This is a genomic window from Thiomonas sp. X19 (genome assembly GCF_900089495.1).
In the GTDB taxonomy this organism is placed as follows: domain Bacteria; phylum Pseudomonadota; class Gammaproteobacteria; order Burkholderiales; family Burkholderiaceae_C; genus Thiomonas_A.
The window spans coordinates 3,625,088-3,681,107 of the sequence record NZ_LT605203.1 but is presented as its reverse complement, the minus strand read 5'-3'; the positions used below and the strand labels follow the sequence as shown (position 1 = coordinate 3,681,107).

General features: G+C 65.2%; 54 protein-coding genes, 1 tRNA gene and 4 pseudogenes (1 of these 59 only partly in view). 37 read left to right on the top strand and 22 right to left on the bottom strand.

Translation table 11 applies throughout. The features are described from left to right. Positions 1-350 precede the first annotated feature (350 nt). The 6 genes from THIX_RS17780 to THIX_RS17755 all read left to right on the top strand — a co-directional run bounded on the left by THIX_RS17780 (position 351) and on the right by THIX_RS17755 (position 2,952). Positions 351-632, top strand: coding sequence for a hypothetical protein (locus tag THIX_RS17780; RefSeq protein ID WP_112487249.1), 282 nt, complete (start codon positions 351-353; stop codon positions 630-632). Positions 633-657: 25 nt separating this feature from the next. Next, complete coding sequence (locus tag THIX_RS17775) at positions 658-1,122, top strand: DUF6573 family protein (RefSeq protein WP_112486780.1); 465 nt, start codon at positions 658-660, stop codon at positions 1,120-1,122. A 91-nt stretch (positions 1,123-1,213) separates the two neighbouring features. Continuing rightward, entirely contained in the window at positions 1,214-1,573 is a 360-nt protein-coding gene (locus THIX_RS17770; protein ID WP_146748610.1) for a hypothetical protein, read from the top strand. Between the two features lie 86 nt (positions 1,574-1,659). Beyond that, positions 1,660-1,875: a hypothetical protein gene (locus tag THIX_RS17765; protein ID WP_146748609.1), complete on the top strand. Its 216-nt coding sequence runs from the start codon at positions 1,660-1,662 to the stop codon at positions 1,873-1,875. A 76-nt stretch (positions 1,876-1,951) separates the two neighbouring features. Continuing rightward, the gene (locus tag THIX_RS17760; protein WP_146748608.1) at positions 1,952-2,461 is read left to right on the top strand and encodes a glycine zipper 2TM domain-containing protein; all 510 of its coding nucleotides are present in this window, start codon (positions 1,952-1,954) and stop codon (positions 2,459-2,461) included. A 77-nt stretch (positions 2,462-2,538) separates the two neighbouring features. Next, positions 2,539-2,952, top strand: coding sequence for a hypothetical protein (locus tag THIX_RS17755; protein WP_112487245.1), 414 nt, complete (start codon positions 2,539-2,541; stop codon positions 2,950-2,952). A 344-nt stretch (positions 2,953-3,296) separates the two neighbouring features. Here THIX_RS17755 and THIX_RS17750 read toward each other — a convergent pair whose 3' ends face one another. Further along, the gene (locus THIX_RS17750) at positions 3,297-4,283 is read right to left on the bottom strand and encodes a site-specific integrase (protein WP_233224617.1); all 987 of its coding nucleotides are present in this window, start codon (positions 4,281-4,283) and stop codon (positions 3,297-3,299) included. A gap of 255 nt (positions 4,284-4,538) precedes the next feature. Further along, a pseudogene (locus THIX_RS17745) lies at positions 4,539-4,742 on the bottom strand (glycogen/starch/alpha-glucan phosphorylase); the annotation flags it as partial. 554 nt (positions 4,743-5,296) lie between these two features. Between THIX_RS17745 and THIX_RS17740 the strand changes: the two are divergent. Then, on the top strand, positions 5,297-6,970 hold the full coding sequence (locus THIX_RS17740; RefSeq protein ID WP_112487243.1) for an electron transfer flavoprotein-ubiquinone oxidoreductase: 1,674 nt from the start codon (positions 5,297-5,299) through the stop codon (positions 6,968-6,970). 130 nt (positions 6,971-7,100) lie between these two features. Beyond that, complete coding sequence (locus THIX_RS17735) at positions 7,101-8,681, top strand: CYTH and CHAD domain-containing protein (RefSeq protein WP_158540939.1); 1,581 nt, start codon at positions 7,101-7,103, stop codon at positions 8,679-8,681. Between the two features lie 71 nt (positions 8,682-8,752). Here THIX_RS17735 and THIX_RS17730 read toward each other — a convergent pair whose 3' ends face one another. Next, positions 8,753-10,282 carry a S9 family peptidase gene (locus tag THIX_RS17730; RefSeq protein WP_112487241.1) on the bottom strand — a complete coding sequence of 510 codons (1,530 nt, stop codon included), beginning with the start codon at positions 10,280-10,282 and terminating at the stop codon, positions 8,753-8,755. Between the two features lie 283 nt (positions 10,283-10,565). Between THIX_RS17730 and THIX_RS17725 the strand changes: the two genes are divergently transcribed. The 6 genes and pseudogenes from THIX_RS17725 (at position 10,566) to THIX_RS17705 (ending at position 17,705) form a co-directional block, all read left to right on the top strand. Next, positions 10,566-12,182, top strand: a complete 1,617-nt coding sequence (locus tag THIX_RS17725; RefSeq protein ID WP_112487240.1) for a peptide chain release factor 3 — start codon at positions 10,566-10,568, stop codon at positions 12,180-12,182. Positions 12,183-12,289: 107 nt separating this feature from the next. After that, positions 12,290-12,637, top strand: a pseudogene (locus THIX_RS24975) (ergothioneine biosynthesis protein EgtB); the annotation flags it as partial. A gap of 109 nt (positions 12,638-12,746) precedes the next feature. Next, complete coding sequence (gene egtB / locus THIX_RS24365; protein WP_371413015.1) at positions 12,747-13,556, top strand: ergothioneine biosynthesis protein EgtB; 810 nt, start codon at positions 12,747-12,749, stop codon at positions 13,554-13,556. Next, the gene (egtD, locus tag THIX_RS17715) at positions 13,553-14,551 is read left to right on the top strand and encodes an L-histidine N(alpha)-methyltransferase (RefSeq protein WP_233224767.1); all 999 of its coding nucleotides are present in this window, start codon (positions 13,553-13,555) and stop codon (positions 14,549-14,551) included. Before egtB ends, egtD begins: the two co-directional genes overlap by 4 nt. Positions 14,552-14,598: 47 nt before the next feature. Then, the gene (locus THIX_RS17710; protein WP_112487239.1) at positions 14,599-17,115 is read left to right on the top strand and encodes an ABC transporter permease; all 2,517 of its coding nucleotides are present in this window, start codon (positions 14,599-14,601) and stop codon (positions 17,113-17,115) included. Between the two features lie 149 nt (positions 17,116-17,264). Beyond that, on the top strand, positions 17,265-17,705 hold the full coding sequence (locus tag THIX_RS17705) for a group II truncated hemoglobin (protein ID WP_112487238.1): 441 nt from the start codon (positions 17,265-17,267) through the stop codon (positions 17,703-17,705). 72 nt (positions 17,706-17,777) lie between these two features. Here THIX_RS17705 and THIX_RS17700 read toward each other — a convergent pair whose 3' ends face one another. Beyond that, on the bottom strand, positions 17,778-18,500 hold the full coding sequence (locus THIX_RS17700; RefSeq protein ID WP_112487237.1) for a Smr/MutS family protein: 723 nt from the start codon (positions 18,498-18,500) through the stop codon (positions 17,778-17,780). Between the two features lie 22 nt (positions 18,501-18,522). Continuing rightward, positions 18,523-19,203: a DNA repair protein RadC gene (gene radC, locus THIX_RS17695; RefSeq protein ID WP_112487236.1), complete on the bottom strand. Its 681-nt coding sequence runs from the start codon at positions 19,201-19,203 to the stop codon at positions 18,523-18,525. 45 nt (positions 19,204-19,248) lie between these two features. Between radC and THIX_RS17690 the strand changes: the two genes are divergently transcribed. From THIX_RS17690 to THIX_RS17645, 10 genes are all read left to right on the top strand, one after another. Beyond that, positions 19,249-19,698, top strand: a complete 450-nt coding sequence (locus tag THIX_RS17690; RefSeq protein ID WP_112487235.1) for a peptidylprolyl isomerase — start codon at positions 19,249-19,251, stop codon at positions 19,696-19,698. Between the two features lie 81 nt (positions 19,699-19,779). Further along, complete coding sequence (gene ispH, locus THIX_RS17685) at positions 19,780-20,763, top strand: 4-hydroxy-3-methylbut-2-enyl diphosphate reductase (protein ID WP_112487234.1); 984 nt, start codon at positions 19,780-19,782, stop codon at positions 20,761-20,763. Positions 20,764-20,902: 139 nt separating this feature from the next. Continuing rightward, the gene (gene serS, locus THIX_RS17680; protein ID WP_112488451.1) at positions 20,903-22,198 is read left to right on the top strand and encodes a serine--tRNA ligase; all 1,296 of its coding nucleotides are present in this window, start codon (positions 20,903-20,905) and stop codon (positions 22,196-22,198) included. Between the two features lie 106 nt (positions 22,199-22,304). After that, a tRNA-Ser gene (locus THIX_RS17675) sits at positions 22,305-22,395 on the top strand. A 191-nt stretch (positions 22,396-22,586) separates the two neighbouring features. After that, the gene (locus tag THIX_RS17670; RefSeq protein WP_112487233.1) at positions 22,587-23,828 is read left to right on the top strand and encodes an integrase arm-type DNA-binding domain-containing protein; all 1,242 of its coding nucleotides are present in this window, start codon (positions 22,587-22,589) and stop codon (positions 23,826-23,828) included. 10 nt (positions 23,829-23,838) lie between these two features. Next, entirely contained in the window at positions 23,839-24,117 is a 279-nt protein-coding gene (locus tag THIX_RS17665; RefSeq protein ID WP_112487232.1) for a type II toxin-antitoxin system RelE/ParE family toxin, read from the top strand. A 16-nt stretch (positions 24,118-24,133) separates the two neighbouring features. Beyond that, a complete protein-coding gene (locus THIX_RS17660) occupies positions 24,134-24,418 on the top strand; it encodes a HigA family addiction module antitoxin (protein WP_199195328.1) in 285 nt (94 codons plus the stop codon). A gap of 74 nt (positions 24,419-24,492) precedes the next feature. Next, complete coding sequence (locus tag THIX_RS17655; protein WP_112487231.1) at positions 24,493-24,813, top strand: hypothetical protein; 321 nt, start codon at positions 24,493-24,495, stop codon at positions 24,811-24,813. 113 nt (positions 24,814-24,926) lie between these two features. Next, complete coding sequence (locus THIX_RS17650) at positions 24,927-25,214, top strand: hypothetical protein (RefSeq protein ID WP_112487230.1); 288 nt, start codon at positions 24,927-24,929, stop codon at positions 25,212-25,214. Positions 25,215-25,490: 276 nt separating this feature from the next. Then, the gene (locus THIX_RS17645) at positions 25,491-26,300 is read left to right on the top strand and encodes a hypothetical protein (protein ID WP_112487229.1); all 810 of its coding nucleotides are present in this window, start codon (positions 25,491-25,493) and stop codon (positions 26,298-26,300) included. 16 nt (positions 26,301-26,316) lie between these two features. Here the strand turns inward: THIX_RS17645 and THIX_RS17640 are convergent, their stop codons facing one another. Beyond that, positions 26,317-28,389: a recombinase family protein gene (locus THIX_RS17640; protein ID WP_112486168.1), complete on the bottom strand. Its 2,073-nt coding sequence runs from the start codon at positions 28,387-28,389 to the stop codon at positions 26,317-26,319. Between the two features lie 17 nt (positions 28,390-28,406). Then, complete coding sequence (locus THIX_RS24970; protein WP_371412929.1) at positions 28,407-28,790, bottom strand: hypothetical protein; 384 nt, start codon at positions 28,788-28,790, stop codon at positions 28,407-28,409. Positions 28,791-28,867: 77 nt separating this feature from the next. On the opposite strand from THIX_RS24970, the pseudogene THIX_RS24360 reads away from it, so the two are divergent. After that, positions 28,868-29,659, top strand: a pseudogene (locus THIX_RS24360) (AAA family ATPase); the annotation flags it as partial. Here THIX_RS24360 and THIX_RS17625 read toward each other — a convergent pair. Together THIX_RS17625 and THIX_RS17620 are read right to left on the bottom strand one after the other, a co-directional pair. Further along, on the bottom strand, positions 29,641-29,883 hold the full coding sequence (locus THIX_RS17625; protein ID WP_371413014.1) for a cysteine hydrolase family protein: 243 nt from the start codon (positions 29,881-29,883) through the stop codon (positions 29,641-29,643). The pseudogene THIX_RS24360 and the gene THIX_RS17625 overlap by 19 nt on opposite strands. Before the next feature lies 1 nt (position 29,884). Next, positions 29,885-30,172 (bottom strand): annotated as a pseudogene (locus THIX_RS17620) (MarR family winged helix-turn-helix transcriptional regulator); the annotation flags it as partial. Between the two features lie 74 nt (positions 30,173-30,246). Between THIX_RS17620 and THIX_RS17615 the strand changes: the two are divergent. Next, positions 30,247-30,939, top strand: a complete 693-nt coding sequence (locus THIX_RS17615; protein ID WP_158540938.1) for a bestrophin family ion channel — start codon at positions 30,247-30,249, stop codon at positions 30,937-30,939. An 83-nt stretch (positions 30,940-31,022) separates the two neighbouring features. Here the strand turns inward: THIX_RS17615 and THIX_RS17610 are convergent, their stop codons facing one another. The 3 genes from THIX_RS17610 to THIX_RS17600 form a co-directional block, all read right to left on the bottom strand. Further along, positions 31,023-31,685, bottom strand: coding sequence for a hemolysin III family protein (locus tag THIX_RS17610; RefSeq protein WP_112487225.1), 663 nt, complete (start codon positions 31,683-31,685; stop codon positions 31,023-31,025). Between the two features lie 83 nt (positions 31,686-31,768). Then, positions 31,769-32,086, bottom strand: coding sequence for an antibiotic biosynthesis monooxygenase (locus THIX_RS17605; RefSeq protein ID WP_112487224.1), 318 nt, complete (start codon positions 32,084-32,086; stop codon positions 31,769-31,771). A 73-nt stretch (positions 32,087-32,159) separates the two neighbouring features. Then, positions 32,160-32,900 (bottom strand): SDR family oxidoreductase, encoded by a 741-nt coding sequence (locus THIX_RS17600; protein WP_233224615.1) that lies wholly within the window; start codon positions 32,898-32,900, stop codon positions 32,160-32,162. A 181-nt stretch (positions 32,901-33,081) separates the two neighbouring features. Here THIX_RS17600 and THIX_RS17595 point away from each other — a divergent pair, with 181 nt between their 5' ends. The 3 genes from THIX_RS17595 (at position 33,082) to THIX_RS17585 (ending at position 35,808) form a co-directional block, all read left to right on the top strand. Then, complete coding sequence (locus THIX_RS17595) at positions 33,082-33,783, top strand: SDR family NAD(P)-dependent oxidoreductase (protein WP_112487223.1); 702 nt, start codon at positions 33,082-33,084, stop codon at positions 33,781-33,783. Between the two features lie 74 nt (positions 33,784-33,857). Then, positions 33,858-34,361 carry a GNAT family N-acetyltransferase gene (locus THIX_RS17590; RefSeq protein ID WP_112487222.1) on the top strand — a complete coding sequence of 168 codons (504 nt, stop codon included), beginning with the start codon at positions 33,858-33,860 and terminating at the stop codon, positions 34,359-34,361. Between the two features lie 91 nt (positions 34,362-34,452). After that, entirely contained in the window at positions 34,453-35,808 is a 1,356-nt protein-coding gene (locus tag THIX_RS17585) for an IS1182-like element ISThsp16 family transposase (RefSeq protein ID WP_112484377.1), read from the top strand. A gap of 228 nt (positions 35,809-36,036) precedes the next feature. Here THIX_RS17585 and THIX_RS17580 read toward each other — a convergent pair whose 3' ends face one another. The 3 genes from THIX_RS17580 to THIX_RS17570 all read right to left on the bottom strand — a co-directional run bounded on the left by THIX_RS17580 (position 36,037) and on the right by THIX_RS17570 (position 38,893). Then, positions 36,037-36,744 carry a UPF0149 family protein gene (locus tag THIX_RS17580; protein ID WP_112487221.1) on the bottom strand — a complete coding sequence of 236 codons (708 nt, stop codon included), beginning with the start codon at positions 36,742-36,744 and terminating at the stop codon, positions 36,037-36,039. Between the two features lie 120 nt (positions 36,745-36,864). Next, positions 36,865-37,374 carry a DUF1269 domain-containing protein gene (locus THIX_RS17575; protein WP_112488449.1) on the bottom strand — a complete coding sequence of 170 codons (510 nt, stop codon included), beginning with the start codon at positions 37,372-37,374 and terminating at the stop codon, positions 36,865-36,867. Between the two features lie 154 nt (positions 37,375-37,528). Then, positions 37,529-38,893, bottom strand: coding sequence for an aspartate aminotransferase family protein (locus tag THIX_RS17570; RefSeq protein ID WP_371412938.1), 1,365 nt, complete (start codon positions 38,891-38,893; stop codon positions 37,529-37,531). A gap of 158 nt (positions 38,894-39,051) precedes the next feature. Between THIX_RS17570 and THIX_RS17565 the strand changes: the two genes are divergently transcribed. The 6 genes from THIX_RS17565 (at position 39,052) to ntrC (ending at position 45,900) form a co-directional block, all read left to right on the top strand. Further along, positions 39,052-39,852: an EI24 domain-containing protein gene (locus THIX_RS17565; protein ID WP_112487220.1), complete on the top strand. Its 801-nt coding sequence runs from the start codon at positions 39,052-39,054 to the stop codon at positions 39,850-39,852. Positions 39,853-39,948: 96 nt separating this feature from the next. Then, positions 39,949-40,734, top strand: coding sequence for a molybdopterin-binding protein (locus tag THIX_RS17560; RefSeq protein WP_112487219.1), 786 nt, complete (start codon positions 39,949-39,951; stop codon positions 40,732-40,734). 224 nt (positions 40,735-40,958) lie between these two features. After that, on the top strand, positions 40,959-42,374 hold the full coding sequence (glnA, locus tag THIX_RS17555; protein WP_112487218.1) for a type I glutamate--ammonia ligase: 1,416 nt from the start codon (positions 40,959-40,961) through the stop codon (positions 42,372-42,374). Positions 42,375-42,601: 227 nt separating this feature from the next. Then, the gene (locus THIX_RS17550; RefSeq protein ID WP_146748606.1) at positions 42,602-43,144 is read left to right on the top strand and encodes a hypothetical protein; all 543 of its coding nucleotides are present in this window, start codon (positions 42,602-42,604) and stop codon (positions 43,142-43,144) included. Between the two features lie 85 nt (positions 43,145-43,229). After that, positions 43,230-44,300: a nitrogen regulation protein NR(II) gene (gene glnL, locus THIX_RS17545; protein WP_112487216.1), complete on the top strand. Its 1,071-nt coding sequence runs from the start codon at positions 43,230-43,232 to the stop codon at positions 44,298-44,300. A gap of 55 nt (positions 44,301-44,355) precedes the next feature. Further along, the gene (gene ntrC / locus THIX_RS17540; protein WP_112488447.1) at positions 44,356-45,900 is read left to right on the top strand and encodes a nitrogen regulation protein NR(I); all 1,545 of its coding nucleotides are present in this window, start codon (positions 44,356-44,358) and stop codon (positions 45,898-45,900) included. A gap of 33 nt (positions 45,901-45,933) precedes the next feature. On the opposite strand, the gene THIX_RS17535 is transcribed toward ntrC, so the two are convergent. The 4 genes from THIX_RS17535 to THIX_RS17520 form a co-directional block, all read right to left on the bottom strand. Beyond that, positions 45,934-46,710, bottom strand: a complete 777-nt coding sequence (locus THIX_RS17535) for an exodeoxyribonuclease III (protein ID WP_112487215.1) — start codon at positions 46,708-46,710, stop codon at positions 45,934-45,936. Further along, positions 46,707-47,807: a glutamate racemase gene (gene murI, locus THIX_RS17530; protein ID WP_112487214.1), complete on the bottom strand. Its 1,101-nt coding sequence runs from the start codon at positions 47,805-47,807 to the stop codon at positions 46,707-46,709. Before murI ends, THIX_RS17535 begins: the two co-directional genes overlap by 4 nt. Positions 47,808-47,809: 2 nt before the next feature. Beyond that, complete coding sequence (locus THIX_RS17525; protein ID WP_112487213.1) at positions 47,810-49,339, bottom strand: fumarate hydratase; 1,530 nt, start codon at positions 49,337-49,339, stop codon at positions 47,810-47,812. A 75-nt stretch (positions 49,340-49,414) separates the two neighbouring features. Continuing rightward, positions 49,415-50,074 (bottom strand): YqhA family protein, encoded by a 660-nt coding sequence (locus THIX_RS17520; protein ID WP_112487212.1) that lies wholly within the window; start codon positions 50,072-50,074, stop codon positions 49,415-49,417. A 206-nt stretch (positions 50,075-50,280) separates the two neighbouring features. Between THIX_RS17520 and acs the strand changes: the two genes are divergently transcribed. Beyond that, the gene (gene acs / locus THIX_RS17515; protein ID WP_112487211.1) at positions 50,281-52,263 is read left to right on the top strand and encodes an acetate--CoA ligase; all 1,983 of its coding nucleotides are present in this window, start codon (positions 50,281-50,283) and stop codon (positions 52,261-52,263) included. A 188-nt stretch (positions 52,264-52,451) separates the two neighbouring features. Here acs and THIX_RS17510 read toward each other — a convergent pair whose 3' ends face one another. Continuing rightward, positions 52,452-53,501, bottom strand: coding sequence for a site-specific integrase (locus tag THIX_RS17510; RefSeq protein ID WP_112487210.1), 1,050 nt, complete (start codon positions 53,499-53,501; stop codon positions 52,452-52,454). Between the two features lie 170 nt (positions 53,502-53,671). On the opposite strand from THIX_RS17510, the gene dusA reads away from it, so the two are divergent. After that, on the top strand, positions 53,672-54,634 hold the full coding sequence (gene dusA / locus THIX_RS17505) for a tRNA dihydrouridine(20/20a) synthase DusA (protein ID WP_233224614.1): 963 nt from the start codon (positions 53,672-53,674) through the stop codon (positions 54,632-54,634). Positions 54,635-54,696: 62 nt separating this feature from the next. On the opposite strand, the gene mnmH is transcribed toward dusA, so the two are convergent. Further along, on the bottom strand, positions 54,697-55,755 hold the full coding sequence (gene mnmH, locus THIX_RS17500) for a tRNA 2-selenouridine(34) synthase MnmH (RefSeq protein WP_112487209.1): 1,059 nt from the start codon (positions 55,753-55,755) through the stop codon (positions 54,697-54,699). Next, on the bottom strand, positions 55,752-56,020 hold the 3' portion of the coding sequence (locus THIX_RS17495; protein WP_112488445.1) for an arylesterase. It continues 376 nt past the right edge of the window; 269 of the gene's 645 nt are visible here — the last part of the coding sequence; its start codon lies beyond the right edge, outside the window — the gene reads right to left on this strand; the stop codon is at positions 55,752-55,754. Before THIX_RS17495 ends, mnmH begins: the two co-directional genes overlap by 4 nt.

The following is a 56,020-nucleotide window of genomic DNA, read 5'->3' as shown; positions in this document are numbered from 1 at the left end:
GGCCGCATCGCTATCACAACCCACAACTGCCCAGCCAGTGCCACGGCAAGCCGTGGCAGGGATACGGCGCGATGAAGCCGCGCCGCCAGGCCGCTGCATCAGCCTGCTGGGCGGGCCGGATTGTTGGGTTCGCGTGCCCATGGGGGTGACTGCCATGCATGGAGGGCGCGACTTTCTGCGCCTTTCGGGGATGGCGTCAGTCACGCCAGCCCGCGAGCGGGCGCTGCGCGGCCTGGCGGCCTGTCATGCCTTCCGCAACCCCTCATGCCGCTTCGCGGCACCGGCTTGAAAGGTCGACCAATGAGCCCTCCATACCTGGCAGAAACCACCCCCACACAAGGAGCACCGCCATGAACCCAGCGATCCTCAACACCCCCGCCCAGCAAGCCGATTCCACGGCCACTCACGACCGAGCCTCCACCCAGGCAGGTGGCAAGGCCAAACCAACCCCAAACCTGCCGTCCTTCGTCATCAATTCAGTCCTTGAATTCATGCAAAAGCAGGCCGCAGCCAAGGGCGTGACCGTGACCAAGACCGAGATTCTGTTCACCATCACCCAAGACCCAAAGGGCAACGCAGCCAAGCGTTTTGAGCAGCTTTGCGACCTCGGCTTCAAGACCGTCTTGAACTGATTTCAACCACCACCCGGAGCAAACCATGAGCACCGAAACCACGCACGCCACCAGCCCCGCCGCCCTGGCCGACCTGTTCGGCAAGCCGATCTACTCCTACACCCGCGCCCAGGCCATCGAGGACGGCATGCTGATCGATGTCAGCACCACCGCGCGCGAGGCTGGCATCGTGTGGCCTGTGGCCCTCACCAGCGCCACATGGAGCGACGCCTGCGCCTGGACGGATGCCGACGACAAGCGCAAGGGTGGCGGGGCGTGCTGGCAGTCCGAATCCGGCAGGCTTTGGGATGTCGTGTGGATGGCATCGCGCGCGATCCGCGCAGGACTGCGTCACGGGCACGATGGCCGCGACCCGATCTTGTTTCAAGTCCTGCGCATTCCCCGCGAAGGCCGGGGCGTGCGGCCACGCCTGACGACATTGAAGCTGCAGGTCGGCCCTGGCGACGCAGGCGAGCCGGTCATCACGGTGATGCTGCCGGGTGAGGACTGACCCCTAAAAGCCAGGCGATTTCGCCTGGTGCTGAATGCATGTAAGACCGGGCCGCGCGGCACAGCGGCAAACCAACTCAAGGAGTTTTGAAATGATGGCCGCTCAACAACAAGTCAACCTTCCTGAATCCATCTGCCAACTTGGATACGACCCGCGTTGCGTCGGGCGGGCGATTGTGTCTCTCGACCCGAGCGACCCGGAAACGGAAAAGCTTGCGTACTTCTCATCATTTGAGGGCGTCGAAATCAGTGATGATTTCGATCCGGAAAGCATTGATGAGATGCAAGACGAGTACGACAAGATTGCGGAGGCCGCAGGCATCCCCGGCTGGGCGATTGCGGCCGCAAAAGAGCATCTGCACGGCGAACTGGTGATCTGCTCGGCGGCAATGCCTGAAATCGAGGACGCCGATTTCTACGAAGCCAAGAAGCTGCGGGTGTTGGAAGTCTGATTGAAGGACGAGAAGGCCGGGCGTTGCATCGAACCCCGGCGATGCCCGGCCGCCGTGCCGGGCACCACGACCACCAGGAGCAAGCCATGACCTACAAAACCATCACCCCCGCCCAATTTCTCGCCGAGGCCCGCGCGTGGGACATCAAGCGCCGCGCCATGCGCCGGGCCGCGTTTTTCGCCTCGATCTTCAACACGTTCATGGCCGCGTTCGCCCTGGCATTCATCGCCCTGACCTGCACGACCATCGCCGCCCCATTTGTGCTCGCCGCTGCGGCCTTTCTCGGCATCCCGCTGCACTGACCGCGCCGCGTTTCGCATGTCGCTGAATCCATGTGCCAGCACAAGCCGGCGCACCGCAACCATCAGGAGCCTCACCATGCAACACATCAAACCCCTCACCATCACTGCCCTGGCCGCCGCGCTGGCCCTGGGCGGCTGCGCCGGCGTGCCCCCGGGCCTGGGCGGTCAGTACCAGTCCAGCGCCTACAACTACAGCGCCAGCCAGGCCCAGCAGGTCCAGCAGGTCCAGCTCGGCACGGTCCTCTACGTCCAGCAAGTCACGATCCGCGCGGGCCAGGGCGTCACCGGCGCCGGCAGCACCCTCGGCGCGGTCGCTGGCGGGTTCGCGGGCAGCCGGGTAGGGCAAGGCACCGGCTCTGCGGTCGGAGCCGTCATCGGCGCGCTGGGCGGCGCAGCGGCTGGCGACCTGGCGGCAGGCAAGGCCTACCAGCAACCAGGCCTGCAAATCACGGTGCGACTGGATAACGGCCAGACCATCGCCGTCACGCAAGCCGCCGACGTGCCCATCCATGCCGGCCAGCGCGTCGAGCTGCTGGGTTCGCAATACGGCTGGGGCCAGCCCGCCCGTGTCGTGCCCATCGGCTGAGCGTCGCGTTTCGCATGCCGCTGAATCCATGTGCCGGCCCGTGCAGGCACAACCCCAACCCTCAAAGGAGCCTCACCATGCAAACCAAACCCATCCTCACCATCACCGCCCTGGCCGCTGCGCTGGCCCTGGCCGCCGCCCTCGGCGGCTATTACCTGGGCCGCACCAAAGCGCAGGAACAGGTGTCCGACCAGGCGTACAAGCTCGCCACCGAAGCCGATCCGTTTTGGCAATTTGGTGGCCGCCCAGCCCCGACTGATGACGCTCAAACTCTGAAACTCAGGGCCGCCTACGGGGACATTCGCGCGGCGCTCATTCTCTCGGATCGCGACCTGATTCAGGCTGCAAAGGCATCAAAAGCGGGCAGCCATGACCATGAGGCCCAACTTTTGCTTGCGGCTCTTCAAACTCAGGAAGAGGCTTACTCAAACGCCTATCAGGGCATCCTTCGCCTTTCCTTTCAACACCCCAAGCCCTGGCCGGTGTTCTGATCCATCCGCCGCGTGCGGGCTTTTTCTTGGCTGCGCCACGCGAGCCTATGAAAAATTTCATAGGAAATATTTCATAGGAAATATTTCATAGGAAAAATTTCATAGGAAAAATTTAATAGGATTTTCTGAGGGTTAACCCTGAGAAAGTGTCATGATCTGGCCGCAGGCCAGGCAGGGCGAAGCCCGGGGGCGGGTTTCCTGGGCCGCATGGCGGCCCCTGCCGGCCCGGTTTTCCTGGCTTTCCAGCCACCCCAATCAAACCCAGCCCGGACTTGTGCGCAAAAATTCGAGAAGAACAGGAAACGAAATCCCTTGTGGCGAAAAACAACTGGCATGGCGCGATGCTATCCCAACTTCGCCGCCAGCTTCTCGGCCTCGACATGGGTGTACCGCTTGAGCATGGCAAGCGACTTGTGCCCCGTCATGCTGGCGACCTCCATGACGCCCAGGCCCCTCTCGAACAGCCGGGACGTGGCCTCGTGGCGCAGATCATGGAAGCGCAGATCGGCCAGAAAGGATGGATCGGGCTTGGTGTTGGATGCGGCGCAGTCGGCAAGGTAGGCGGCCAGCGCTCGCGCCTTGCAGCGCACCCAGGCCTTCTCAAAGCTGTCTGACGCCGCCCAGCCAAACACCCGGCCATCGATGCGGCGGGGCAGGGCATGCAGACTCTTCAGTGCGACGCTGGCGGCGCTGGAAAGCGCCACCGTGCGGCTCTCACGATTCTTGGTGTCCACCAGGTGCGCAGTGCGCTTGACGAGATCGACGCGCTTCCACTCCAGCCCCAGCAACTCGCCCAGGCGCATGCTGGTCTCGACGGCCAGGATGATGATTTGCGGCAGGCCAGGCGTGCGAGCCTCGCGCATCAGCGCATCGAGTTCACCGGGCCGCAAGCGCCGTTCCCTTGATTTCGGCATCGCGGGCTTGCGCACTTTGGCAACCGGGTTGCCAGACGGCAGGTCGATGCTCAATTCCTTCTCGATGAACGAGAACAGGCCCGACAGCGCATTCAGGTGATGGATGACCGACTGAGACGACAGGCCGCCTTTGAGCAGTTCATCGCGCCAGGCGGCCACATCAACACCGCGGATCGCAGAAAGGAAGAACGACCCGAACCGGGCGCGCGCAGCATGCATGTAGCGCGTCACGTCAGCCCGCGAAGCGAGCAACTGCACAGGGCCGGCAACGTACACCGATGCCACATGCTCCAGCGTCGTGCGCCCAGCGTCGTCACGCAAAGCGCCCACATTGCCGCGCTGTGCCTCGCGTTCAATCTCGCGGGCCCATGCCTCGGCATCGGCCTTGAGGTCAAAGGTTCGGCTGATCGAAGGCATCCCGCGTCGCCTCACTTTCGCCTGCCAGCCATTTTTTCTCTCTACAAATGTTGCCATCGTTGAATCCTGAATTGTCCCTGGATTGTCCCAAATCTCCGGTAAAAGTCTATCAGACCTAGCATTCATGCGGGTTGCAGCGCTTTTGATTTCAGCCTTCTAAGCCGTAGGTCACTGGTTCGAATCCAGTCGGGCAGGCCAGAACATTCGAATCCGCCATGGGCCGCACAGCCCCGCAGGGTCGACCAGCGCCGAGCTTCAACGGATGATGGGTTTTGTGTGCCAGATTTGCTCGGCGTATTCGGCGATGGTGCGGTCGGACGAGAACGGGCCCATGCCGGCCACATTGGTCAGCGCCTTCTTGGCCCACTCGGTGGGCGACAGGTAGAGCGCGTCCACCCGTTCCTGCGTGGCGATGTAGCTGCCATAGTCGGTCAGCAGCATGTAGTGGTCGCCCCAATGAGGGGCAAGAGCACGCCGCTGGCCCGTGGAAATCGCATCGTCGTTGTGCTCTGGGTCATGGTCATATCGGGTTGTCGACACGCGATGCAAAAACGGCTGACCGCGCCCGGCGGGCCTCGATGGGCCCCGGCGTTTGCGCGATGCTCGCGATGGCTGGATCAGTGCAAGGAATATGCGTGATGAATAGGGCGAATAGGGCGCTCCTTGCGGCGCAGCTAGCGATCCGCAGCCATTCAACGATGGATTCGAATCATGAAAGGCAACCCGTTGTTGCCATGATGTGATCAAGGGGCTGCACGTTGCCGAACCTGGGGAAATCCCGATTGCAGGCGGCAATCGCTGGGACATTGTTGCCATCATTGGCCCTTGTTCTTGACGCACACCATGCCCGCATCACCCGATCGCGCCGGTCATCCCGCAAAACCGAGCCAGCCTGCCTGGCTTGGGACCGGTTGAGCCGTGAATAGAACGATCGTTCGATTCACGCAAACGCGGCTCTACAATGCCCGTCGACCCGGCGCGGCAAGCGCCTGTGCACAATCCAGGAGACAGGCATGACATCGCAGCAACTGCTGGAACAGTACGGCCCGCGCGAGGCCATGGATTACGACGTGGTGGTGGTGGGCGGTGGCCCTGCCGGACTGGCGGCCGCCATTCGGCTCAAGCAGCTTGCGGCGGAGAAGCAGCAGGAGATTTCGGTCTGCGTGCTGGAGAAGGGTTCCGAGGCGGGTGCGCACATCCTGTCGGGCGCCATCATGGACCCGGCAGCGCTCACCGAATTGCTGCCCAACTGGAAGGCCGACGGCGCCCCGCTGGACCAGCCGGTGACCGAAGACGCGTTCTGGTTCCTGAGCGAAACCGCAGCCAGGCCGACGCCGGCCCTGGTCCTGCCCGACTGTTTCAAGAACCACGGCAACTACATCGTCAGCCTGGGCAACGTGGTGCGCTGGATGGCGCAGCAGGCCGAGGCGCTGGGGGTGGAAATCTTCGCCGGTTTCCCCGCTGCCGAGGTGCTGTACGACGATGCCGGCGGGGTGCGCGGCGTGGCCACCGGCAACCTAGGCCTGGGCAAGGACGGGCAGCCGACCGACCATTTCCAACTCGGCATGGAGCTGCGCGCCAGGTACACGGTGTTCGCCGAAGGCTCGCGCGGCCAGCTCGGACGCGAACTCATCGCCCGCTACAAGCTCGACGCCGGATGCGACCCGCAGGGTTACGCCATCGGCATCAAGGAGTTGTGGGAAGTCACGCCCGAGCAGGCCAAGCCGGGCCGGGTGCTGCACACCGTCGGCTGGCCGCTGGACAGCAAGACCTATGGCGGCTCGTTCCTCTACCACCTGCCGAATAACCAGGTGGCGGTGGGCCTGGTGGTGGGGCTGGACTACAGCAACCCCTGGCTCAGCCCGTTCGAGGAATTCCAGCGCTTCAAAACCCATCCCGCCATCCGCCCCATTTTCGAAGGCGGCAAGCGCCTGGGCTATGGCGCGCGCGCGCTCACCGCGGGCGGCATTCTGGCCTTGCCCGAGTTCGTGTTCCCGGGCGGCTGCATGGTGGGCTGCGAGGCGGGTTTTCTCAATGCCTCGCGCATCAAGGGCAGCCATGCCGCGATCAAGACCGGCATGCTGGCGGCACAGGCCATTGCCGTGGCCCTGGCCGCCGGGCGCAGCGCCGACACCTTGGACGATTACCCGCGTGCTTTCGAGCAATCCTGGCTGCACGCCGAACTGCAGCGCTCGCGCAATTTCAAGCAATGGTTCAAGAAGGGCCGCATGGTCGGCACGCTGATGACCGGCATCGAGCAATGGCTGCTCAAGGGCCGCATGCCCTGGACCATCCACCGCAAGGCGCCCGATTACGCTGCGCTGCAGCCGGCCGAAGCCATGCCGCGCATCGACTACCCCAAGCCCGACGGCAAGCTCACGTTCGACCGCCTCTCCTCGGTGTTCATCAGCAACACCAACCACGAGGAAAACCAGCCGCCGCACCTCACGTTGAAAGATATCTCGGTGCCGGTGCAGGTGAATCTCGCGCGCTACGCCGGTCCCGAGCAGCGCTATTGCCCGGCGGGCGTGTACGAGTTCATCAAGGGCCCTGACGGACGTGACAAGCTGCAGATCAACGCGCAGAACTGCGTGCACTGCAAGACCTGCGACATCAAGGATCCGACGCAGAACATCGTCTGGGTCGCGCCCGAAGGTGGCGGCGGGCCGAACTACGTGGGCATGTAGTCCCGCAGCCCGATTGCTCCGGCTTGACCTGAAGCAGGCAGGCGCGCTGCTGGCGGCGCGGATCGTCGTGCGCAGACCGTAAGCTGCTGCGTGTTCCGGGGCGGACTTGACGCTGGAGGTGAAGATGGGCATGGAGCGGGAACTCAAATTCAGCATCGACGCGCTGGCAGCGCAGCAGTTGCCGGACCATCCCATCATCGCCCTGCTGGCCGGTCCGCCGCGCACATGGGCGCTCGACAGCCGTTATTTCGATACCGAAGACGGTCTGCTCGCCGGTGCCGGCATGGCCTTGCGGCTGCGCCAGACCGGGCAGGGCCGGGTGCTCACCATCAAGACCTCGGGGGCAGACGCGCTGGGCCACGCGCGCGGCGAATGGGAATGGGCCGCGACCGGATCCGGGCCGGAGTCCGCCGCCGACATGCTCGCGCCAGCCGATGTGCAGCGAGCCTTGCGCGAGACGCCGCTGCGCGATTTGGCGCTGGACCTGGACACGCTGCAAGCGCGGCTGCGCCCGGTGTTCGGTACCCGCTTCGAGCGCATGGCGTGGACCATCGATTGGCAGGGCAGCCACATGGAATTGGCGCTGGACCGAGGCGCCTGCGTCGCCCGCTGCGGTGGCGCCACGACGCAGACACCGATCTCCGAGATCGAGATCGAGTTGATCGACGGCCAATGGAGCCATTGCTGGGACTTGGCCTGGGCGCTGGCGCAAGACCTGCCGCTGCGGCTGAGCGCCACCAACAAGGCGCAGCGCGCCAGTGCGCTGCTTGCGGGAGAACGTCCGCAAGCCCCTGACGAGTCGGCCAACTTGCCGCCCGACACGGCCTTGCCGCAAGCTGCGCAGCTTTGGCTGTCCACCGCCTGCGCCCAGTTGTCGGTGTGGGCCGAACGCATCGGTACGGGCGATGAAGCGCGTGATGTGCACCAGTTCCGCGTCGCCGTGCGCCGCCTGCGCACCGTGCTGCGCTGGTTGCAGCCCTGGGCCAAGCCGCGTGCCGTGCGTTGGCTCGAGGCCGAATGGCGCTGGGCCATGCAGCTTTCCGGCCTGGTGCGCGATGCCGACGTGGGCTTGCAGTTGCTGGACGACTGCGCCGCGCGGCGCCAGTTCGCACCCGAGATTGCGTCGGGCTGGAGCGCAAGCCTGCAGGCCGAGCGTCAGCGCCAGTGGGGCACCCTGCGCGCCTATCTGCGCAGTCCGCGCTTCGGCCGTGTGTTGCTGGGGCTCGGGCGCTGGTCTGAAACCTGGTCTCCTATCGCGTCCACGAAGGCATCCGCCAAGCTGCGCCATCTCACCTTGGGCGACCTGGCCCGGCGTGCCATCCGGCAAGACCACAAGCACTGGCGCAAAGCTTTGGCTGCGTGTCGGCCCACGCTCGAAGCGCTGGCCAGTGGCGACTCGGCACCCCTGGCACAGCCCGAGGCCATGGCCGATCTCCACGCTTTTCGCATCGGCAGCAAGCGTCTGCGCCTCTCGCTCGAACGTCTTGGCCATGCGCTGCCAGAGGCCGAGGCACGGCGCCTGCAAGCCTTGCGAAAAACCACCGAAGCGCTGCAGACCCTGCTTGGCAACTGGCACGACCGCCAGCGACTGCTGGGCCATGCGCAACTGCTGCAAAGGCTGCCGGACGAACTCGCGCAAGCCCTTGCCACGCAAGCGCAGGAAGCGTTGCAGCAGGCCTGGACGCTGGTGCAGCATCACGTTTGCGCATGAGCCTTCGAGTTTGCTGGCGCAGTCGAGGCGAATAGATTGCCGTCCGGGGTGCGCCGGTATGGGCTGGGGCATTAGTTGGCGTAGAGATTGAAAAAGGCGCGCGCCGCGACTGTGCAATAGGGCGTTTCGTCGGTGTGGTACGCCTCGAGACCAACCGTGGCATTCGTTTGATCGACTGCGCTCTGGTAGGCGGTGAATGCTGTCTGCACCTGGGTTGCCACGCTTTGCATGGTGCTGAGTTGGGCCGGGCTCAGGCCGAAGCTCGCAAAGTAAGGCGTCGTCAGACCCGTGGTGTCCAAGTCCAGCGTGGCGAAGCGCAGGGAGGGATCGGTGGTGGTCTTGCTGTCCAGCACAGCAGTCATCGCAGCGGCCCCTTGGTTCCAGAACACTTCGGGATCGTTATGGCCACCACACATCAGCAAGGGCATGCTTGGGGTGTAGTTGCGCAGGTCGTTGGCCTTGAGATCCTGGCGCAGCAGGAATTGCGGGTTTGCGGGCAGGGCTGGCGGCGGCCCGTTGAAGTTCGGTGCCGAGCCATCGGTTGGCGCCGCACCGTCGGGGTTGGTTTCCGCGTCGCGCACATAGGCCGCATGGAATGCGGTGCTGATGAGGTAGTTGGTGGGCGAGAAGCCGAGCGGCCCGAGCGGCGCACCCTCAGGCAAATTGAGGCCGTCCAGGTAGGCGTTCCCGGTAGGTGTCGATTGGAAAATGGCAGCCGTGGGAATTTGGCCGGACGTCACGAGGCTGCTGAAGCCAGCATAGTCCACATTGCCGGGAAATAACGTGCCAGCATTGGGATAGTTCGAACTGAAGACCTGGGAGAGGCTGATGGAGTCGGTTTTCAGGTGAGCATAGGCATTGGCGATCAGCGGCAGGTAGGCCGTGCCGCCGTAGTTCGGGTGGCCGAGGAAGATTTCGTCGCCCATCGCCAGGATGGCATAGGGGCCCGACATGGGCGCTCCGGCCGTGGCTGGTCGGCCCTCGGCGTCGAGTTTGGCCAGGGTGGCCATCGACACATACCCGCCCTGCGAATAACCGGTGACGAAGAGCTGGCCGTTGTCGCTGTCGCCGGTGTTGAGCAGCGTCAGCATCTGGCGGCCAGCAGTCAGTCCGTCGACCATGTCTTGCGACTGTTGCTGGCCATTCAGGTAAGGGGCATAGAGCAAGGTGGACACGTCGTAGCCCGCGTAGTTCGGCGCGATGACGATATAGCCCTGCGCCGCGAAGGTCAGGGCCACGCGGGTAGCGGTGCCGTAAGCCGGGTTATCGGGATCATTCACGGCAGACATGTCCTCGGCGCGGTCGATCGCTGTGCCATGTGCATACAGCACCACGGGGCGTGGGCCCTGGCATTGCGGGGAGCCGCCAGTGGGCAGCATCAAGGCGCCGGAAGCGTTGGTCGGCTCGCCCTGGCCACCAACGGTGGCGTAGGTGAACTTGTTTACCTGCACACCACACACAGGGCTGCCGATCAGGGCCTGCTGGTCCGGCGGGTATTGGCTCAGCCACTGCGTTTGCAATGCAGCCCGGGGCATGCTGGCCGTGGTGTCGATCTGGGTTGAGAGCAGGGTGTTGTTGCTGCCACTTTGTGACTGTGACACAAGGCCTGGGCTACCACCCCCACCTCCACCGCAACTCGAGAGCACGGTCAGGTTCAACATGCAGCAGCTCACACCCATGACCCATGACAAACGTTTCGTCCGCATTGTCTTCCCCATTAGCCTTGGTTTTTCGCCACAGCATGGCATGCCGGCTGCGGCTCGTTTCACGGATTTGCGTTGCCGAAATCTGTTCAGCATAGGTGCCACCCCAAGGCCTTGCAAGACCGGTCTTGCAACCCGATGTGACCACTGTCTTGGAGTAGGCCCTACCTACAATGCCCCAATGTCTGAAACTCCCGCCCCCATTGCGCGCCGCCGCACCTTCGCCATCATTTCCCACCCCGACGCCGGCAAGACCACGCTGACGGAAAAACTGCTGCTGTTCTCCGGCGCGATTCAAATCGCCGGCAGCGTGAAGGCGCGCAAGGCCAGCCGCCACGCCACCTCCGACTGGATGGAGATCGAGAAGCAGCGCGGCATCTCGGTGGCCTCGTCGGTGATGCAGATGGAGTGGCGCGACTGCGTCATCAACCTGCTCGACACCCCCGGTCACCAGGACTTCTCCGAAGACACCTACCGCGTGCTCACCGCGGTGGACGCGGCGCTGATGGTGATCGACGCCGCCAACGGCGTGGAGGCGCAGACCCTGCGCCTGCTGGAGGTCTGCCGCGCCCGCAACACGCCCATCCTCACCTTCGTCAACAAGATGGACCGCGAAGTGCGCAGCCCGCTCGACCTGATGGACGAGATCGAGCGCCACCTCGGCATGGACGCCATTCCCTTCACCTGGCCGGTGGGCATGGGCAAGAATTTCCACGGCGTGCTGGATCTGCGCGCCGAGCGCATGCGTGTGTTCCGTCCCGGCGAAGACCGCGTGGCGCAGGCCGACGACGACTTCATCGACGGCCTCGACAACCCCGAACTCGCCGCCCGCTTCGGCGCCGAGCAGGCCCAGGCGCGGGAAGAGATCGGCCTGCTGTCCGACGCCACGCCCAGCTTCGACATGGCCGCGTTTCGCGCCGGCCGCCAGTCGCCGCTGTTCTTCGGCTCGGCCATCAACAACTTCGGCGTGCGCGAAGTGCTCGACGCCCTGGTCGACCTCGCCCCGCCACCCGGCCCGCGCCCCGCGATGCAGCGCGTGGTGCAGCCGAGCGAGCCCAAGTTCACCGGCCTGGTGTTCAAGGTGCAGGCCAATATGGACCCGGCGCATCGCGACCGCATCGCCTTCGTGCGCGTGTGCTCCGGCCGCTTCGAGCGCGGCATGCGACTGAAAGTGGGCCGTAGCGGCAAGGAGATTCGCCCCAACACCGTGGTGGCCTTCATGTCGCAGCGCCGCGAGTTGCTGGAGGAGGCCTGGGCCGGCGACATCATCGGCATTCCCAATCATGGCACCCTGCGCCTGGGCGACACCCTCACCGAAGGCGAAACCCTGCAGTTCACCGGGCTGCCGTTCTTCGCCCCCGAACTGTTCCAGGCGGTGGAAATTGCCGACCCGCTGCGCAGCAAACAGTTGCGCAGCGGGCTGCAGCAACTGGGCGAGGAGGGCGCCATCCAGGTGTTTCGACCGCACTTCACCGGCCCCTTGCTGCTCGGCGCCATCGGCACCCTGCAGTTCGACGTCGTGCTGCACCGCTTGAGTGGTGAATACAACGTCGCCGCCCGCCTCGGCGCCACGCCCTACCGCGTCGCCCGCTGGATCCACAGCGACGACGAGCGCGATCTCAAACGCTTCATCGACGAAAACGCCCACCGCATCGCTTATGACGTGGTGGACGCCCCCACCATTTTGCTCACCCACGCGGCCGAGTTGCGCGTGCTGCAAGAGCGCTGGCCCAGCATTGCTTTCCACGCCCTGCGTGAGCATGCCGGGCGGGTGTTCCAGACCGATATGGCGGCTTGAGTACGGTTGTCGCCAAACCCTGGCGCCACCAGGGTTTGGCCCGCGATGGCCTGGGGTTGATCGGCAGGCGTTTTGACAGCATCATCCTCGGCGTTTAGGCTGAAACGATGCTCGATGCCGTGTTGCCCGACATTTCTCCTCACTCGATCGCCGAGGCTGCCCCGCTTCGGGCGGGCGACATGGCTTCGCGCCTGCTCGCCACCCGCGCCCTGACGCTGGACCTGTGCGCCAGCCTGGAGCCGGAGGACATGACGCCGCAGAGCATGGCCGACGCCAGCCCGGCCAAGTGGCATCTCGCGCACACCACCTGGTTTTTCGAAACCTTCGCGCTGCAACCGTTCCTGCCCGGCTACCGCGTGTTCCATCCGCGCTATGCCGAGTTGTTCAACTCGTATTACGTCAGCGCCGGGCCGCGTTATGCGCGGCCGCAGCGCGGTTTGCTCACACGGCCCACGGTGGCCGAGGTGCGTCGCTACCGTGCCCATGTGGACCAGCACCTGCGCAAACTGCTGGACTTGCCCCGACATGAAGCCAGCTTGCAGGGCGAACTAGCAGCATCAGGAACTGCTGCTCACCGATCTGCTGCATCTGCTCTCGCACAACCCGCTGAAACCCACCTGGCGTGTGCTGCCTGCGCTGCCGCAGCATGCGGCGCGCGCCATGCGCTTCATCCCAGGCTCGGAAGACGCGCAGGACATCGGCCATGCCGGCGTGGGATTTCACTTCGACAACGAAGCGCCGCGCCATCGCGTCTGGCTGGCGCCGCACGCCCTGGCCGACCGCCTGGTGAGCAATGCCGAGTACGCCGACTTCGTCCGCGACGGCGGCTACGACGAGCCGCTGCTGTGGCTGTCCGACGGCTGGACCGCGGTGCAGCGCGAGGGCTGGCGCGCGCCGCTGTACTGGAGCGAGGATGGCGCCTCCAGCTTCACGCTGGGCGGCGAACAGGCGCTCGAGCCCACCGCGCCCGTCTGCCACATCAGCCACTACGAGGCCGATGCCTTCGCCCGCTGGGCTGGCGCACGCCTGCCGACCGAGGCCGAATGGGAAGCCTTCGCCACCGCGCAGCCGCTGCGGGGCAATGGGCTCGAGGCCGGCTACTGCCGTCCCACCGCCGCCGCGTCCGGCCACACCCAGGTGTTTGGCGATGTCTGGGAATGGACCGGCAGCAGCTATTTGCCCTATCCCGGCTACAAGGCCGCGGCTGGCGCCTTGGGCGAGTACAACGGCAAGTTCATGTCCAGCCAGATGGTGTTGCGCGGTGGTTCCTGCGTCACCCCATCCGGCCATGTGCGGGCCACCTATCGCAACTTTTTCTACCCCCACCAGCGCTGGCAGTTCATGGGCCTGCGCCTGGCGAAAGACCAGCCATGAAACACCCCAGCCCGGTTGAACAAACCCGCTTCGAGCCCGAAGACATGTCGCCTCCGGCCTTGCGCCGCGCCGTGCTCGACGGCCTGCTCGCCAGTCCCAAACACCTGCCCAGCGCCTATTTGTACGACGCTCGCGGCTCGGCGCTGTTCGAGCAGATTTGCACGCTGCCGGAGTATTACCCCACGCGCACCGAACGGGCCATCTTGCAGACGCATGCGGGCGAGATGGCCGCGCGCATCGGCCCGCGTGCCGTGCTGGTGGAGCCTGGCAGCGGTGCGGGAGTGAAGACCGCGTTGCTGCTGGCGCAACTGCAACAGGCCGCCGCCTACGTGCCGGTGGAAATCTCGCCCACCGCGCTGGAGGCCACGGTGCAGGCCATGGTGGCGCGTTTTCCGCAATTGCCCATCCATCCGCAGCAGGCCGATTTCACCCAGGCGTTCACGCTGCCGCCGGCGCTGCGCCATGTCGGCGGGTCTGGAGAGCTTGGCGGGCGCGTGGTGTTTTTCTTTCCCGGCTCGACCATCGGCAATTTCGATCCGCAACAGGCCCAGGCGCTGCTGGCGCGTTGGCGCCTGCTGGGCGGGGCCGATGCCGGTTTGCTCATCGGCATCGATCTGCGCAAGGACGTCGCCGTGCTGCAAGCCGCTTACGACGACGTGCAAGGCGTGACGGCGGCGTTCAACCGCAACCTGCTGGTGCGCATCAACCGCGAGTTCGGTGCCGATTTCGTGCCCGATGCCTTCGACCATCTCGCCCGCTATGACACCGTGCAGGGGCGCATCGAAATGCACCTGCAAAGCCGTGAGGCCCAGGCCGTGCACCTCGCCGGCCATACGCTGCGCTTCGACGCCGGCGAAACCATCCACACCGAAAATTCGTACAAGTACACGCTGGACGGTTTTGCCGCGCTGGCGGGGAAGGCCGGCTGGCAGCTCGATGCGCAGTGGACCGACCCGCTGCAGCGCTTCGGCGTGCTTGCGATGCGCGCGGCGTGACTGCAGCGCAAGCATCCTGAAGCCCCAACAAGCCCCACGCTCCAGTCATGCGCTTCTGGCCCCTCATCCTGCGTGACCTGCGCGCCGCCGAGCTGCGGCTGATGTGGCTGGCGCTGGTGCTGGCCACGGCTGCGCTGTCCACCGTGGGCTTTCTGGCGCAGCGCCTGGACGCTGGCCTGAAGCGCGACGCCGCCCAGCTCATCGGCGGCCAGGCGGTGGTGCAGGGCGACCACCCGCTGCCGCCCATCTTCCTGCAGCAGGCCCGTGGCGACGGCCTGCACACCACGCAAACTGCGGTGTTCGCCAGCATGGCCGTGGGCCCGGGCGCACAGGGACGCACGCATCTGGCGGCGGTGAAGGCGGTGGGCGCTGGCTACCCGCTGCTGGGCAGCATGGAACTGCGCCCACCCGGCGGAGGCGCGGCTTACAAGCTGAGTGCCGCGCCACAGCCCGGCACGGTGTGGGTGGATCCCGGCGTGGCGGCGCAACTGCATGCGCCGGCGCAAGGGCCCATCACCCTGGGCACGCGCAACTTCCGCATCGCCGCCGTCATCACCCGCGAGCCCGATCGCGGCGCCGGCTTCATCAACTTTGCCCCGCGGGTGATGATGAACGCGGCCGATCTGCCGTCCACCGGACTCATCCAGCCCGCCAGCCGCGTCACTTACCGCCTGGCCACCGCAGGCGCGCCGGCGGCTGCCGCTCGCTTTGCCGCCTGGGCCAAGGCGCATATCGAGGCCCAAAGCCTGCGCGGCCTGCAGGTGCTGACCGTGGCCGACGGCGGACCGGAGCTTGGCCAGAATCTGCAGCGCGGCTCGGGCTTTTTGCAACTGGTGTCCATGCTCACGGCGCTGATCGCGGCGGTGGCCGTGGCCATTGCTGCACGCGACTTTTCACGCCGCCGGCTCGACACCACCGCGCTGCTCAAGGCGCTGGGTCTGTCGCAAGGCACGGTGCTGCGGCTGATCACGGTGGAGCTGCTGTTGCTCGGTCTGCTGGCCGGTGGCATCGGCATCCTGCTCGGCCTGTTCGGGCAGGCCGCCTTGCTGCATCTTCTGGCCGGCGTGGTGAATGTGCGCGGCCTGCCCACGCCCGGCTGGCAGCCCGCGGCCATCGCCCTGCTGGCGGCGCTGGCGCTGCTGCTGGCCTTCGCCCTGCCGCCCGTGCTGCAACTGGCGCGGGTGCCGCCACTGCGCGTGCTGCGCCGCGAGCCCCGGGCATTCAGCCTCGCGCCCTGGCTGCTGGGCGCGGTGGGTGTGGGGCTGTTCGTGACCGTGCTGTTGCTGCTGGCGCAAGACCGCAAGCTGGCGCTCATCGCCCTGGGCGGTTTCGTCGCCGCCGCCGTGGGCTTCGCCGTGCTGGCTTTCGCGCTGGTGTGGGGCTTGCGACGCGTAGGCAGCCAGCGCCGTGGCGTGCTGGCACTGGCTGCGCGGCAACTGGGCGCGCGCAGCACGCAGGCTGTGGCGCAGATCAGTGCCCTGGGGCTGTCGATGCTGGCGTTGATGCTGGTGGCGATGCTGCGCACCGGGTTGCTGGCCGGCTGGCAGGCCACCCTGCCGCCGGATGCGCCCAACCGCTTCGTCATCAACATCCAGCCGCAGCAGGCGCGGGCGTTTCAGGCCGAGCTGAAAGCCGCCGGCATCCAGCGCTACGACTGGTATTCCATGGTGCGCGGGCGGCTGGTGGCGGTGAACGGCAAGCCGGTGTTCGGGCGCGACTACAAGGACGAGCGCGCCCGTGCGCTCATCGACCGCGAGTTCAACCTCTCCACCACGCCCACCTTGCCGGCGCATAACCGCATCACCGCCGGCAACTGGCAAGCCACCGCGGGGCCGGGGGCACGGGGGCTGTCGGTCGATACCGGCATCGCCACCACCCTGGGCCTGAAGATGGGCGACAAGCTCAGCTTCGACATTGCCGGCAGCACCGTCACCGCGCCCATCACCAGCCTGCGCAAAATCGACTGGGGCTCGATGCGCGTCAACTTCTTCGTGCTCATGCCGCGTGCCATGCTGGCGCAGCAGCCGGCCACCTTCATCACCGCGTTCTTCGAGCCGCCCCTCGTGCGCGCTGGCGCCGACAACCTCGACGACCGTCTGGCCCATGCTTTTCCCGACATCACCCTGATCGACCTCAGTTACCTGCTGACCCAGGTGCGCCACATGCTGGAGCAGGTCAGCACCGCGGTGCAGTTTCTGTTCGGCTTCGCCCTGGCCGCGGGGCTGGCGGTGCTGGTGGCCAGCCTGCTCATCAGCCGGCAGGAACGCGAGCATGAAACCGCCATGTGGCGCGTGCTCGGAGCCTCTGGCAGCCTGCTGCAGCGGGTGATGGCGGCCGAGTTGCTGCTGACCGGGGCGCTGGCCGGATTGCTCGGCACGGTTGCTGCCGCCACCGTGGCCTGGGTCCTGGCGCGGCGCGTGTTCGACTTCGCCTGGACGCCGTCGCCGGCCTGGTTCGCGGTGGGCACGGCCATCGGCGCGGTGCTGGCCCTGGCCGTGGGCTGGCTGGCGCTGCGCCGCGTGCTGCGGGCGCCGCCGCTGCGCACCTTGCAAGCGCTGGCTTGAGTCGGGGTCGGCCGCTTGCACGACAGCCCATTGGACCTTGCGGTTTGCCCGGCGATCCGCGTTCTCGCCTGGCACCTTGACGTGGCACAAAGCCGCCCCGGCCGTGACGACGACAATAGCGGCATGCGGACTCCTCTCGACCACGCCCCATGAGTGCTCAATCTGCATCGGCGCCCAAGCCCTACGACCTGCTCGGCGGCGAGCGCGGCGTGCGCGCCCTGGTCGACCGCTTCTACGACCTGATGGACCTGGAGCCGGCCTACGCCGAACTGCGCGCCATGCATCCCACGCAGTCCGAAGACACGCGCGACAAGCTGTTCTGGTTCCTCAGCGGCTGGTTCGGCGGCCCGGGCCTGTACGAGCAGCGCTTCGGCCATCCGCGCCTGCGCATGCGCCACTTTCCTTACGCCATTGGCACCCGCGAGCGCGACCAATGGCTGGCCTGCATGCACCAAGCCATGATGGAGGAAAACGTCCCCGAGGCTTTGCAACTGCGCCTGCAGGCCGCGTTCGCCGGCACGGCCGACTGGATGCGCAACCAGCTGGAGGACAGCGCCGCGCCACCGCAGCCGCCGCTGGTGTCGCGCTGAACTGCGTGGCCGTCGCAGAACCGGGCGCAGCCAGCCCGCTTTGGGCCGACGCCACGTCATTCTGAAACGCGACTAGCGTTTTCGAGTCCCAAGCCCCGGCGCCGCGCGCAGCAGCACCACCAGGGCGCCGGCGCCACCATCTGTGGGTTTGGCCTGGCAGAACGCGAGCACCTCGTTTTTCTGCACCAGCCAGGCGCGCGCCTTGTGTTTCAGCACCGGCTCGCGCCCCGGTGAACTCAAGCCCTTGCCGTGGATGACGCGCACGCAGCGGCGCCCCGCCGCCTGGGCCTCGCGGATGAAGGCCGAGAGACTTTCGCGCGCCTCGTCGCTGCGCATGCCGTGCAGGTCGAGTTCGTCCTGAATCACCCAATGCCCCCGGCGCAGCTTGCGCACCACGTCGGGGCCGATGCCTGGGCGGCGAAAGGAGAGCGTTGCGTCGGTTTCCAGCAAGCTGTCCACGTCCACCGCGTCCGACAACGATTGCGCCAGCGCGGCTTGCTCGTCGCGCAGGTGCTGCCGCGGAATGGCGGGTGGCGCCGGAGTGCCGAGGTCGATGCGGTCGCTCGGTGCCAGGGGCCTGGCATCGGCCACGGCCTGGCGAAAGAGGGTGCGTTCGTCACGGTCGGGGCGCGCCACGGGCTCCTGTGATGGCGGCTCCTGCCTGGCCTTGTTCGCGTGCCGCAACGCAGGTGGGCGTTGCGGCGGGGTTGCCGCTGGCGTCACAGCGCGCGGCGTTCCCTGGGCTTGTCGTTGCACGGCGGCGCGCAGCTTGCGCAAATCACGGATGCCGGCCATGGTCGTGTGCTCCTGCGCCGCCCTACAGCAGCCCGGTGCCGGCAAAGGACAACACCCGTTCCCGCGTCACCACGAAGTGGTCGAGCAGGCGCACGTCCACCAGGGCGAGGGCGGATTTGAGGTGATCGGTCAGCAGGCGATCGGCCGCCGAGGGCTCGGCCACGCCCGAGGGGTGGTTGTGGGCGACGATGATGGCGGCGGCGTTCAGCGCCAGCGCCTGCTTCACCACCTCGCGCGGATAGACGCTGGTGTGCGCCAGCGTGCCGCGCGACAACTCCACGGCGCGGATGAGCTGGTGGCGCGTGTCGAGGAACAGTGCCGCGAACACCTCCACCTCCTGCCCGCCCAGCCACAGGCGCAGGTAGTCGCGCACGGCTTGCGGGCTGTCGAGCATGGCGCGTTCGGCCATGCGCTCGACCAGCGCGCGCCGCGCCAGCTCCAGCACCGCAGCCAGTTCGGCATATTTGGCCGGCCCCAGGCCCTTGATGGCGCGCAGTTGCGCTTCGTCCGCGTGCAGCAACCCGTGCAGCCCGCCGAAGCGTGTGATCAGATCGGCGCCGAGGTCGATCGCGCTGGCCCCACGCACGCCGGTGCGCAGCAGCAGGGCCACCAGTTCCGCATCGGCCAAGACCTGCGCACCATGCGCGAGCAATTTCTCGCGCGGACGAGCGTCGGTGGGCAGATCGGCGATGCGTGTGGCCATGGGGGCGTCCCTACAATATGAGTTTGCCTGTGGAGTTTAGAGACTGTGGCCTGCGTGCGTGCCGATTCCCTGTTGACCTTGCATTACCGCCTCGCGGCGCAGGACGGACTCGACTGGGTCAACACCTTCGGCCACCGCCCGGCGACGCTCACGCTCGGCGCCGGCCAACTCGCCCCGGCGCTCGAAGCCTGCCTGCTGGGCCTGGAGGAAGGCGCCGATGCCCGCTTCGAGCTTGCGCCAGACGCTGCCTTCGGCCACGCCGACGCCGCCCGGGTGCAGCGCGTACCGCGTGCCGCGCTGCAGGCGCTTGGCTCCCAAGACATCGCCCTGCGCCCTGGCGACACCGTGCAACTCGCGGCGCTGGCCGCCAGCAACGGCGCCCCCGCAGCCGCCACGGTCAGCCAGACCGGCGATGACTGGGTCGAACTGGACTTCAACCATCCGCTGGCCGGAAAAACCGTGGTGTTCGAGGTGCGCATTCTGGGGGTGCTTTGAGCGTGAACAGGCCCTAGCCCCGAGGTTCCCGTTCGCCCACCTCTGCCGCAAGCTGCTCACGCCATCCAAGCCAGTTCCGCGATGAACGCATCCGACCCCTCCAACATGCCTCAAATCGACGTCCTGCTGGCCAGCCCGCGCGGCTTTTGCGCCGGGGTCGATCGCGCCATCGACATCGTCGAGCGCGCGCTGGCCCTGTTCGGCGCGCCCATCTACGTGCGCCACGAAATCGTCCACAACACCACCGTGGTGGAAAGCCTGCGCGCCAAGGGCGCGGTGTTCGTCGACGAGCTGGTCGATGTTCCGCCCGGCTCCACCCTGGTGTTCTCGGCCCACGGCGTGTCGCAAGCGGTGCGGCGCGAGGCCGAGGCACGCGGGCTCAAGGTGTTCGATGCCACTTGTCCGCTGGTGACCAAGGTGCATGTGGAGGTGGCGAAAATGCGTCGCGCCGGTCTGCATCTGGTGATGATCGGCCATGCCGGCCACCCCGAAGTGGAAGGCACCATGGGCCAGGCCGACGGCGTGCATCTGGTGCAAACGCCGGACGACGTTGCGGCGCTGCCCTTTCCGGCCGATGCCGAGGTGGCTTACGTTACGCAAACCACGCTGTCGGTGGACGACGCGGCGCAAATCGTCGCGGCGCTGCAGACGCGCTACCTCCGGCTGCACGAACCCAAGAAACAGGACATCTGCTACGCCACGCAAAACCGCCAGGACGCCGTGAAGTTCATGGCGCCGCAGGTGGATGTGGTCATCGTCGTCGGCAGTCCCAGCAGTTCCAACTCCAACCGCTTGCGCGAAGTCGCGGCCCGGCTTGGCCGCCCCGCCTACATGGTGGATACCGCCGCCGACCTGCAAGCCGCGTGGCTCCAAGGCGCCGTGCGCGTGGGCGTGACCGCAGGCGCATCGGCACCGGAGCAACTGGTGCAGCAAGTCATCACCCGTCTGCGCGAGCTGGGTGCGCGCAACGTGCGCGATTTGGAAGGTGCGGTCGAGCATGTGCAATTCCCGCTGCCCAAGGGTTTGGGCGGCAAGGTCGACAAGGCCGCCGAGGTGGCGACCTGAACGTCATCGTCTAGCCGCTGTTGCGCCTACCGCTGCGGATGCGCGCACCATCACCCGCATCATGCTCGCGGCGTCACGCTTTTTTTTTTGCTCGTTCCTGCGCATTCATTGTTTCCCGCCATTCCCTCACACCGCCTTCATGCTCGACATCAATCTGCTGCGTAAAGACCTCGACGGCGTGGTCCAGCGCCTGTCCACCCGCAAACGTCCCCAACCCTTTCTCGACGTCGCACGTTTCAGCGCGCTGGAGTCGGAGCGCAAGGGCTTGCAAACCCGCACCGAAGACCTGCAGGCGCAGCGCAACCAGATCTCCAAAGGCATTGGCCAGCGCAAGGCCAAGGGCGAAGACACCGCCGAGTTGATGCAGCAGGTCGGCGCCATCAAGACCGAACTGGACGCCTCCGCCGCACGCCTGGAGGCCATCCAGGCCGAGCTCTCCGACCTGCTCATGGGCGTGCCCAATCTGCCCGACGCGCAAGTGCCGGTGGGTGCCGACGAGAAGGCCAACGTCGAGGTGCGGCGCTGGGGCCGGCCGCGTGATTTCCACTTTGCCGTGCGCGACCATGTCGACGTCGGCGCCGCGCTTGGGCTCGATTTCGAGCTGGGCGCCAAGCTCTCCGGCGCCCGCTTCACGGTCTTGCGCGGCCCGGTGGCCCGCCTGCACCGCGCGCTGGCGCAGTTCATGCTCGACCTGCACACTCAGCGCCACGGCTATACCGAGGCCTATGTTCCCTACGTGGTCAGCGCCGAAACCTTGCGCGGCACCGGCCAGTTGCCCAAGTTCGAGGCCGACCTCTTCGCCGTGCCGCGCGGCGAACTCGGCACCCACTACCTCATCCCCACCGCCGAGGTGCCGCTCACCAGCTTCGTGCGCGACACCATCGTCCCGCCCGAGCAGCTGCCGCTGCGCTACGTGGCCCACACGCCATGTTTTCGCTCCGAGGCCGGCTCCTACGGTCGCGACGTGCGCGGCATGATCCGCCAGCACCAGTTCGACAAGGTCGAGTTGGTGTGGATCACCGCGCCCGAACAATCCGCCCAGGCGCTGCAGCAACTCACCGCGCATGCCGAAGCCGTGCTGCAGGCACTGGAACTGCCCTACCGCACCATGCTGCTGTGCACCGGCGACATGGGCTTCGGCGCCGCGCAGACCTACGACCTGGAGGTGTGGCTGCCGGCGCAAAACACCTACCGCGAAATTTCCAGCTGCTCGAATATGGACGCCTTCCAGGCCCGCCGCATGCAGGCCCGCAGCCGCAACGCCCAGGGCAAGACCGAATATGTCCACACCCTCAACGGCTCCGGCCTCGCCGTGGGCCGCACCCTCGTGGCCGTGCTGGAAAACTTCCAGCGGGAAAATGGCGGCATCGACATCCCGCAGGCTTTGCGCCCCTACCTGGGCGGCCAATCCACCCTGTTGCCGGCCCCGGCCTGACGCAGCCTGCTAGACTTTCAAGTTTCGCCGCGAGCCCGAAGAGCGACCACACAGGCACGCACGGCAGAGCGACATCGCAGCAACATCACAGCTGTGCCAACACCCCGGAAAGGTGGCAGAGTGGTCGAATGCGCCGGACTCGAAATCCGGTGTACGGTTCTTCCGTACCGTGGGTTCGAATCCCACCCTTTCCGCCAGAATTCACCCGTCGATTTCCCCAAGCCATCCATCGTGATGGCTTTTTCTTCGGTAAATCAATACGTTGCATGGGGTCAAGGGTGCATTTGCGTCAACACACGTGACCGCTGGTTGACGCCGATCGACAACCTTGCGGGGGTGATTTGGGGGCAATAGCATGGATTCATCGTCCACTTGCCCCCAGCCCACCATGTCCACGCTCACCGACGCCCAAGCGCGCGCGGCCCAGCCGAAAGCCGGCAAACTCATCCGCCTGTTCGCCGGCGGCGGCCTCTATCTCGAAATCACCAAGACCGGCAGCAAAGGCTGGCGCCTCAAGTACCGCTACGGCGGCGTGGAGAAACGCCTCTCCTTCGGCGCCTATCCCCTGATCAGCCTGAAAGAGGCACGTCAGGCGCGCGACGACGCCAAGCGCCTGCTCATCCAGGGCATCGACCCCAGCGCCGTGCGTCAGGCCAATCGGGCCCAAGCGCAGATCGACGCCACCAAGAGCTTCCAGCACGTCGCCACCGAGTGGTTCGAGCGCCAGCGCCGCATCTGGGTGGACAGCCACACCCGCGATGTCAAGCGTCGGCTGGAGGCTGACCTCTACCCCGACCTCGGCCCGCTGGCCATCGACCGCATCGCCTCGGTGCAGCTGCTCGACACCCTGCGCAAGATCGAAGCGAGGGGCGCCTTTGATCTGGCACACCGTGTCAAGCAGGTCGCCAGTCAGGTCTTCAACTACGGCATCGCCTCTGGACGCTGCACCGTCGATCCCTGTGTCGGCCTGAAAAAAGCGCTCACTCCTCATGTGGCCAAGCACCAGCCCGCGATCCGACCCGACGAGTTTCCCCAACTCCTGCACGTCATCGACCAGTACGCAGCGCAGGGCGGTGAACTCCAGACCCAGCGCGCCCTGCGGTTCCTGGCTCTGACCTTCGTGCGCACCAAGGAACTCACCGAGGCCACCTGGGACGAGATCGACTTCGACAAGGCCCAATGGCTGATCCTGGCTCCGCGCATGAAGATGAAGCGCGACTTCATCGTGCCCCTGTCCACCCAGGCTCTGGCCATCCTGCGCCAGCAACAAGCCGCCTGCCGCAACAGCGTCTATGTCTGGCCGGGCCGGAACACGCGCACCACCATGAGCAACAACACCCTGCTGTTCGCCCTCTACCGCATGGGCTACCGCAGCAAGATGACGGGACACGGCTTCCGTGCCGTGGCCTCGACCATCCTCAACGAGCAGGGCTGGCGCCATGACGTGATCGAGCGCCAGCTTGCCCATGAAGAGGAAAACAAGGTGCGCGCCGCCTACAACCGCGCCGAATACCTGCCCGAGCGCATCAAGCTGATGCAGCACTGGGCCGATCACATCGATATGTTGCGGGCGGGTCGGCAAGAACCAGAGACACCGACTGGATCGAAACAGGTGCAGGCTGTAAACTAAGGATTAACACATGATCCGCTCGTTCCGCCACAAAGGCTTGGAAGCCTTCTTCAAGACCGGCAAGCACAAAGGCATCCAGGCCATTCATGCCGAACGTCTGCGCGAATTGCTCACCGCGTTGAATGTCGCTGTCGGCCCGCAGGATCTGGCTCGGCCGAGTTGGCGGCTGCACACGCTCTCGGGCAAGTTGCAGGGCTTTCAAGCGATGACGGTGCAAGCCAACTGGCGCGTGGTGTTTCGCTTCAACGGCACCGATGTCGAACTGGTGGACTATGTGGATTACCACTGAAACGATGGAGAACATGATGGATATGCACGACCCCGCACACCCTGGAGAAATCCTGGCCGGATGGCTGACGGATCTTGAATTGAACGTGACTGCTGCTGCAGGCCACCTGGGGATGTCCCGCGTCATGCTCTCACGCATCCTGCATGGGCACGCGGCGATCACGGCTGATATGGATGTCAAGCTGTCCCAGGCTCTGGGCACCTCGCCTGGCTATTGGTTGCGTCTGCAGACCCAGCGTGATCTGTGGGAGGCCCAGCAACGGGCCAAGGATCGGCCGGCCTTGCAAAGACTCGCAGCGTGAACACCAATCCGCAACAAGCCACCCAGAATGACGGAAAACTGGTGTTATGATCAGTACCACATAAAAACACAGCCATGATGCAAGCCCTGCGCCACATCGACAACCAACTGCGACCCGCCTTGCGCGCGTGGCCGATGCTGGTGGCCGCCTTGATCATGCTGTGGTCCCTGACCGGCCACCCGCCGCAAGCCGCTGGCGGCTGGATGGCGGTGATTCATGTGGTCTACGTCCTCGGCATCGTCTGGCTGCTGACCATGGCCACCACCATCGCCATGGAAGCCTTGGGTTCACGACCTGGGGGATTGACTCCAGCGCCCGGTTTGCCCGACATCACCCCACCCAGCCGCAAGCCGGCACCTGACACCCCGCCTCCTCGCCACACCGCCCGCGATTGACGCAGCGCCTGGATCAATCCAGGCATCAATCAACGCGGGCGGTCGTGCGCAAACCACTTCGTTGATCTGCACGTCCGTCCCATCCCCGGCGCAAGCTGGGGCGGAGTGTGACTATGGCAGCAAAAAAGAAGTCTGATCTTGACCGCCTCTTGGCGATGGGGGTGGCGTTCTTGCTCACCGACCGTGACATTGCCTACATGCTGGGCTACAGGCCAGCCACGATCAAGCAAAAACGGTACCGTGACCCGTCCAGCCTGCCCCCATCCCATCTGCTGGGCAAGTTTCATCGCTACGTCCCCGATGATGTGTGCCAGTGGCTGATCGACAAGCTTGGCATGACGCCTGAGCAGGCTAGCCGTCTCGTGCCGGTTCAACAACATAGGCATGACGGGGACAGGTGAAATGGGCGTGGATGCGGGAGGGCCGATGCCAGTCCTCCTGCATCCAAAGATTATGAATGGGGCACTATTTCTCCGGCCTATTCAAGGATCAAGCCGCGTAGCGAGCCCGGCGCTCCTTCGGTGATCAGACCGACGGTCCGCCATGTCCGTTCCTGAAGGTGGACACCAACGCGGCCGGTCATCTGCGGCCCAACCCATTCAGTGCGATTTCAGTGTGCATGCGACCTATTCTGTCGCCCATGCCGCGCACAATGTCCTCAACTTCAGGAGGACGCTATGCGACACCGCCACCTCGATTTCGAACCCGACCGTCCAGCCACAAGCACTCTCCCCCTCGACCCCATCGTGCAGCTTTGGATCCTGCGTATCCTGCTGCCGCTGGGCGGCTTGCACCGTCTGCTGATGGAGGGAGTCGGGAGCATGCCGCTGCTCGAGCGCGTGGGTGTGCGCCCGCGCGAGATCGACGACGAGGCCACCCCTGCGACGCGGGAGCGCCACATCAAGCGTCAACTCAAGCCCCTGTGGGACCGGGCCGAGCGCAGCGCCGGCGAGATCGGCGTTCCCCAGGCGCTGGCGGACAACGTCGCCCGGTTGGCCGCGCTGGTGCATCTGTCAGAAGCCGAATGTCGCATCCTCGAATTCGTCTGCCTGCTGCACGGCGTGCGCGAGCTCGACGACGCGGCAGACAACCTAGGCCGTCTGTCGACTGCCAGGATTTTCACCATGCTGCAGCACATTCTGGGCTTGCCGGCCGATGCGGTGAAGCAGGCGCTGTCGCCGCGCGGACAGCTCGCGCGCAGCGGGCTGGTCAAGACCGAAGGCCTCCTGAGGGACGATGTGCTGTGCAACAAGCTGGAGTTGTTGTCCGAACAGTTCGTCGACACCATCCTCGCGCCCGACGCCGATCCCATGACCTTGCTGCGCGGCGTGATCGCCCGCAGCGCGCCGCCCACACTGCAGCTCGACGACTATCCGCACCTCGGCCTGAATCTGCAGATGCTCTTGGCCTACCTGCGCGAGGCGCAGGCGCAGCAACGGCCCGGTGTGAATGTGCTGCTGTATGGCCCGCCCGATCACGCGACATGATGCTCACCTCACCACGTTATTGAAGTTCAAGAGAAATCTGTCGAGGATCGTCTGGGAGCGGACGCACGCCAGGCGATGAGACCGATGCGCGGACCTCGGGACGCTGTAAATCGGCGGCCTTGATGGCCCAAGGCGCGCCCTTGCAGGCCTGCGTGGCGGGAAGTGTAGCGACGCTGATCATGCGCAGCACCGTCATCTTGCTCGTCCCGAGCGCTTCAGCGGCTTGCTCCAGAGTCAACTCACCACGCGCTTCGCGCTCTCCATTTTGGTAGACCGCAATGTGGTGGTCGCCGCGGAACGAACGCACCCGCATTTCCGTCCAGGTATGCCCTTTGCCAGTCCGGTGGCCGAGACGATTCAGCAACGAGGCGATGCCAGCGTCACCCAACTGGCGTGCGAGCTGCACGATCAGAACCTGGACCCCAACATCGGTGGTCCAGCGGTGCTGTCCCGTGCGGTTCTTCACCACGCTCAATTCGGTGTGGTCGCCTCCCTGCCAATGCATGACGAGTTCGATGCGCGCCTCGTCCACGCGCGCCACGATCTCCCTGATCACGCAGCGCAGGATGCGCTTGCGCACGGCGTTGCTGGCCGAAGGATGGGACCACACCCGCGGCAAGTCGGTGCCCAGGGCCATGAGGTCGTCGCGCTGCTGTGGCGTCAGGCTCCATTCGGTCACGGTCTGCAGCGTCTTGATCTCCGCCTCGCGCCGGGTAACCTCGGAGAGGCGCTCGTTCCAGCGCCGCTCAAGTTCGGCGGCCACCAGTCGATTGCCGGGGTCAACGGCGTCGAACTGCCGCTGCGCACGCGCCGCCTCAAAGCGCGCCTGCTCCAACGCGAGTTCGAGCTGGCGCCGCGTCGCGTGCTCATCGTTGGCATGGTGCTCGATGGCACGCAGTGCGGCCTGCACCCCAAGCGGCAGCAGCACGCTCAGCACTTCGCCGGAGACGGCCTCGTCCACGCGCAGCGAGCCGAAAGAAATGCATCCAGGCACCGCGCCATGATTGATCGCGGCCCCCTTGCAGTGATAGCGGGCGATGGTGCCGTCGCTGCCGCTGTAGGCGACGTGCAGCTTGCGACCACAGTGCGCGCATCGCAGCAACCCGGCCAGCAATGCCTCTCCGCGCCGGGGTGCGCCGCGCGCCATGCTGCCGCGCATGTTGGTGTTGTCGGCGATCACGCGCTGGTTGTGCTCATAGGTCGGCCAATCAATGTACCCCTCGTGGTGCTCCTGGATCAAGACCTGCCAGTGCTCCTGGGCACGACGATGGCCGTGCACGACGCGCTTGCGGCCGGCTTCGATCCGGACGCGTGTCTCGGTGCGGCCAAACGCATAGGCGCCGGCATAGACGGGATTGGTGAGAATCTTGAGCACCGCGTTATAGACCGGCAGACGCCAGATCACGCAGCGCCGGCCGTTCTCGTAGACCGCCGAGGGCAGATCAATGCGCTCTTGTCGGAACCACAGCAGCGCCTGGCGCACGCTGCCGGCCTGTGCGAATCGACGGAACACGGCCGCGATCGCTTCGCGGATGCGCAGATCGGCGTCGCGTTCAATCCGGTCGCCCTCGCTGCGCACATAGCCGATCGCCACCGTCGTGTGCAGATCACCCCGCGCCGCCTTGAGCTTGAGGGCTTCGACGGATCGTTGGCGAAGGAGGGACAACTCCATCTCCGACATCGTGCCCTTCATGCCCAGCAGCAACCGGTCGTTGACGCTGCGTGGATCATAAATGCCGTCTTCGTCGACGATGAGGCTGCCCACCAGTGCGCAGAATTCCAGCAGCGTGTGCCAGTCGCGACCGTTGCGTGCCAGGCGCGATGCCTCAATGGACACCACGGCGCCGACCTGGCCGCTGCAGATCGCCGCCAGCAGTCGCTCAAAGCCTGGCCGTGCGACGCCGCCGGCGGACACACCGAGGTCGTCGTCGATGACCACGACCTCGGTCCAACCGAGCGCGCGTGCCCGATCGGCCAGGGCGTATTGGCGCCGGCGACTCTCATGGTTGTGGCGCAACTGATCGGCTGTGGACTGGCGCACGTACACGTAGGCGCCACGCGCCAAGTGCTCAGGGTTGATCTTGTTCATCGTCATCCTCCATGTGTTCAACGACGTCGGACTGACTTGCCACCTGCCACAGGAGTTGGCTCAGCAGTTCGACGAGGTCGTCGTGACGCTGCTGCAATCGCGTCAGTGGTGCTGGCGCCGTTGCGGCGTCGAACAGGTCGGCTTGCACGAGCGGGATCGCTCGCGGCGGGGTTGGCTTCATCGACGCCTCCGTGTGCCTGGGAAATGGTCGATGAACATAGGACTGCGTCGAGTTCGCCTCGCAGCGCAAGCAGGCAGCGCAGCAACATCCGCGGAGGCCAGTGCGTGGGCACATCGCCGGCCGCAGGTAGTGTCATCCACTGCGGTAGATGCGCCCTCGTGCCGTCGGGCTGACGGACAATCAGGAAGTCTTCGGTTCCATGCCTGACTCGGCCGAGCACCTCAACTTCATGACCCGTCCGGGGATGGAACGGATAGTTGATGCGAGCCAGCTCGACGAGCTGTTCGCGGGCAGTATGTGACTGCTTCGCCCGGAACGGGCAAGACGGAACTCAGCCGCACCCTGGCGCAGGAACTCGGTTGCGACCTGTTCGAGGTCGCCTACGAGGACGAAGACCAGGACCCCATCAGCGGCGAAGACCGCATTCAGGCCTTCCGCGCCGCGCAGCGCTTTCTGCGGCGCGAGCAGGCCATGTTGCTGTTCGACGAGATCGAAGACGTGTTCCAGGGCGACAGCCTGCCCGGCCTGTTCGGCGCCGCCGTCGTGCGGTCCGGCGCCGGCCGCCGCTGCAAGGGCTGGATCAACCAGACTCTGGAAGGCAACACCGTGCCCACCTTCTGGCTGACCAACGCCGTTGCCAACCTGGACAGCGCCTACATCCGCCGCTTCGATTTCGTGCTGGAACTGCCGGTGCCGCCGCAGCCCGTCCGCCAGCGCATCGCCGCCGCCTGCGTCGGCCCGCAGGTTGATGCCGCCACCGTGCAGGCGCTGGCCGCAAGCGACGTTCTCGCCCCTGCCGTGCTCACCCGTGCCGGCGCCGTGCTGCGCACCATCGAAGCCCGACTGCCGACGGAACAGGCCGCACCGGCCCTGCTGCAACTGGTGAACAACACCCTGCAGGCACAAGGCCACGCCTGCATCCCGGCGCACGACCCCAGCCGCCTGCCCGAGGTCTACGACCCCGCCTACGTGCACACCGACGCCGACCTCGCCGCCTTGGCCGACGGCATCGCCCACAGCGGCAGCGCCCGGCTGTGCCTGTATGGGCCGCCAGGCACGGGTAAGACCGCCTACGCCCGCTGGCTGGCGCAACGCCTGCAGCGCCCGCTGCTGGTCGAGATGCCTGCGAGCACAACCTGCGTGACCCCCATGCCTCGAAGATGCTCCTCGAGAGCCGTCTTCATGAACGCCCCGGGCGTGTACTTCGTGATCGTGTGATCGGTTGGCTGCTGGTTCAACTCGGGGATGAGATCCGTCCATCCCGCGGGGAAATCCAGGCTGCGTCGAGCCTGCTCCGTTCGCCCCGGCGCCATGCCGGCCATCGGTCTGGTCGGTCTCACCGCCCACCAGACCCGCCGCCTCCAGGCTGGAAACCGTGACCCGCATGGACTGCGTGCGGACGCTCTCGGCTCTCGCCAGCATGGACACCGTTGCAGGTCCATCACGCTCCAGCCGATGGAGGACTGATTTCTGGGCCGAGGTGAAATCCCGCGGATGCGCCTGCTCTCGCAGCCGTCGGTTCAGTTTGCCAATCGAAACACGGAACTCACCCGCCAGAGTTGACAGTCGTGAAACCTCTGATGTGCCTGAATGCTTGACCATGCAAAAATTGCATCGCATATGCAGTTGAACTGTACAGTTTTACTGTTCAATTTTGACTGTGCATGTGCGGCGGCATGCTGAGCGCCAGCGGCCAGGCGACCGCCTCAATGGTTGAGGCCTGCGCCTGCTGGAACGTGCGGCATGGCCGTCGCTTGCGTACAGTTGCGCAAACGAACTTTTTCCACCTGACGCATGACGTGCTTCCCAAGATCTGGATGCAATTGCTCATCATCGCAACCATGGCATCAGCCATCACGATGAGCGGAGGCGGCATCCCGGGTTGGAAGGTCGGCCCATTGCGGCACCAACTCAGGGCGACCGACCCCGAGAGCCAGTTGAGGCCACTGCTTCCAGAGTCAGTGCAGACGCAAATCGCACGGGTGCATTCGGTGCCGACGCTGCTTCTTTTGTATCTGGGAAGAGCGCTTGGGGCTGCGATGTCCGAGGGACGGCTCAACCCTCAGTTGGCTGCAACCATGGACCAGACGCTCAGCGAAATGGCCGCTGTCGTTGGAGGCTGTGAACGCATTGCGAACACGCCGATTCCCTACACATACTCGGTGATCGTGCATCGCACGGTCTACCTGTATTGCTTTTTGCTGCCGTTCGGCTTGGTCAACAGCATTGGTGTCATGACGCCATTGATTGTGACGTTCGTGGCCTACACCTTCTTGGCGCTGGATTCATTGAACGAGGAATTGGAGGAGCCCTTCGGCATCCTGCCCAATGATCGATCTGCCACTGGAACACCTATCGATGGGCATTGAATCACGCTGCGGGAAATGCTGGGGGGAGGCGCACCTGCCACAGCAACCGCCTCCGAAAAACTATGTGCTGACGTGAGTGCCGATTACGCCGCGTATAGCAGCACCGCGAAGAAATGGAACACGGTACCGGCGAGCACGAACAGGTGCCAGACGAAATGCGTGTAGGGCACTTTGTCGTCGAGCACGAAAAACACCACGCCAAGCGTGTAGGACACGCCACCCGCCAGCAGCAGCGCCAGGCCTGGGGTGGGCATGTGGAGCCAGAGCGGGCGTATGGCGATCAGCACCACCCAGCCCATGGCCAGGTAGAGGAATGTGGAAAGACGGGGATAACGCGTGCCACCCATGATTTTGAAAAACAGGCCTGCCAGGGCGAGGGCCCAGATCAGGCCGAACAGGGTCCAGCCCCAGGTGCCGTGCAGCACGCCCAGGGTGAAGGGTGTGTAGGTGCCGGCAATGAACAGGTAGATGGCGACATGATCGACGACCTGCAACACGCTTTTGACGCGTTGGTGGGGCAGGGCGTGGTAAAGCGTGGAGACGAGGTAGAGCAGGATGGCGCTGCTGCCGAAGGTGATGTCGCCGGCGAGGGTGGCCGCACTTCCTTGCTCGGTGGAATGAACGACGAGGATGGGAAGCGCAGCGATAGCCAGCGCCAAGCCCAGGCCGTGGCTCAGGCTGTTGGCGATCTCCTCGCCGAGGGTTTGGGCACGCGAGACCGCAGGAATCGAGTGATTTTGTGCCATGCGATAAATGATAGGTTCATCACCCTCAAATTGCCATCGGCCGCTGGATGACATCCCCGCCAGTATGGCGGGGCAGATGGCGGTCAGTGGCCCGGAGTTTCGACCGACTTGGCGAGCAGGGTGTAGTGCTCGACCTGCGGCGCCGTGGCGAAGAACGGGCCGACGATGCCCCGCCACTCAGCGAAGGCTTCCGACTGGCGAAAGCCCACCATGTGGTCTTCCAGCGTGGCCCAGAAAATCATCAGCAGGTAGCGCTCGGGGCTCTCCACCCCCTTGTTGATCCTGTAGCCGCAAAAACCCTTGGCATGGGCAATGACGGTTTCGACGCCGCGCACGATGGCGGCGTCGAATTCGGCCTGGCGGCCAGGCTGGATGCGGATGTCGGCAAGTTCGAGAATCATGGGGGCTTTCCTTGGGTTGGAGCGAACGGTCAGCGTTCCTGGTCGGTCGGCCGCATCAGGATTTCGTTGATGTTCACATGCGCTGGCTGGCCGGCGCAGAACACGATGGTGCGGGCGATATCCGCGCTTTGCAACTCTGGCGCATGCCATCCGCCCAGGCGTTGAGGGCGGCTTGCGTCGGACCGTGGGCGATGTGCTCGCGCAACTCGGTTTCCACCACGCCGGGCTCGATCACCGTCACGCGGATATTGTCCTTGTAGGTTTCGCGCCGCAGCGACTCGCTGAAGCCCACCACGCCCCATTTCGTCGCCGAGTAGCCGCCCGCATTCGGGTTGGCCTGGCGCCCCGCGGTGGAGGCGATGTTGATGATGTGTCCATCCTTGCGTGCGCGCATGCCTGGCAGCGCCGCCTGGCAGGTCGCGATGAGGCCCAGCACGTTGAGCTGCGTCATGTGCTGCCAGCGTGCCAGATCGGCCGTGTCGATGGGCTCCAGATACATCACTCCGGCGTTGTTCACCAGGAGGTCGAGCCGGCCGAAGTGGGCCTCGGTGTCGCGCACGACTTGTTGCGCGGCTTGCAGGTCCGCGAGATCGGCCGGTAGCACCAACACCTCGGCGGCCAGGGCGCGGAGCTTGGCGGCAAGCGCCTCGAGCCGGTCGGCGCGGCGGGCGCAGATGGCAATGCGCGCGCCGGCCTGCGCCAACAACAGCAGGGCGGTGGCTTCGCCGATACCGGACGAGGCGCCGGTGACCAGGGCGACGCGGCCGGAAACGCCGGCCGGGGCCAGATTGGGGGGAATGGATTGCGCAGACATGCTGAACTCCGTGTCGGATGAAAGTAGCCTTTGATTGTCGATCGATACGCCGCGGGCTGCAGGCGGCGTGCGCTGAACCTTGGCTCGCCAGGCATGTCCCCATGCGCCTGTGCGGCTCGCCGATGCATCGGCTAAAGTTAAAGACCCTCACAAACCGAGCGCACACTGCGTCGCCCCGACCATGCATGCGAAGCCAAGTGCCCTGATCGTGGGTGCTGGCGGTGGCCTCAGCGCCTCGCTGGCCCGCGTCCTCAGCCGCGACGGCGGCTATCGCGTGGCCTTGGCCGCACGCCACCCGAACAAACTGGCGCCGCTGGTCCAGGAACTGGACGCGCTGGCGCTGGCCTGCGATGCGAGCGACCCGGCCCAGGTCGATGCCCTGTTCGCGCAGTTGGACCGAGCCTTCCAGGCCCCGCCCGATGTCGTCATCTACAACCCCGCCGCCAGGGTCGGCGGGCCGATCACCGAGGTCGATGCCCAGGCGGTGGCGCAGGCGCTGGCGGTCACCGCCTACGGCGGTTTTCTCGTTGCGCAGCAGGCGGCGCGGCGCATGTTGCCGCGCGGGCAAGGCGCCTTGCTGTTCACCGGCGCTTCGGCCAGCGTCAAGGGCTATGCCCACTCAGCCGCCTTTGCCATGGGCAAGTTCGCGCTGCGCGGCCTGGCGCAAAGCCTGGCGCGCGAACTCGCGCCGCAAGGCATTCATGTCGCGCATGTCGTGATCGATGGCGCCATCCGCAATCCGGGGCGGGTGGAGCCTGCCGGCGCGCCCGACTCCATGCTCGACCCCGATGCCATCGCTCGCAACTACCTGCAACTGCTGCAACAAGATCGCAGCGCCTGGTCTTGGGAGCTTGAACTGCGACCGTGGGTGGAGCGGTTTTGAGCAGTGGAACCCCCAGCAGCACCCCCTTGCAGCGGCCCCAAAGCCTTGAACCGGGAAACCCCCACGAGTCCACGATGATCGAAATCTGCGCCGTCGATTGGTCCAACCCCAGCCATGCCGCAGGCGTGCTCGCCATGATCCGGGCCTACGCCCTGGAGGCGACGGGCGGCAAGGGCCTGGAGCACGAAGCTGAGGCCCGCTTGATTCCGGCGCTGCGCGAGCGCCATGACTACGTTGGCGTGCTCGCCCTGGCGCCAGGGCAGGCGGTGGGTCTGGTGAATGCCTTCGAGGGCTTCTCCACCTTCATGGCGCGCCCACTGCTCAACGTGCACGACGTGTATGTGGCGCCAACTCGGCGCGGGCAAGGCTTGGCAGCGCGCATGCTGGAGAGCTTGGAGGCGCTGGCCTTGGCACGCGGCTGCGGCAAACTCACACTGGAGGTGCTGGAACACAACCTGCCGGCCATCGCCAGTTATCGCAAATTCGGCTTCCAGCCCTATGCCCTCGACCCGGCGCAGGGCCATGCCACGTTCTGGGAAAAACGTCTACCGTTGCGCGCCGACGAAGCCGCAGCTTGAACAGGCCCTAGGAGACTGTCGGACTTTGCGGTCTTCCGGATGAAGACGCTATCCGAGACAATTGCTGCTGCACAACCGAGAGCCCGAGCCGATGAGCCGCTTCGTCCCTGTTGACCGAGACACCGCATATCTGTTGCCACCGTCGGTGGACGAATGGCTGCCCACTGATCACTTGGCGCGCTTCGTGGTCGAAGTCATCGAGCAGCTTGATCTGGGCGATCTGGCCCGACAGTACGCAGGCCGGGGCTCGGCGGCGCACCATCCGGCGGTGCTGCTGGGCCTGCTGATCTACGGCTACGCCAACGGCGTGCACTCCAGCCGCAAGATCGAGCGGGCGACCTACGACTCGGTGGCGTTCCGCTTTGTTGCGGCCAATACCCACCCCGATCACGACACGCTGGCGACGTTCCGCCGCCGCTTCTTGAAGGAGGTGGAGGCACTGTTCGTGCAGGTGCTGGTTCTGGCGCGCGAGATGAAGCTGCTCAAGCTCGGACACATCGCGCTGGATGGCACCAAGATCGACGCCAACGCCAGCAAGCACAAGGCCTTGTCGTGGGCTCATGCCAACAAGATCGAGGCGCAGCTGCGCCAGGAAGTACAAACGCTGCTGGCGCTGGCAGAGAACAGCGACCGCGCGACGGTACCCGACGGCATGGATGTGCCGGCGGAGATCGCCCTGCGTGCAGATCGCTTGAGCGCAATCGCGCAGGCCAAGGCCAAGATCGAGCAGCGCGCCAGCGAACGCCATCAGGTCGAGCAGCAGGAGTACGAGGCCAAGACCGCCAAGCGCCAAGCCCAGCGCGAGGCGGGCAAGAAGCCGCGCGGCAAGGACCCTGAGCCGCCAGAGGCCGGCCCCCGGAGCAGCGATCAGGTCAACCTCACGGATGAAGAGTCGCGCATCATGCCCGTGTCGGGTGGGGGCTTCGAGCAAAGCTACAACGCACAAGCCGGCGTGGACATCGCGACGATGATGGTGATCACCCAGCATGTGAGCCAGGCATCCAACGACAAGCGCGAAGTTGTGCCTACGCTGCAGCAGATCCAAGCGTTACCCGCGGTGCTGGGCGAGGTGCACACGCTCATCACGGACAACGGCTTCTTCAGCCAAGCCAACGTGATCGCGTGCAACGACGCGGGTATCGAGCCGCTGCTGGCGCTCAAGCGGGAGTCGCATCACACGCCGGTGATGGGGCGCTTTGCACCCGATGTGCCCGAGCCCCAGACGACGGATCCGCTCGTGCAGATGGCACACCGCCTGGGCACGCAAGCAGGCCGAGCCCTGTACGGCCTGCGCAAGCAGACAGTGGAGCCGGTGTTCGGCATCATCAAGCAAGTGATGGGTTGGCGCCAGATGAGCATGCGCGGGCTGGCCAAGGCACAAGGCGAATGGAGCTTGGTGACCATGGCTTGGAACATCAAGCGCATGCACGTCCTGCGAGCCGCGTGAGGGCAATAGTGCGCCCCGACCACGCCAAAACCGAGTCCCCAGGCCGCCCCATGTGCCCTCACAGTGTCTCGCCAACCATCGAGAGCGTTCGATCAGCGCGCCGCTGTCAAAAAAAACGCGTCGCACTGATCAATCGGATTCGCTCGGGTTCAAGTCCGACAGCCTCCTAGGCATTTTCGTGGCCGCTTGCAAGGCTGTGGCGTTGCCGTTGCGGCACACCGTGGTGACTCAGGGCTCGTTGGCTGCCGGCGCACCGTGGCACAGCTTGTACTTCTTGCCCGAGCCGCAAGGGCAGGGATCGTTGCGCCCGACCTTGGCCGCATTGCGGATGGGCGGCGCCTTGGCCTGGCGCCAGTAGTCGTAGATGGCAGTGGCGCAGTCGGCCAGCGCGTCGGCGGCAGCGCGGTGATAGTCGTCGTCGAGCTGTTGATCGCCGAGTTGCGCCCAGCCTTCCTCGGTGCCGTAGAGCATGATGAGGCTGAGCTCGTCGGACGGCTCCTCCAGCATCGGCGCCCAGCCTTGCGGGTCTTGCGCCAGACCCAGCACATAGCCGCTGCACCATTCCTCGATGATGCTTTCCTGTTCGTCGCCTTCGCCGTTCAAATAGATGAGCGGGGCGTAATCGTCCGGATGCTCGCTCAGGGTGGTGGCCAGCATGTTCCAGTAGCGCATCAGCAGGCCCAGAAACTCCTCGGCCTGTTGTTTGTCCTTGAATCGGGGCTGGGCCTTGCCTTCCTCGCTGTCCCAGATCCACGGCAGCGCCTGGGTTGGAGGCAGCAGTTTGGGGCCCGAGAGCAGGGCGGTGAAAAACCCATCCAGCATGGAAATATCCATGACGGTTTCGGGCATGTCGTCGCTGTCGAGCAGTTGCTCCAGGCGGTCGAGTTCGGTGTCCGAGAGGGGAGTGTCAGGTCCAGGTGCAGGTGTTTGGGGCATGTTCAGGCAGCCGAGGCAAGAAGAAGGCCGAGTGTAGAGCCTCCTCGGCTCTGGCCAGCGTCAGCCCTGAGCCGGGCTGGTGCGCAGAAATGGCGTGAACAGGCCCTTGCTGCCGGGGTTTCAAGGAAACGCTGGTATGGCCGGTTCGACGCCCTCCGGGCTGGCATCGGGGTGGTGCTGACGGATCAGGGCGTGAATTTCATCCACGCGTGCCACCGGCACGTCCAGCATCATCAGGAATTGGCCCGACTGAATGGCTTGTTCATATTGCTTCAAGCGCGGGCTTTCGATGCTGATGCCAATCATGCTGCTCACCCAGGCGCCGAGCACGGTGCCGGCCACGGCCAGCGCCACCACCAGGGCCCCCGCCGAAATCACCGCCACCCCGGGTATGGAAATGGCGACCAGCCCGGCAATGGTTCCGGTGGCGCCTCCGTATCCGAGGCCACGCTCGATGGCGGGGATGAGGTCGGTCTTCTGGGCCAGGCCGGCTTCAGGCAGATTGCCCAGGGGCGTGCCGTCACGGGCGAGGATATGGATGTGCTTCTCGGCAATGCGCGCCACCAGCAGTTCATCAACGATGGTGTGGGCCGTGGCGGCATCGGGGACCAGGAAATAAAGGCGTCGCATGGCAGGCTCCTCGCTCAAAGGGTGCGAAGCCGGTTCAGCAGGCATCCGGCTTCGCTGATGCTTTGATCATAGGCGCTGAACATCAAAAAAACACCCCGGAAGTACCAATTTCGGCGTGTTTCAGCGTCGCTTCAGTTTCCATCGGCTGGCCCCTTCAGGCCAGTGTGTGCAGGGCTCGGCGCAAGGTGTCGACGAGTTGATCGATCTGTCCCTGCTCGATGATGAGCGGCGGCGACAACGCGATGGTTTCGCCGGTGTAGCGCACCAGCACGCCGAGCTCGAAGCATTTGAGGAAGGTTTGAAAGGCGCGCTTGCCCACGCCATCCGCATGGGAGTGCAACTCGATGCCCGCCACCAGACCGAGGTTGCGGATGTCCTTGACATGAGGTGCGTCGCGCAGGCCATGCACGGCGTTTTCCCAGTACATGTCCAGCCCCTCGCGCTGCACACGGGTGAGCAGGCCTTCGCTGGCGTACAGCTTTTGCGCGGCCACCGCCGCGGCGGCGGCCAGCGGATGTCCCGAGTAGGTGTAGCCGTGGAAAAACTCCACCACCCCTTCGGCCGCGCCGTTGACCACGGCGTCGTAAATGCCCTCGCGCACGAACACCGCGCCCAGCGGCACCGCGGCGTTGTTCACCGCCTTGGCGCTGGTGATGATGTCGGGCGTGACGTTGAAATACTGCGCCGCGAACGGAGTGCCGAGGCGGCCGTAGCCGGTGATGACCTCGTCGAAAATGAGCAGGATGCCGTATTTGCTGCAGATGGCGCGCAGCTTTTCCAGATAGCCCTTGGGCGGCGCCAGAACCCCGGTGGAGCCAGCCAGGGGTTCGACGATGACGGCGGCGATATTGCTTGCGTCGTGCAACTGCACGATGCGCTCCAGATCGTCGGCCAGATGCGCACCCCACGCGGGCTGGCCACGCGAAAAGGCTTGGTGTTCGGGCGCATAGGTGTGGGGGAGGTGGTCCACATTGGGCAGCAGGCTGCCGCGAAACACCTTGCGGTTGGCCACCATGCCGCCCACAGAAATGCCGCCGAAGCCGACGCCGTGGTAACCCCGCTCGCGGCCGATGAACAGGGTGCGCGTGCCCTCGCCGCGGGCGCGGTGATAGGCCAGAGCGATTTTCAGCGCCGTATCCACCGACTCCGAACCTGAGTTGGTGAAAAACACCTTGGTGAGATCGGCCGGGGCGATCTTGGCCAGCAGATCGGCAGCCTCGAATTGCGCCGGGTGGCCCATCTGGAAGGGCGGCGCGTAGTCCATTTCGCTCGCCTGCCGCGCAATGGCCGCGGTGATTTCCTCGCGCCCGTGGCCCGCGTTCACGCACCACAGCCCGGCCACGCCGTCGAGAATCTCGCGCCCGTCATGGCTGCGGTAATGCATGCCGCGGGCGCCGACCAGCATGCGCGGCGCCGCCTTGAACTGGCGGTTGGCGGTGAATGGCATCCATAGCGCGTCCAGATTCGGCAGATTCATCGCACCCTGCTGCCCTGCGCGCGTCAGTTCGGTCTGGTCCATCGTGCATCTCCATTGTGTTCGACTCGATCCATGGCATTGTGCTTGCGCTTGCGGCTCTGTCCAAGTACCACAAACTCCACGCCCCATGGAGCCATGCCCGGGTCATGGTGGACGATTAGCATCGAAAGCATGCGCATCTTTTTCGATACTCTCCCGCGATGAACCGGCTCCTCCAATCCGCCTGGCGAGCCCTGCTGGATACCCTGCGTCCGCGCATGCTGGCCCTGTCGCTGCTGCCGCTGGCAGCCACCGCAGTCTTGGGACTGGTCGCCCATGCCCTGTTCTGGGAAGGGTGGCTTGCGTCCATGCAAGCTTGGCTGCAGACCCAGACTTGGTTGCTGGACCTGTTGCGGGCGGTGGGTTGGACGCAGCCGGTGCAAGGCCTGAGCATGGCACTGCTCACGGCCTGCAGCATCCTGGCGCTGCTGCTGTCGAGCCTGCTCTTGGCCGCGGCTTTGGTCATGCCGGTGGCGGGCCCTATGGTCGCGCGGGCCCGTTACGCGCAACTGCAGCAGCGCGGCCGTGGCCGGCTGGTGCAGTCGCTTCTCTGGTCGCTGTGGATCACGCTGGCGGGTTTGGGGGCGTTGCTGTTGAGCCTGCCGCTGTGGTTCATTCCAGTTGTCGGCTGGCTCGTTGCGCCGCTGATCTGGGGCTGGATGACGGCGCAGATGTTCGCCTTCGACGCCGTCGTTCAGTTCGCCAGCGTGCCCGAGCGCAGGCAGCTCCTGCGCGACCATCGCTGGTCCCTCTTGCTCATGGGCGTGAGCTGCGGTTACCTCAGCGTTTTGCCGACCTTGTTGTTCGGCCTGGGCTGGCTGGTGCTGGCTTTGTTGCCGGTGCTCACGCTGCTGGCGCTGTGGCTGTATGTTCTCAGTTTCGTGTTCACCGCTCTGTGGTTCGTGCATTATTTGCTGGCAGCCTTGGCCGCTGGGCGCGAGCAACTCGTGACCACGGCGTGATCCAGGACGCTGGCTGCAGGGCCGCGGCACCGGCCGACATGCCGTGCGCAGCACCTCCCCCTGCAGTTTCCCTTCCACCTCAGCTCGCGTTCCATCATGGCGATCGGCCTCTATATCATCGGCGACGAAATCCTGTCTGGCAAACGGCGGGACAAGCATTTCGCGCAAGTCCAGGAACTGCTGGCAGCGCGGGGCATGCAACTGCACTGGGCGCAGTATCTGAGTGACGACCCCGCCTTGCTGCGAATGGCCCTGCGCGCAAGCTTTGCCCGGGGTGATGTGGTGTTGAGTTGCGGCGGCATTGGCGCCACGCCCGACGACCACACGCGCCAGAGCGTGGCGGCGGCCCTGGATGTGCCGCTTGAACTCCATCCCGAGGCCAAGCGCCTGATTCAGCAACGCATCGCCACGGCAGCGCTTGGGCCGCCCGATTCGCCAGCCAATGTGCAGCGTTTGCAGATGGGCATGTTCCCGCAAGGCAGCGCCATCATCGCCAACCCCTACAACCAGATTCCCGGGTTTTCGATCCGCCAGCATTTCTTCGTTCCGGGTTTCCCGGTCATGGCTTGGCCCATGTTGGCCTGGGTGCTCGACGGGCCGCTGCGGCATTTGCACCGCATCGGCAGTTATCTCGAGCGTGCCGTCATCGTGCAAGGGGCGATGGAGTCGGACCTGACTCCGCTCATGGAGCGCATCGAGCACGAGCATGCCGGTGTCAAGGTGTTCAGCCTGCCGAGTGTGGACCACCCGGAATGGGGCCGGCATATCGAACTGGGTGTCAAAGGCGAGCCTCAAAATGTAGAAGGCGCGTTTGATGCACTCAAACAGGGACTTGAGGGCCTGAAAGCACGTATTTGCACAGAAGTTGTGCGAAAACTCTAACGAGCACGCTCTTGGTGCGTCCGGGCTTTCGGGCAATCATCCCTGCCCATCCACTTTCACGACGGTTTCCCGGGCATGGCCATTTGCCAAGGCGTGGCATGGTTTCTGCTAGATTTTCGGCATCGTCGACGACACGATCAGTGTGCTCATGAACAGCCTCTTGCAGGTCCATGCCCCAGCGCCAGGCCCCTTTCCCAACCCACTCCCATGACTGGAGAATTTGCATGACCAAACACGTTGCTGATGTGATGAATATGGTGAAGGAACACGACGTCAAGTTCGTGGATTTCCGTTTCACCGACACCCGCGGCAAGGAACAGCACGTGACCGTGCCGATTTCCGCTTTCAACGATGAAAAGTTCACCCAGGGCCATGCTTTCGACGGCTCGTCCATCGCCGGCTGGAAAGGCATCGAGGCGTCGGACATGCTGCTCATGCCCGACCCGAACACCGCCAATGTCGACCCCTTCATGGAAGAAACCACGCTGCTGCTTAGCTGCGACGTGCTCGAGCCGGGCGACGGCAAGCCCTATGACCGCGATCCCCGCTCCATCGCCAAGAAAGCCGAGGCCTACCTCAAGGCATCCGGCCTGGGCGACACCGCCTTCTTCGGCCCGGAGCCCGAGTTTTTCATTTTCGACCAGGTGCGCTGGAACGTCGACATGTCCGGCTGCTTCGTCAAGATCGACTCCGACGAAGCCTCCTGGATGTCGGGCGAGAAGATGGAAGGCGGCAACATGGCTCACCGTCCGTCGGTCAAGGGTGGCTACTTCCCCGTGCCCCCGGTGGACAGCCTGCAGGACATCCGCTCGGAAATGTGCCTGTTGCTGGAGCAGATGGGCGTGCCCGTCGAAGTGCACCACCACGAAGTGGCCGGTGCCGGCCAGTGCGAAATCGGCACCAAGTTCTCCACCCTGGTGCAACGCGCCGACTGGACGCAGATTCTGAAGTACGTGGTGCAAAACGTGGCCCACAGCTACGGCAAGACCGCCACCTTCATGCCCAAACCCGTGGTGGGCGACAACGGCTCGGGCATGCATGTGCACCAGTCGGTATGGAAGGAAGGCAAGAACCTGTTCGCCGGCAATGGTTATGCCGGGCTGTCCGAGTTCGCGCTGTACTACATCGGCGGCATCATCAAGCACGCGCGCGCCCTCAACGCCATCACCAACCCGGGTACCAACTCGTACAAGCGTCTGGTGCCGGGCTTCGAGGCTCCGGTGAAGCTGGCCTACTCGGCCCGCAACCGTTCCGCCTCCATCCGCGTGCCTTATGTGCCCAGCGACAAGGCGCGCCGCATCGAGGTGCGTTTCCCCGATCCCACCTGCAACCCCTACCTGGCCTTCTCGGCCATGTTGATGGCTGGTCTCGACGGCGTGGAAAACAAGATCCACCCGGGCGAAGCCGCCAGCAAGAACCTGTACGACCTGCCGCCGGAAGAAGACGCAAAAATCCCGACCGTGTGCTCCAGCCTCGACCAGGCGCTGGACTATCTGCACAAGGATCGTGCCTTCCTCACCAAGGGTGGTGTGTTCAGCGAAGATTTCATCGACGCCTACATCGACCTGAAGATGGAAGAAGTCACCCGTTTCCGCATGACCACCCACCCGGTGGAGTTCGATATGTACTACTCGCTGTAATCGTGACCCGTCGGCGTGCGTTGAACCAGCACAGCGCGCCGTTCTGCAAACGACAAGGGGACGGTTCGCCGTCCCCTTGTCGTTTTTTGGTCCAGGGACGGCATTCCGGAAAGGCCGGGCACTGCAGAGCGCGTTCTGGGTCTTACACTGATACAAGCTGCTGAAGCGCGTCCGTTCTGCAGCCTGATTTTCACCAAGCCGGCTCAACTTTCACTGACAGGTCATCGATGTTCCGACTCCCGACTCCCCGCCGCAATCTTGCACTTGGACTGGTGTGGTCGGGGCTGGCCTTGGTGCCGCTGGCGCCCCCGCTGGCCCATGCCCAGGAAACCGACCCGAACCGGGTCTACCGCTGCCCGGACAACTCGTACACCAATATGTTGAGCGTGGTGAAGGCGAAGAACTGCAAGCCGGTGGACAACGCCAATGTCAGTGTGATGTCCCCGACCACCCCGTCGAAAAGGCCTGCCGCCGCGCCACGGAGTTCTTCCAGCGCCGACCGCGTCAGCCCGTCCACCCAAACCGAACGCGACGCCGAGGCCCGGCGCATTCTCGATGCCGAATTGCAGAGCCAGCAGCTCAAGCTGCAGGAACTGCTCAAGTCCTACAACAATGGCCACCCCGACTACCTGGGCAACGAGCACAACGTCGGCGGCGGCATCAACCAGCAGAAATATCTCGACCGTGTGGCGGCGATGAAGAACCAGATCACCCTGACCGAGGCCAATATCCAGGCCTTGCAGCGTGAACTGCAACGCTATGGGCAGTGAGTCCCAGGATCCGGCCGGATTCTCGTCTCCCGAGGAGGCAACGAATCCATCCCAGGACGACTTGACACCCTTTGCCGGTGTCGCGATGTCACGCGCTGCTCCCGCCGGCGCCCAGGCTGCACTCGACTGGCTGGCCACGATGGTCGCCCTGGTCGACCCGCAAGGACGGATGCTGCATGCCAACCCGGCGATGGAAGCGGGGCTCGGGCTGTCGCGCAGGCATCTGCTGGGGCGCGATCTGGCGCAGTGGCTGACGCGGCAAAGCCTGTGGCACGAAGCCTTGCAGCAGGTGCAGGCCAATGAATTCAGCAGCAAGCGTTTCGACTGCACGGTGATGGCGCGCACCGCGGCCGATCCGCTGCAGGTGCAACTCATCGTGGCGCGCACCGAGCTGCCCGATACGCTGCTGGTGGAACTCGTGGAGCTTGGCCAGCAGACGCGGCAGGAGCGCGAGGAGCAGTGGCTCAACCAGGCTCAGGCCAACAAAGACCTGATCCGCAACCTGGCGCACGAAATCAAGAACCCGCTGGGCGGCATTCGCGGCGCGGCCCAGTTGCTGCAGATGGATCTGGAAAGCCGCGAGTTGCAGGAGTACACCCGCATCATCATTCACGAGGTGGACCGCCTGCAGACCTTGGTGGACAGCCTACTGGCGCCGCACCGCCGTCCGCATGTGGTGGGCGAGATGAACATCCACGAGGTGCTCGAGCGCGTGCGCTCGGTCATTCTGGCCGAGTTTCCCCAGGGTCTGAGCGTGGAGCGCGATTACGACGCCAGCATCCCGGAATTTCGCGGCGACCGTGAACAGCTCATCCAGGCCATTCTCAATATCGTGCACAACGCGGCCCTGGTCCTGAGCGAGCGCAGGCGCGCGGGCGATGCGCGCATCGTGCTCAAGACCCGCATCGCGCGGCAGGTGACTTTGGCCAAGCAGCGCCATCGCCTGGCACTGCTCTTGCATATCACCGACAACGGCCCTGGCGTGCCGGCGGATATCAAGGACCGTATGTTCTTTCCGCTGGTGTCGGGGCGGGAGGGTGGCAGTGGCCTGGGACTCACCCTGGCCCAGACCTTCATCCAACAACATCAGGGAACCATCGAGTGCGACAGCCAGCCTGGCCTGACCGATTTCCGCATCCTCATGCCGCTGCCGTGAGGTTGACAGGCCGGAGCTCTCGCGCGCGCGGTACTCCTGCGGAGAGATGTCCACCATGAAACCCATCTGGATCGTCGACGACGATCAATCCATCCGTTTCGTCCTGGAAAAGGCGCTGGAGAAAGCCGGCTTGCCGGTTCGCAGCTTCTCCAACACCCGTGAGGTGCAAGCCGCGCTGAGCGACGAGGCCCCGCAGGTTCTGGTCTCCGACATCCGCATGCCCGGCGGTAGCGGCATCGAGTTGCTGCAGGAGGTCAAGCGTACCCAGCCGCAGTTGCCGGTCATCATCATGACGGCCTACTCCGACCTGGACAGCGCGGTTTCCGCCTTCCAGAGCGGTGCCTTCGAATACCTCAGCAAGCCCTTCGACCTGGAAAAGGCGGTCGACCTGATTCGGCGCGCGGTGGACGAGAGCATGCGCGAGCAAGACAGCGAGGAGGCGCGCATCGACGCCCCCGAACTGCTGGGCCAAGCCCCGGCGATGCAGGACGTGTTCCGCGCCATCGGACGTTTGTCGCCGTCGCAGGTCACCGTGCTCATCACCGGCGAGTCTGGCAGCGGCAAGGAGTTGGTGGCGCAGGCGCTGCATCGCCACAGCCCGCGCTCCAACGGGCCTTTCGTCGCCATCAACACCGCGGCCATCCCGCGCGACCTGCTGGAGAGCGAACTGTTCGGCCATGAGCGCGGTGCCTTCACCGGGGCGCAAACCTCGCGGCGCGGGCGCTTCGAGCAGGCCGAGGGCGGCACCTTGTTTCTCGACGAAATTGGCGACATGCCCTATGAGTTGCAAACCCGCCTGCTGCGGGTGTTGTCCGACGGGCATTTCTACCGTGTGGGCGGGCACAGCCCCATCAAGGCCCATGTGCGGGTGATTGCCGCCACGCACCAGAACCTCGAAAACCGGGTGCGCGACGGGCTGTTCCGCGAAGACTTGTTCCACCGCCTCAACGTCATCCGCCTGCGCCTGCCGGCGCTGCGCGAGCGCCGCGAAGACATCGTTCTGCTGGTGCGGCATTTCCTGCTGAAGAGCGCGAAGGACCTGGGGGTCGATGCCAAGCGCTTGTCGGACGAAGCCCTGGCCGCGCTGCAGAACTACCCCTTTCCCGGCAATGTGCGCGAGCTCGAAAACGTGTGCCACTGGCTCACCGTCATGGCGCCCGGCCTCACGGTCGACGTGAAGGACTTGCCGCCCGAGCTGCAGCAGTCCAGCCGCGCGGCGCCAAGCGCGCGTGAACCGGTGAGCGAGCCACGCAAGGAAGACGGCATGCCGACCACTGTGCCGGGCATGCCCGCGAGCGCAAGCTCAAGCCATGCGACCACAGCGCCACCATCGCTTGAGGCAACTCCACCGATGGCCGAATCGCCCGCGCCGGCCGCACCAGCCGAGGGCTGGGAGGCGATCGTGGCGCGCACCACGCGCGAACTGCTGCACAGCGGTCAGCCGGAGGTCATGGATTGGCTCAACCAGCGCTTCGAGCGCGCGGTGATCCAGGCCGCGCTGGAGTTCACGCATGGGCGTCGCATCGAGGCGGCGGTCAAGCTCGGCATTGGTCGCAACACCATCACCCGCAAGATCCAGGATCTGGGCCTGGACGATTGAAGCCGCGGCGGCTGCTCTCTGTGGCGTCGCCGCTCAGCTGCCGGGGGCGTTCAACTCAGCGATCACCGGCGCGTGGTCGCTGGGGCGCTCGTTCTTGCGCGGGGCCTTGTCGATGGCGCAGCTTGCAACGCTCGCCCTCAACGCAGCGCTCACCAGAATGTGGTCGATGCGCAGGCCCTGGTTGCGGCGAAAGGCCAGGTTGCGGTAATCCCACCAGCTCCAGCTTTTCGGCGGCTGCTCGAACAGGCGGAAGGCATCGGCCAGCCCCAAGTCCAGCAGGGCGCGGAAATGCCCGCGCTCCTCGTCGGTGCAGTGAATCTTGCCGCGCCAGGCCTCGGGGTCATAGACGTCGCGGTCCTCCGGGGCAATGTTGTAGTCGCCCATCAGCACCAGGTGCGGGTGGCGCGCCAATTCCTCGCGCAGCCAGGCCTCGAGCGCCTCCAGCCAAGCCATTTTGTAAGCGAACTTCTCGCTGCCCGGCTCCTCGCCGTTGGGGAAGTAGGCGCCGACCACGCGCACGCCTTGCACGGTGCCGGCAATCACCCGCGCCTGGGCATCGTCCAGCCCGGGAATATTGCGCACCACGTCGGCAGCCGCCGCGCGCGACAACAGTGCGACGCCGTTGTAGGTGCGCTGGCCGAAGCTCTGCGCCTGCCAGCCGGCCGCAAGCAATTCGGCATGCGGAAACTTGTCGTCGGGCTGCTTGGTTTCCTGCAGCACCAGCACATCGGGCTGCTGCGCTTGCAGCCAGTCCAGCACTTGAGGCAGGCGCACGGACAGGGAATTGACATTCCAGGTGGCGATTTTCATGGCGGGCTGCGGTGGGCCTGGACGGATGGCGCGATGTGCTGCAGCGCGGGTGAAAGTTGGTGGATGGCGCGTCCGTCCAGGCCGCAAGCCTGAGCAATGCGAAGCAGGGTTGCGGGCTCGCCATTGGTCCAGAAGTCGATCTGGCCTCGCACATTGCTGAACTGGCCTGTCGCCGGCAGGCTGGCGGCGATGCGTGCGGTCTGGGCGGCGACGGCATCGGCCGGATCGAGCAGCGTCGCCTCGGCGGGGGATCGACCGAGCGCTTCGCGCAGGGCTGGTGCGACCAGCGGGTAGTGGGTGCAACCGAGCACCACGGTGGTGCAACCGGCAGCGCGCAGCGGGGTGCAGAAACGCTCGACCAGGGCCAAGGTTTCGGCAGCTTCGGGGCCCCGGTTTTCAATGGCTTCGGCAAGGCCGGGGCAGGGCTGCAGCAGCAGATCGGCGTCGCTGGATTGAGCTTGCAGCAGGGCCTGGAACTTGGGCGAGGCCAAAGTGCCGGGTGTGGCCAACACGCCGACCGGCTTGCTCCGCGCCGCAGCCAGCGCCGGTTTGATGGCCGGCTCGATGCCGACGAACGGGATGGACGGCCATTGCTGGCGCAACGCCGCAATCGCCAGCGCGGTGGCGGTGTTGCAGGCGACGACGATGAGTTCGCAGCCCTGGGCCAGCAGGAAAGCACTGAGCCAGCGGCTGCGCCCGAGCACGTAGCTGGCGTCGCGTTCGCCATAGGGGGCGAAGGCCGAGTCGGCGGCATAGGTGAAATGTGCCTGGGGCAGGCGACGCTGCAGTGCGGCCAGCACGGTGAGGCCGCCCACGCCCGAGTCGAACACGCCGATGCGTCTGGCCGCAGCGGCTTGCGCTCGCGTCGAGTTGGACATGTCGTCGGCGGATGCACCCATCAGGTTGGCGCAGGACGGGCAGAGGCAGGCCTGGCCACGCATCGCAGGTGGAATGCGCGCCAGTGCGGCATCGCTGATGGTCACGTCCCTGCACCAACAGGCTGCCTCGAAGCTGCCGCTGGCCGCAGGCACACAGCTGTTGGCCTGGCCGCACACCGGGCAAAGCGGCGCAGTGTGCGGTGTTGCGGCCGGCGCCATGTTCAGACCACGGCCACCGGGATCTTGCCGATGCGCGCGCGCCACTCGGCCGGGCCGGTGTTGTGCACCGAAGTGCCCAAGGCATCCACGGCCACGGTCACCGGCATGTCTTGCACCGTGAACTCGTAGATGGCTTCCATGCCCAGGTCTTCGAAGGCGACCAGGCGCGAGGCCTTGATGGCCTTGGACACGAGGTAGGCGGCGCCGCCCACGGCCATGAGATAGGCGCTCTTGTGTTTGCGAATGGCCTCGATGGCCGCCGGGCCGCGCTCGGCCTTGCCGATCATGGCGATGAGCCCGGTCTTGGCCAGCATGGTTTCGGTGAACTTGTCCATGCGCGTGGCCGTGGTCGGCCCGGCCGGGCCGACCACTTCGCCCTGCACCGGGTCCACCGGGCCGACGTAGTAAATCACGCGGTTGGTGAAGTCCACCGGCAGCTTCTCGCCCTTGGCCAACATGCCGGCAATGCGCTTGTGCGCAGCGTCGCGTCCGGTGAGCATCTTGCCCGTCAGCAACAGGGTTTCGCCCGGCTTGAAGCCGGCCACCTCGGCCGGGGTCAAGGTGTCGAGGTTGACGCGGCGGCTGCGTTCGTAATCCGGCGCCCAATGGACGTCGGGCCACAGGTCCAGGCTGGGCGGCTCCAGGTAGACGGGGCCCTGGCCGTCCATCACGAAGTGCGCGTGGCGCGTGGCGGCGCAGTTGGGAATCATCGCCACCGGCAGGTTGGCGGCGTGGCAAGGCCAATGCTTGATTTTCACGTCCAGCACCGTGGTCAGCCCGCCCAGGCCCTGCGCGCCGATGCCCAGGGCATTGGCCTTTTCATACAGCTCGATGCGCAAGGCCTCGTACTTGTCGCGCGGCCCCCGCGTGAGCAATTCGCTCATGTCGATGTCTTCCATCAAGGCCTGCTTGGCCATCAGCATGGCGTGCTCCGCAGTGCCGCCGATGCCGATGCCCAGCATGCCCGGCGGGCACCAGCCCGCGCCCATGGTCGGCAGGGTTTGCAGCACCCAGTCGACCACGCTGTCGCTGGGGTTGAGCATGGCGAACTTGGACTTGGCCTCCGAACCGCCGCCTTTGGCCGCTACGGTCACGTCCAGGCGATTGCCCGGCACCAGTTCCACATGCAGCACCGCGGGGGTGTTGTCGCCGGTGTTCTTGCGCTCGAACAGCGGGTCGGCCAGGACCGAAGCGCGCAGCTTGTTGTCGGCGTCGAGATAGCCACGGCGCACGCCCGCGTCCACCGCGTCCTGCAGGCTGCCGCTGAGGCCTTCGAAGCGCACGTCCGTGCCGACCTTGAGGAAGACGTTGACGATGCCGGTGTCCTGGCAGATGGGCCGATGTCCTTCAGCGCACATGCGGCTATTGGTCAGGATTTGCGCGATGGCGTCTTTCGCCGCGGGGCTTTGCTCGCGGGTGTAGGCCCGCGCCAGATGCGCGATGTAGTCGGCCGGGTGGTAGTAGCTGATGAATTGCAGCGCCGCAGCGACGCTCTCGACCAGGTCGTCCTGGCGAATGATGGTGGTGGACAAGGGAGTCTCCGTGGGTTGCCGAATCAGTGGTCAGGTTCTCCACGAATGTTAAGACCGCTCCCCGGCGCCTGTCGCTCAGTGGCCGCCTCCCGGGTTGTTGGCGGGTGCGTAATCGTGGATGGTGCGTGTCATCATGCGGTCGGTGTAGGCAATGGCCATGGCCGAGAGCAGGAATGTGAGATGGATGGCAGTCTGCGCGATCAGCGCCTTGGTGCTGTAGGCGTCGGCATTGATGAAGGTGCGCAGCAGGTGGATCGACGAAATGCCGATGATGGCCAGCGCCAGCTTCACCTTGAGCACCGAGGCGTTGACGTGCGACAGCCATTCGGGATGATCCGGGTGGCCTTCGAGGTACATGCGCGAAACGAAGGTCTCGTAACCACCGACGATGACCATGATCAGCAAGTTGGCGATCATCACCACGTCGATGAGACTGAGCACCACCAGCATGATGGTGGTCTCCGTCAGCTTCGGCAAGCTGGCGTGTACGGCGGCAGCGATGCCGCCTTCGGGCGGAATGGGGTTGCGCACGGCCACGGCTTCGAGCAGGTGCTGCAAAGAAGTCTGGTTGCCCATGGCGGCGCCCACCAGGTCCACCAGTTCGACCCAGAAGTGGAAGACATAAACGCCCAGCGCGAGGATCAGCCCGACGTAGAGTGGCAGCTGCAGCCAGCGGCTGAAAAACAGCAGGCGGGGAACGAGTGGCAACTGGGCGGTAGGTTGGGGTTTGGCCATGGTGGATACCGGGAAATCACGCGGAACCCGATTCTAAGGATGCAATGTGTTGCGATTGCAGCGGCTGCGCCCGCAGCGCGTCAGGGGGATGTAAGAGCGGGTGGTTCACAATGAAAAACAAACACAATACAGTCGAAGCCGTGCGGTGGCCTCATGCACCGTGATTGGCATGCTTCGACATAATTGCAATCCATCTGGAGACAACCATGACCGAGCAACTTGTACCCGAGCATCACGAGCTGAAGACCTACTACCCCTCGTCGGAGGCGGTCAAGCGTGCGCGCATCTCCGGCATGGAGGCGTACCGCAAGCTGGTGGCCGAGGCGGAGGGCGATTTCGAAGGGTTCTGGGCACGGCTGGCACGCGAGCACCTCGCTTGGCACAAGCCGTTCACGCAAACCCTGGACGCCAGCGGCGCGCCGTTCTACAAATGGTTTGCCGACGGCAAGCTCAACGTGTCGTACAACTGCCTGGACCGGCACGTCGAATCCGGCAAGGGCGACAAGACCGCCATCGTGTTCGAGGCCGACGACGGCGTCGTCACCCGCGTGAGCTACGCCGAGTTGCTGGAGCGCACCTCCCGGCTCGCCAATGCCTTGAAGGGGCTGGGCGTGAACAAGGGCGACCGCGTCGTCATCTACATGCCCATGTCGGTGGAGGGCGTGGCCGCCATGCAGGCCTGTGCCCGTATCGGGGCGACGCATTCGGTGGTGTTCGGCGGCTTTTCCGCGCAATCCTTGCGCGACCGCATCCAGGACGCCGGCGCGGTGCTGGTGATCACGGCCGACGAGCAGCGCCGCGGCGGCAAGGCCTTGCCGCTGAAGGCCATCGTCGACGAGGCGCTGGGTCTGGGCGGCTGCGACACCGTGCGCAACGTGGTGGTGTACCGCCGCACCGGCGGCAACGTCGCCTTCCACGCGCCGCGCGACTTGTGGCTGCACGAACTGGTGGCCGGCCAGAGCGCCGCATGCGCGCCCGAATGGGTCGAGGCCGAGCATCCGCTGTTTCTGCTCTACACCTCGGGCTCGACCGGCAAGCCCAAGGGCGTGCAGCATTCCACCGCGGGTTATTTGCTCTGGGCGCAGCTCACCATGCTGTGGACCTTCGACATCCAGCCCGACGATCTGTTCTGGTGCACCGCCGACATCGGCTGGGTCACAGGCCACACCTATATCGCTTATGGCCCGCTGGCCTGCGGCGCCACGGAGGTGGTGTTCGAGGGCGTCCCCACGTTCCCCGATGCCGGCCGGTTCTGGAAAATGATCCAGGACCACAAGGTGAATGTGTTCTACACCGCGCCGACCGCGATCCGCTCGCTGATCAAGGCCGCCGAGACCAACGCCGCCGTGCATCCGCGCAACTACAAGCTCGATTCGCTGCGCATTCTCGGCACCGTGGGCGAGCCCATCAACCCCGCCGCCTGGGAGTGGTATTACGAGCACATCGGCGGCGGCCGCTGCCCCGTCGTCGACACCTGGTGGCAGACCGAGACTGGCGGCCACATGCTGACCCCGCTGCCCGGCGCCACGCCGATGGTGCCGGGTTCCTGCACCTTGCCGCTGCCGGGCATCTTCGCCGAGGTGGTGGACGAAGCCGGGCACGACCTGCCCTGGGGTACAGGGGGCATCCTGGTCATCAAGAAGCCCTGGCCGGCGATGATCCGCACCATCTACGGCGACCCCGAGCGGTTCAAGAAAAGCTACTACCCGGAGGAGTTGCACGGCTATTACCTGGCCGGTGACGGTGCCATCCGCGACCCGCACACCGGCTACTTCACCATCACCGGGCGCATCGACGACGTGCTCAACGTGTCGGGCCACCGCATGGGCACGATGGAAATCGAGTCGGCCCTGGTGTCGCACCCGATCGTGGCCGAAGCCGCGGTGGTGGGCCGGCCGGATGATCTCACCGGCGAGGCGGTCTGCGCCTTCGTCGTGCTCAAGCGCCCGGTGCCGACCGGCGAAGAGGCGCTGCAGATCGCCCAAGAGTTGCGCAACCACGTCGGCAAGGAAATCGGCGCGATCGCCAAGCCCAGGGACATCCGCTTCGGCGACAACCTGCCCAAGACGCGCTCGGGCAAGATCATGCGCCGCCTGTTGCGCACCCTGGCCAAGGGCGAAGCCATCACCCAGGACACCTCGACGCTGGAGAACCCGGCGATTCTGGAGCAGCTGGGGCGCAATCACTGAAAATGATCTGGCCGGGATGCCGGTGAATGTGAGGCCGGTGGGTAGCCCGAGTTCGACTACTCACGGCCTATGGCCTATCAGCGACGCCTCCGTATCCGGGGAGGTGAGGGCGGGGTCCCCAATATCTGAGGGCCGATGCGCAAGACATGTGGTCAGTCAATGTGTAGCCGCTCTGTTATCCGTCAGGTCTACCGTTCCGGAACGTTCTCCGGTCGCAAATGCGTGTATCGCTGCAGCGTGGCCCAGCTCTCGTGAAGCGTGAACTGGGCGACTTCATGAATGCTGTAGCCGCGTTCGAACAATCTTGAGGTTGCCTCATGGCGCAAATCGTGGAAATGCAGGTCTTGCAATTCCAGCATCTTGCACGCCCTCGTGAACGCAGCACCGACTGATTTGCTTTCGTAGGGGAAAACGTACTCTGCGATTCGTGGCTGGCGTTCAACGATGAGCATTGCTGCAGACAAGAGGCGGAATGCACGGCGGTTTCCCGTCTTGTGCCGAGGGTGTTTGACGTCGTCAAGCCAAGCGATGCCCCGCTCGCGGTCAACGTCAACCCACTTGAGGCGGCAGATTTCCTCCTGTCGGCGGGCCGTGAGAAGCGCAAATTGGACGATATCCACCATGGGGATTCGCGCTCGGGCGTCGCGCTCGGAAAAGAACTTGAGGAGTAGCGCCTCCTCATCTGGTGAGACCCGCCGCTGCCGATTTCTGGATTTGGCGACGACCCGGGTCGTCATCAGCTCAGCCTTGGCGTCGTCGATGGCCTGTAATTGCGCGGGAACGCCCAGCGAGGCACGGGCGGATCGAAACACCTGACGCAGCCACACGAGGTCGTTCAGTGCAGTTGAAGGCCCTACGCCGTCGATCTGGCGGCGGGTGGTGATATGGCCGATCACCTCCGACACGCTCAGCCGGGTCGAGTCTTTTTCAGCGAGCGCCGTCTTGCGGAGGCGTAGCAGATCCGCCTGCTTGCTTCGGCCCCATGGAGTAATCTTCTGAGCCTCTTCGAGATACCAGTCGATGAGCTTGCCGATCGTCGCGCCGCGGCCAATGGGCTCGCCCCGCGCGCGTTTGGCATCCAACTCAGCCTCGCGCCGACGCAGCCACTCGGTAGCCAGTTGTTTTCGGTTGAACGTGGCCGCCTCGCTGAAAACGAGCTTGCCATCCTGCTTCACCCGGATCTGGGCGGTGTACCCTATTTCGCCATTGGCGCGACGCCGTTGTGTGATGGTTCCCATCTGGTGCTACAAAGCTGTTTTTGTAGCACCGACTGTAGCACTGAGTCCTTTAAAATACGCGGAAACACCCTCGAATACACCGGAATAGAACACATCACTTCGCAGGGAAAGCTTTGATAAATCAAAAAGATACAGAAAAAACAAGCCCTTGGAAGCTTTCTGTTGCGCCCATGCTCGACTGGACCGACCGCCACTGTCGTTACTTCCACCGTCAACTCAGTCGCCATGCGCGCCTGTACACCGAGATGGTGACCACCGGCGCCCTCATCCATGGCGATCAGTCGCGCCATTTGGACTTCTGCGCCGAAGAGCACCCTGTGGCCCTGCAGCTTGGCGGCAGCGAACCGGCAGATCTGGCGGCGAGTGCAAAACTGGCGCAGCGCTGGGGCTATGCCGAAATCAATCTGAATTGCGGTTGCCCGAGCGAGCGGGTGCAGCGCGGTGCTTTCGGGGCCTGTCTGATGGCCGAAGCCGCGCTGGTTCGCGACGGTGTGGCTGCCATGCGCGACGCCATCGGCCATGCGCTGCCGGTGACGGTCAAGCACCGCATCGGCATCGACCGGACCGAGAGCTATGCCTTCGTGCGTGACTTCATCGGGACCGTGGCCGAGGGTGGTTGCTCGGTGTTCATCGTGCATGCGCGCAATGCGTGGCTGCAGGGCTTGAGCCCGAAAGACAACCGCGAGATTCCGCCCCTGCGTTATGAACTGGTGTATCAGCTCAAGCGCGAATTCCCCGGGCTCACCATCGTGCTCAACGGCGGGGTGAGGTCCGACGCCGATGTGCGCCAACACCTGGCCCATGTGGACGGCGTGATGATCGGGCGCGAGGCCTACCAGCGGCCCTGGTGGCTGGCCAGTTGGGATGCCGAGCATTTCGGCGCCGAACCGACGCAGCACACGCCCGAGGCCGTGGAAGACTGCATGTTGGCCTACGCCCGGAGCATGGCGGCGCAGGGCACGCCGGCATTCGCCATCACCCGTCACATGCTCAATCTGTGGAAAGGCGCACCCGGCGCGCGCTTGTGGCGCCAGGTGCTGAGCGATCCTGCCTTGCGCAAGCTGGAGCCGGCGGATTTGTTCCATCGGGCCACGCAGGCGCGTCAGGCGGCGTTGCTGGCACTGGCTGGCTGAAAATCATAGATGCGGCGTGGCTGCGCAGGCCGCCGGTCCGAACGGGCGCCACAAGTCAAAGGTCAAACCTGCGCGATGATCTGCGTGGCCAGCCGATCAAACGCAGCTGCACTGGCATCGTCCACCAGCCAAGTTGGGCTTGCCATCAGGTCTTGGTAGTTTCGGGCCATCGAGCTGCCATAGCTCGGGTCGTAGTGCTGTGCCAGAAGCTCCTCCACCAGCGAGGGAAAGTCCCCGGCCTCCACCAAACCGCGCCAGCGTGCCACCGTCTGCTTGCCCCGCAGCTCGGTGAGTGATTCGAGCCGAAACAGCAACTCGGCCGGATCCCGCGTGAGGGCCGCGTAGTCGTCCAGCAGGATGCGAACCCGGGTTGGCAGGGTGGCTTCGAGACGCATGCAGGGGCTGGCGTGCATGCGCTCCAGCAACGCGCTCGGCACCTGCAGTTTGCCGATCCGCTTGCTTTCGCTTTCGATGAACACTGGCAACGCAGGCTCAAGGCTGCGCAACACCGCCCAGATGCGCGTCTCGAAGTGCTTCTGGCTGGGTTGGGCCTCACCCGGCAGGGCGCCGAGCACGGAGCCGCGATGCGCAGCCAGCATTTCCAGGTCGAGCACTTGTGCGCCTTGGGCCTGCAGCGCATTCAGCAGGCGGCTCTTGCCGCTGCCCGTGGGGCCGCAGATGACGCGGAAGTTCAACGGTGGCACCAGGGCATCGAGTTGCCGCACCAGCGCTGCGCGCAAGGCTTTGTAGCCGCCAGGCACCAGATGGACGCGAAAGCCGATTTGCGCCAGCACATGCGCCATCGCCCCCGAGCGGTTGCCGCCGCGCCAGCAATACACCAGCGGCGCGAACTCTTTCGGCCAGCCCTGGGCATGCTGCTCGATATGCATGGCGATGTTGCGCGCCACCAGCGCGGCGCCGATGCGCCTGGCCTCGAAGGCGCCGGTCTGCACATGCAGTATGCCCACACGCACGCGCTCGGCGTCGTCCAGTACCGGCCAGTTCACCGCGCCGGGCATGTGGTCGAGGGTGAATTCACCGGGGCTGCGCACGTCCAGCACGGCGTCGAACTCGGCCAGCCGCGTCAAGGCCTCGTCGGCCGTCACACTACGCAAGCTCACTTGGCCTCACTTTTCTCAGCATGTTGCTGCACGGCGCGCAGCAAGGACAGCAGCCTGGGCCACACCGTGTTCAGCATCACAGGCTGGGCGATGGCGGTGGGGTGGATGTTGTCAGCCTGGAACCAGTTCGGATGGTTCACCACGCCAGCCAGAAAAAACGGCACCAGCGCCACTTGTTCCGCCTTGGCCACGACGGGAAAAATCGCCGCGAAGCGCTGGGTGTAGGCCGGCCCGTAGTTGGGCGGAATTTCCATGCCGAGCAAGA

Coding starts and splice junctions, on each gene's coding strand:
- THIX_RS17780 (WP_112487249.1), top strand. CDS start 351: ATGAACCCAGCGATCCTCAACACCCCCGCCCAGCAAGCCGATTCCACG.
- THIX_RS17775 (WP_112486780.1), top strand. CDS start 658: ATGAGCACCGAAACCACGCACGCCACCAGCCCCGCCGCCCTGGCCGAC.
- THIX_RS17770 (WP_146748610.1), top strand. CDS start 1,214: ATGATGGCCGCTCAACAACAAGTCAACCTTCCTGAATCCATCTGCCAA.
- THIX_RS17765 (WP_146748609.1), top strand. CDS start 1,660: ATGACCTACAAAACCATCACCCCCGCCCAATTTCTCGCCGAGGCCCGC.
- THIX_RS17760 (WP_146748608.1), top strand. CDS start 1,952: ATGCAACACATCAAACCCCTCACCATCACTGCCCTGGCCGCCGCGCTG.
- THIX_RS17755 (WP_112487245.1), top strand. CDS start 2,539: ATGCAAACCAAACCCATCCTCACCATCACCGCCCTGGCCGCTGCGCTG.
- THIX_RS17750 (WP_233224617.1), bottom strand. CDS start 4,283: ATGCCTTCGATCAGCCGAACCTTTGACCTCAAGGCCGATGCCGAGGCA.
- THIX_RS17740 (WP_112487243.1), top strand. CDS start 5,297: ATGACATCGCAGCAACTGCTGGAACAGTACGGCCCGCGCGAGGCCATG.
- THIX_RS17735 (WP_158540939.1), top strand. CDS start 7,101: ATGGAGCGGGAACTCAAATTCAGCATCGACGCGCTGGCAGCGCAGCAG.
- THIX_RS17725 (WP_112487240.1), top strand. CDS start 10,566: ATGTCTGAAACTCCCGCCCCCATTGCGCGCCGCCGCACCTTCGCCATC.
- egtD (WP_233224767.1), top strand. CDS start 13,553: ATGAAACACCCCAGCCCGGTTGAACAAACCCGCTTCGAGCCCGAAGAC.
- THIX_RS17710 (WP_112487239.1), top strand. CDS start 14,599: ATGCGCTTCTGGCCCCTCATCCTGCGTGACCTGCGCGCCGCCGAGCTG.
- THIX_RS17705 (WP_112487238.1), top strand. CDS start 17,265: ATGAGTGCTCAATCTGCATCGGCGCCCAAGCCCTACGACCTGCTCGGC.
- THIX_RS17700 (WP_112487237.1), bottom strand. CDS start 18,500: ATGGCCGGCATCCGTGATTTGCGCAAGCTGCGCGCCGCCGTGCAACGA.
- radC (WP_112487236.1), bottom strand. CDS start 19,203: ATGGCCACACGCATCGCCGATCTGCCCACCGACGCTCGTCCGCGCGAG.
- ispH (WP_112487234.1), top strand. CDS start 19,780: ATGAACGCATCCGACCCCTCCAACATGCCTCAAATCGACGTCCTGCTG.
- serS (WP_112488451.1), top strand. CDS start 20,903: ATGCTCGACATCAATCTGCTGCGTAAAGACCTCGACGGCGTGGTCCAG.
- THIX_RS17670 (WP_112487233.1), top strand. CDS start 22,587: ATGTCCACGCTCACCGACGCCCAAGCGCGCGCGGCCCAGCCGAAAGCC.
- THIX_RS17665 (WP_112487232.1), top strand. CDS start 23,839: ATGATCCGCTCGTTCCGCCACAAAGGCTTGGAAGCCTTCTTCAAGACC.
- THIX_RS17660 (WP_199195328.1), top strand. CDS start 24,134: ATGGATATGCACGACCCCGCACACCCTGGAGAAATCCTGGCCGGATGG.
- THIX_RS17655 (WP_112487231.1), top strand. CDS start 24,493: ATGATGCAAGCCCTGCGCCACATCGACAACCAACTGCGACCCGCCTTG.
- THIX_RS17650 (WP_112487230.1), top strand. CDS start 24,927: ATGGCAGCAAAAAAGAAGTCTGATCTTGACCGCCTCTTGGCGATGGGG.
- THIX_RS17645 (WP_112487229.1), top strand. CDS start 25,491: ATGCGACACCGCCACCTCGATTTCGAACCCGACCGTCCAGCCACAAGC.
- THIX_RS17640 (WP_112486168.1), bottom strand. CDS start 28,389: ATGAACAAGATCAACCCTGAGCACTTGGCGCGTGGCGCCTACGTGTAC.
- THIX_RS17625 (WP_371413014.1), bottom strand. CDS start 29,883: ATGGCGCCGGGGCGAACGGAGCAGGCTCGACGCAGCCTGGATTTCCCC.
- THIX_RS17615 (WP_158540938.1), top strand. CDS start 30,247: ATGCTGAGCGCCAGCGGCCAGGCGACCGCCTCAATGGTTGAGGCCTGC.
- THIX_RS17610 (WP_112487225.1), bottom strand. CDS start 31,685: ATGGCACAAAATCACTCGATTCCTGCGGTCTCGCGTGCCCAAACCCTC.
- THIX_RS17605 (WP_112487224.1), bottom strand. CDS start 32,086: ATGATTCTCGAACTTGCCGACATCCGCATCCAGCCTGGCCGCCAGGCC.
- THIX_RS17600 (WP_233224615.1), bottom strand. CDS start 32,900: ATGTCTGCGCAATCCATTCCCCCCAATCTGGCCCCGGCCGGCGTTTCC.
- THIX_RS17595 (WP_112487223.1), top strand. CDS start 33,082: ATGCATGCGAAGCCAAGTGCCCTGATCGTGGGTGCTGGCGGTGGCCTC.
- THIX_RS17590 (WP_112487222.1), top strand. CDS start 33,858: ATGATCGAAATCTGCGCCGTCGATTGGTCCAACCCCAGCCATGCCGCA.
- THIX_RS17585 (WP_112484377.1), top strand. CDS start 34,453: ATGAGCCGCTTCGTCCCTGTTGACCGAGACACCGCATATCTGTTGCCA.
- THIX_RS17580 (WP_112487221.1), bottom strand. CDS start 36,744: ATGCCCCAAACACCTGCACCTGGACCTGACACTCCCCTCTCGGACACC.
- THIX_RS17575 (WP_112488449.1), bottom strand. CDS start 37,374: ATGCGACGCCTTTATTTCCTGGTCCCCGATGCCGCCACGGCCCACACC.
- THIX_RS17570 (WP_371412938.1), bottom strand. CDS start 38,893: ATGGACCAGACCGAACTGACGCGCGCAGGGCAGCAGGGTGCGATGAAT.
- THIX_RS17565 (WP_112487220.1), top strand. CDS start 39,052: ATGAACCGGCTCCTCCAATCCGCCTGGCGAGCCCTGCTGGATACCCTG.
- THIX_RS17560 (WP_112487219.1), top strand. CDS start 39,949: ATGGCGATCGGCCTCTATATCATCGGCGACGAAATCCTGTCTGGCAAA.
- glnA (WP_112487218.1), top strand. CDS start 40,959: ATGACCAAACACGTTGCTGATGTGATGAATATGGTGAAGGAACACGAC.
- THIX_RS17550 (WP_146748606.1), top strand. CDS start 42,602: ATGTTCCGACTCCCGACTCCCCGCCGCAATCTTGCACTTGGACTGGTG.
- glnL (WP_112487216.1), top strand. CDS start 43,230: ATGTCACGCGCTGCTCCCGCCGGCGCCCAGGCTGCACTCGACTGGCTG.
- ntrC (WP_112488447.1), top strand. CDS start 44,356: ATGAAACCCATCTGGATCGTCGACGACGATCAATCCATCCGTTTCGTC.
- THIX_RS17535 (WP_112487215.1), bottom strand. CDS start 46,710: ATGAAAATCGCCACCTGGAATGTCAATTCCCTGTCCGTGCGCCTGCCT.
- murI (WP_112487214.1), bottom strand. CDS start 47,807: ATGGCGCCGGCCGCAACACCGCACACTGCGCCGCTTTGCCCGGTGTGC.
- THIX_RS17520 (WP_112487212.1), bottom strand. CDS start 50,074: ATGGCCAAACCCCAACCTACCGCCCAGTTGCCACTCGTTCCCCGCCTG.
- acs (WP_112487211.1), top strand. CDS start 50,281: ATGACCGAGCAACTTGTACCCGAGCATCACGAGCTGAAGACCTACTAC.
- THIX_RS17510 (WP_112487210.1), bottom strand. CDS start 53,501: ATGGGAACCATCACACAACGGCGTCGCGCCAATGGCGAAATAGGGTAC.
- dusA (WP_233224614.1), top strand. CDS start 53,672: ATGCTCGACTGGACCGACCGCCACTGTCGTTACTTCCACCGTCAACTC.